This is a genomic window from Pedobacter cryoconitis, assembly GCF_014207135.1.
Classification (GTDB): domain Bacteria; phylum Bacteroidota; class Bacteroidia; order Sphingobacteriales; family Sphingobacteriaceae; genus Pedobacter; species Pedobacter cryoconitis_D.
The window spans coordinates 173,014-230,504 of the sequence record NZ_JACHCC010000013.1; the positions used below are offsets into that span (position 1 = coordinate 173,014).

A 57,491-nucleotide genomic window follows, 5' to 3' on the forward strand; every position below is an offset into this window, starting at 1 on the left:
CACCAATATGAGTTACTGGACCGGTACACAGTACACTAGTTCTCCTTATGGTAATTATTTCTTTAATGGTTATACTGTAAGTTATGCAGATAAAGCGAATGCTTTACCTGTCCGCTGTCTGCGTGATACCCTGGCGAAAAATATTCCATCGGTAACTAACGTAGTTGTTCCTGTTGCTGAGATGACAGTGAATACGGCTAATGGTTTGGCTACGGTTACTAATGATGGTGGCTCTGCAGTTAGCTCACGTGGTCTGGTATGGAATACTACGGGTACACCTACACTTGCGGATAATGTGATTAATCTGGGAACGGGAACAGGGAACCTTAAGGGAACATTGACTAGTCTGATAGAAGGGCCAACTTATTATGTGCGTGCTTATGCCACAAATAGTACCGGCACAAATTACAGCCCACTGGTGAGTAGCTTTAAAATTTGTAATCCATTTACGGTAATTCATAAAGCGGGATTAAATGGAGCGCCTGTTGATAAAACGGTAACATATGGAACCGTAAATAGTGGTATATCGGGTGCTGCCAGATGCTGGATCACGCAAAACCTGGGAGCCGACAAACAGGCCAATACAGTTGATGATAATACCGAGGCTTCTTCTGGCTGGTACTGGCAGTTCAACAGGGTCCAGGGTTTTAAACATGACGGTGCAACCCGGACGCCTAATAACGCGTGGACTCCATGGGTTGCAAGTAACAGTGAAAATTTAAACTGGTTACCTGCTAATGATCCTTGTGTCCAGCTACTTGGTGGCGGATGGCGACTGCCGACCTCAACCGAATGGGCGACGGCGGTGGCACCTCCTCAAAACTGGATTAATCAGGCTGCAGCTTATGGGTCGGAACTGAAGATTCATAGTGCAGGATATTTAACTCTTAATACTGCTGTTTTGACTTCCAGAGGCAGTTATATGGCTTACTGGAGCAGTACACAGAATGCGAGCGTTAGTTATGGTAACATTTTGTTTAATGGTAATGGGGTTTCTTACGCTGATAAAGCTTCTGGATTTCCAATCCGTTGTCTGAGAGATCAACTGGCGAAGAATGTGCCTTCAGTAAGTAATGTAGTTATACCTGTTGCTGAGATGACGGCTAATTCTGCTAATGGTTCGGCTACTGTAACTAATGATGGTGGAGCACCGGTAACGGCAAGGGGGGTGGTATGGAATACTACAGGTACACCGACCATACAGGATAATGTTATTGCTCTGGATAAGGGAACAGGAGTTATCAAAACAACATTGCCTAGTTTGACAGAAGGGCCAACTTACTATGTTCGGGCCTATGCAACAAACAGCGAAGGTACAAGCTATAGTCCGGTAGTGAGCAGTTTTAAAATTTGTAATCCTTTTACTGTGGTTCATAAAGCAGGGGTAAATGGGGCACCTGTTGATAAAACGGTGACTTATGGAACAGTAAGTAGCAATATTTCGGGAGCTTCAAAATGCTGGATTACTCAGAATCTAGGTGCAGACCAGCAGGCTTCGTCATTAGCTGATGCTACAGAGGCTTCGTCTGGCTGGTACTGGCAGTTTAACCGTTCGCAGGGTTATAAGTATGATGCTGTTGGCAGGACTCCAACCAATGCAGTTAAACCATGGGTGATAACTAATAGCGAAAATCTATCCTGGCTACCTGCAAATGATCCTTGTGCATTGCTGTTAGGTACAGGATGGAGAATCCCTACAAATACAGAATGGACGGCTGCTGCTGCTCCGCCTCAGTACTGGCAAACTCAAGCACAGGTATACAGTTCAGAATTAAAACTTCATGGTGCAGGATATCTGCCTTATAATACTGGTGTTATCACTGGAAGAGGCACAGTTATAATGTATTGGAGTAATACACAGTACAGTAGTAGTCCTTATGGAATTTGTTTCTTTAATACTGCTAATTCTTATACAGATAAAGCCACCGGAGTACCTATACGTTGTTTAAAAGATTAATTGTGGAATGAATAATAAATATAAAATGAGTGGTGAAAAAATGAAAAATGTAATGCGGTTGTTACCTGTTGCTTGTTTATGTCTGCTGGGCATAAAGTCAAAAGGGCAGGACGTCAATCTGAAAATACATTTGTCGGGAGTATATAAAAGTAAGATTACCTTATTGTCCATATCGGGTTCATCGCTGAAAACGGTTTCTGAAAATCCGGGCATAAAGAATGGAGAAACAGCTGTTCTTAATATTTCTAAAATTCAGTTGCCAGCAGAGTTCGTACTGCGGTTTGATTATCAGGAAAAAGAAACGAGTAATCCTTATCCGGCAGAGAAACACATTTTTGTGAGTAGTCAGAACCTGGAACTATGGGCCCGTCCTAAAGCATTGAATCATCCGGATAGTACTTACTTCCAGAAGGGGGAAATAGAGAACACTTTGTTTGACAGGTTCTCGCGGGACAATATGAAACAGCGGGAACAGTTAGGTCTGCTGCAAAATTTTCTGATGAACTATGACCAGCCGGAATCTAAGTTTTTTAATCTGGGTACTGAAGAGTATGAACAAAGAAGACTGACTTACAATAAATGGGTCGGTGCACAGATAGAACAGCATAAAAATGCCTTTGTGAGTAATGGTTTTGCTTTCCAGTATATCTCTCCGATTTTATGGAAAGGAAACGGTAGTGACAGGATGAATAGTGTAATCGCGCATTATTTTGACGGAATGGATTTTAAAAACCCAATGATTCTCAAAACGGCCGATCTGAAAGACTGGATGGATAAGTATGTGAATATTTATGGAACAATGTCTACAACTATTCAGCTCCGGGATTCTCTGTTTACGCTTGCCGGAAAACGAGCGGTTGAACGGGCAAAACTGGGACATCCTTTAGTTTACGGATGGATGGTCGATTACTTCTATACGGGGTTTGAAAGTTTTAATATGACCGCGGGTATTAAGATGCTGGAACCTTATCTGAACGATCCTCTCTGTCTGACCGCAAAACGAAAAGCTATCGAACAAAGGCTGAAGGGAATGGAAACTCTGGTAACGGGATCTGTTGCTCCTGATTTTAGCTGGAGACTGACTTCAGGTAAAACGGTACAGTTTCAGCAATATAAAACCGAAGCTAAATATAAACTTGTCCTGTTCTGGTCGGCCGAATGCCAGCATTGTAAAGAACTGTTGGATCAGCTTCATCCCTGGTACCAGGAGGGAGCTAACAGAGATATGATGGATGTATTTGCCATTAGTCTGGATGAAACAGAGACGGAAATTCCTGCGTGGGAAAAGGCTAAAGTTAATCTTCCGGCCTTTAAACATCAGCGGGCTGAACAGGGGATCAGAAGCCCGGAAGCTAACGCTTATTTTGTTTTGTCTACCCCTACAATGGTTCTGGTAGATGCTAAAACCAACAAGATTGTCGCTTTGCCCGAAACAGTTGAACAGCTGAAGGCAGCTATGAAATAAACAATATATACTCTGATGAAAAATAAAATGAAGAAGATAATTGTCTCTCTTTCCATTGGGCTGATATTATTCTCCGGTCAGGCTTTAAAGGCTCAGTTAAGTGTGGGGTCTGAAGGTTTGTTTATTCAGAATGGAACGGTATTCAGTACGGATGGATTAACACTTGTTCCTTCTAATGACTGGGGTTTTAATAATCTGATTGTCGCGATGCACCCTTCGGTGGTGATCTGGCCAAGATTTAACAGTATTCAGCGGATGTACCGGTTCAACCGGCCAGTTACTTTTCAGGGGGAACTTGCTTTGAGTTTCCAGGACATAGAACTGAATGGGAATGAGGCTAAAGATCTTGTACTGGCTTATTCGAAAACAACCAGTAATAATTATAAGGATTACAATCTGGTTCAGGAAAGTGTGGCTTCTCCGAATGAGCATTATGTGGGACAGTTGTTCGCCAAACCCATAATCTTTGCTGATGTCAATGCGGTGAGTATGGTGTCAACATCTGCTATCATGTATAAGGATATTGAAGCCAATAATATGATCACTCCCAATGGAGATGGGAAAAATGATGTCTGGATCGTAAAGAATATCCAGCAATATCCGAATAATGAACTGAAAATATTTGACAGGGAAGGAAGGGTAGTTTATAGTAAAATTGGCTATGACAACACATGGGATGGAACGTTTAATGGCAATCCATTACCAGAGGATACTTATTACTATATCCTTTACATCGATTCGGGTAAGTCTAAAAAGACCGGATTTATTACAATAGTGAAAGAACAATAAAATATACAAGATGATTAAATCTATACTTCAGCATAGTGTTTCTATAATTTTGACAGTGATCTTCATGTTTACTGGGGTCGGGGAAAGCCGGGCGCAGATAAGGCCACTGGGGACACAGTATTATGAGAATCAATATATCAGTAATCCGGCTTTTGCAGGAATGGATCAGGGGATGAATATCAATATGAGTTACCGTAACCAGTGGAGGGCTATACCAGGGTCGCCGGTGACTATGGCAGTGAGTGGCGATTACCGTGTTGTGGATAAAGTTGGAGTGGGTTTTAACGTGTATAATGATAAGGCAGGATTAATTGGGCGTACGCGTGTAATGGGGACTTATGCCTATCATTTACCCTTAAATATAGATAACAGGGAACTCCATTTCGGAATTTCACTGGGCGTGATGAAACAGCGTCTGGATGAACAGAATATTATTGCAAACCCTGATGATGTATTACCGGCCAGGTTTAATCAGCGCAAAGGTTATGTCGATGGGGATTTCGGGATGGCTTATACAACGGAAAGACTGACTTTACAGGGGGCTTTGCCTAACCTGAAGAAGTTTTTTAATAAGGATAATCAAAATACTGTGGATGGCTCCACATATCTGCTTGCGATGTCTTATAAGATTGGGACGACACTGGATGTTGTCTCTATAGAACCGAAGATCAGTTTCAGGGGGGCAAAAGACATTGATAATATCTGGGACATCGGCACTAACCTTAAAATGGAAAACAACCTGATTTCTATTCTGGGAATGTATCACAGTGATAAAAGTTCCACTTTTGGTGTAGGTTTAAATTATGAGAATTTCTTTATACAGGGGTTTTATACCAGCCAGCTGGCGGGTGAACGTCAACGGACTGGTGGTGATTTTGAAATTAACCTTAAAATCAATTTATTAAAAGACCAGCGCAGATAGCCAGAAAAATCAGGAGGGAATAACTATTGTAAAGGTTGTTCCCTTACCGGTTTCGCTTTTAACGGTTATGTCCCCACCCATTTCCAGTGTCTGTTTTTTTACGAGATACAACCCAATACCATGACTGTCCTGTCCGGTATGGAAGGTTTTAAACAAGCCAAAAATCTCATTACCATATCTGGTCAGATCTATGCCTTTACCGTTATCTGCAATCACCAACTGTACGGTGTCTTCCAGTTTATAAGTTTTTAAAGAGATATGATTTACGCGCGCCGGATCTCTATATTTAATCGCGTTAGTAATCAGGTTCTGCAGTATACTTTGCATATATACCTTGACAAAAGGAACCTCATCAGCTTCACCGAAGTCGGCTGTGATGATGGTTTGTGATTCTTCTATCTGAATTTTATGGTTGACTTTAACTTCATCCAATAGTTGAGGAAAACTGACTTTTTCTTTAAGTAGTAACCCGTTTTTTCGCTGTTTGAGTAGAATAATAAGGTCATCAAGTTTATGAAATAATCCTGATGATGCATTCTTTAACATCATAAACGGTGGTGTATTTATCCTGGTGCTTCCTTCCTCTTCTATAATTTTAATCAGGGATAATATGTTGTTTAACGGGCCGCGAAGATCATGAGAGATAATATGTGCAAAATGCTCGAGTTCGGAATTCCGGGATGAAAAATTCTCACTTAAATTTCTTAGTTCCTGCTGATGGATAATCAGCCTGGTGTTTTGCGTTTCCAATTCTTCAAAGAGATTGATAATCTGTGTTTGCCGGTTGATCAGTTTAACACGCATGACACCTATTCCAATGATCACAATGGTACTGAAGAACAAGATGCTGATTTTTGCCCTGCTTAGTGTCTCTGATACCTTCTGATCTTCTTGTTTAATGTTCTGATAAAAATTTTTCAGCATGCCATTGCATATTTCCCTGATCTTATTCATCTCATTTTCTCCCAGATCAGAGTTTATTTCTTCAATGACCATTGCGTCTTTGTGCTCATTTTTTAGTTGGATTGTTTTTTCGAGTTCCGCACGCTTAACAGCAATTGCTTTGTTCATCGCGTTGACATCTGCTATGTTATCTATATTAAAATTCCTTTTGATATGATTGGTCAATCTTTGCTGATTGACAGAAACGACTTCAATTGCCCTGGTATATGGAAGTATATATTTCTTCCGGCCAGTCAGGATGTAACCACGTTCTCCGATTTCCGCGTCCTTCATATTACCCAGTATTCTCCTGGTCAGCAGCATTGCCTTTTCGTTGAGCTCTCTTTTTCTTAAACTCTCTTTATTCTGATGAATAAGATGGAAAAAGAATATACCATTGATCAGGATAGTACTGAAAATAATCAGGATTAATAACTGAACAGTTCTCTTACCGTAAATATGCTGGAGCGGGTGCAGAGTGTTAAGTTTCATATTGTTTTAACTATTGTAATTAAGCAACAAGGGGGCCATTGTTACTTACCTGATTGTTGCTGAACTACAGCCTCCAGTTTTTCTTTTAACAGCTGAGATGAAAATGGTTTGGTCAGATAATCATCAAGATAGGTATAACTGAATGATTGCTGAATGTCTACATCGCTGGAGGCGGTAAGAGCAATGATTTTAATCTTGGAGATATTGACGTCTGGTAATTCTCTAATTTGTCTGGAGGCTTCAAAACCATCCATTACAGGCATATGAATATCCATTAATACAACGTCAAATGCTCCCGTTTTTACCATATCCAAGGCTTCTTTACCATTCTTGGAGAGAGAATAGTTGCAGTTCCACTGATCCAGGATCTTTTTGAGCAGCATGATATTGATGATGTTATCTTCAGCAATCAGAATATTGAGATTACTGATGGAAGAAATAACTGTAGTCACTGCGGGAGAATTTTCCTGTGGTGTACTTGTTGGGGTTAGTTTGTACCGGAGTTCAAAAGAGAATGCTGATCCGATATTTTCTTCACTTTGGAGAATGAGTTCACTTTCGTGGAGTTTGATTAACCTTTTAACGATGGCAAGCCCCAAACCTGTTCCGCCATAGCGCTTGGTTATATTATTATTGGCCTGTAAAAAAGGTTCAAAAATGATACTCTGTTTGTTTTTAGGGATTCCTATACCTGAGTCTTTGATTGTAAAAAGCAATGTAACTTCATCCTCGTCACGGGTTTTGGTACTGATAGAAATCTCGACAATGCCCGTTTGATCGGTAAACTTGACTGCATTCGAAATCAGATTATTTAATATTTGAGTTAGACGGGTCTGATCGCCGATGATATGGAGAGGTGCATTCTCGAAATCGATGTTCAGCCTAAGATCAATGCCTCTTGTCTCGGCTTTTGGTTTGAAAGAAGCGAGTATATTTTGTAGAAGGAGATTCAGATTGAACGGGGATTTGTTTAGAATAATCTTGTCCTCGTTCATTTTACTGAAATCCAGTGTGTCATTGATAAGAGCTAATAAATTCTCGGCAGAGAAACGAAGGATGGCCAGGTTTTCTTCCTGATCCTTTCTGGGGTTTTCGACACTCAGTATATTGATCAGTCCTATAACGGCATGTAACGGAGTCCGTAGTTCATGGGACATAGAGGAGAGAAAATCTGATCTTAAACGGGTGGCTTCCTGAGCTTCCTGAAGAGCAGATTGCAGCTTGGTATTCAGCTCTCTTTCTTTATAATGACTTTTGAAAAACGATTTGAAAAATTCATAATGCATAGTGATCAGAATGCCAAAATTAACTATCAGGGCAAGCATAAATGAATTATCATGGAGTTGTAACGGGGTTACAGTAATTTTCCCATGCTGGCTGCGGGTAATTAAAAGATGGATAACAATTGGCAGTACATTAGCCAGAGAATAAATTATCCCCCAGTTTTTACCCAGTGTATAGAAACTTGCCGAGATAATAATGAGTGATAACTGAAGACTGACCAGGTTAATCCCAAAATTATAGAGGAGGAGATTAGTCCAGATAATGCTGCAAAGGGACAATAAAAAAAGATGGGCAGACATTCTCCATTTGCCTTTCTCAATCAGGAAATATTGTGCAGTACACATCGTAATGACCGAAACAGATAACCTCATGGAAGTTGCATAATCAGCTCTGATGAGGGAATTGATGATAATCAGACTTAAAAGGGCCATCATCAGGATTAATCCATAAGCCAGAATCTTAATCCTGGATTGCATTAAAGGAATTTGCTTATCTGTTAATAAGGCAGCATATTTTTCTCTGAGCCTGATAATAATATTCATAAGCCTGAACTGATTACCAATATTACAAAAAAAAGAGTTTTATAAGGTAGTTATGGTCAAACATTAGCTTTTTATATTAGTTTCAGTATAAAAAACAAGTTATTCATCGTAAGGGTTTGTAAGCCTATATTATATGTTTAACTTTGTACTTAAATGTTAAACCGTTTGATTGCTGTAATTTTATTAGTCACACTGGTAGGTGCCAACCTGTCAAGGTTTATCATTTTTGCTGGTTTTGAGGCTAATCAAAAATTTATTGCAGCGAACCTTTGTGAAAATAAATCTCGTCCCTGGATGCATTGTAACGGACATTGTTATCTGATGAAAAAGCTGAAGCAAACAGAGGATAAGGAGAAAAAACAGGAACGTGCCGAACAAAAGAATCGTTATCAGGAAGTCCTACCAGGGGAAAAATTAACCTTAGCTGTAAGAATATCTGTTTTTCGTATAACTTATCCTGAATGTCTGCCCCAAAATACGATACAACGTTCATTCGCAATATTCCATCCACCTCAGTTAGTCTGATTTATTTAATACTACTCTAAATGCTGATGTTTTTTCTGAAGACATCTGGCCTGGCTGTGCTTTGTCCAGCCCACTATTAAATTATTTAAACATAAACAGAGGAGACTATTCTATACGTCTGTCCTCAGCTAACGATATATATCTAATGAAAGCATTTTTATTAACACTGCTGATACCGGTTATACTATTTACGTCATGCCGTAAAAATGATGGTGTACAGCCTATTGCTACACACGAAACTTCGGGTAAAATGACACTTAGTTTTAAAACTGTTTTAGGAACAGCTGATTTTGCACTGAACAAAGATTTTAATCTGAATGGAAAGAGCGTGAATTTTACTCAGCTCAGGTATTGGGTGAGTAATCTGGTCCTGATTAATAGTAAGGGAGTAGAATTTTTAGTACCTAATGCTTATTATCTGATTGAGGAAAATAATGCAAGTACTACCAACAGTGAGTTCACCTATCCGGCTAATAAAAGAGAGGATGTGCTTTTGTCAGGTATTCCTGCTGACAACTATAAAAGTATCAGATTTTCTATCGGGGTTGATGAAAGGTACAATAATAATCTGAGTCTTCAGGCTGGCGAGCTGTCGCAGCTTAATGGGATGACAAATGTGTCCTGGATGTGGTCAACCAGTTATATTTTTTCGTCAGTTAAAGGAAAAGTGACTGATGGTACGACAACCAAAGACCTGAAAATAGAAACGGGACTGAACGCTAATTTTAAAACAGTATCTCTGAATCTGCCTGTTGAACTGCATATTGGAAGCACACAGTCATCGGCTATTGTTCTGAATACGGATGTCTCGAAAATTATGGAGGGGGTAGATATCATGACCACACCTTCAATCGGGGCATCTCAGGCACCGGTAATGGCGGCTGTGGCTGTTAATTATGCAACTAAGGTTTTTACGGTGAAATCTATTAAATAGCTATTGATGAATAGATTAAATGCACTTAAGCATTTTGTCTCCTTGCTTTACTTATTGTTTGTACTGGTAGTTTCCTCTTGCAAAAAAGAGGAAACTACTTCCGTTGAAAATGCGGCTGTACTTCATCCTGTGAAACTGGATTTACCAGGGAATTTTTCTCCCCCGACCGATGATCCGGATAATCCATTAACCGAAGAAGGAATAGCTTTAGGTAAACTGCTGTTTTATGATGTACGCCTTTCTGGAAGTAATAGGATTTCCTGTGCTTCCTGTCACCGGCCCGAATTGGCTTTTAGCGATGGCGTGGCATTAAGTCATATCGGAGAATCTGGAAATACACTTCAGCGTCACTCTCCGGCGCTGATTAATGTTGCCTGGATGGATAAAGGATTGTTCTGGGACGGTGGTTCTACCAACCTGGAGTCGCAGGCTTTCGGACCGTTGAGTAATGAGGATGAAATGCATCAGAATTTACTGGAACTGGAGTATAAACTTGGACAGGTACCGGATTATGTGAAACGTTTTCAACAGCTCTTTAAAAGTGGGATTAAGTCTACTGGCATTGTTAAAGCAATTGCTCAGTTTGAACGTACGCTTATCTCAGGGAATTCACGTTATGACCGGTATATCCGAAAAGAAGCGGGGACAAGGTTGTCAGAAATGGAATTACAGGGGCTTGGTCTTGTCAACAGTAAGTGTCGCGGTTGTCATGCCGGGGAGTTATTTACTGATAACAGCTTTCATAATAACGGATTGGACGCGGATTTTAGCGATGGAAGACTTGAAGGACTTTTTCAGGGACATTACCGGATCAGTTACCAGCTCGCAGATCTTGGAAAGTTTAAGACTCCTACTTTGCGTAACGTCATGCTAACAGCTCCTTATATGCATGATGGAAGGTTTGCCACTCTAGACAGGGTACTTGTACATTATGAAAATGAAGTTAAGGTGACAGCAACAACAGATCAGCTGCTTTATCAGCAGAATGGTAAGGCTGGGATACCACTTTCTACCACGGAGAAGAAAGCGATTATGGCATTTTTAGTTTGCCTCACGGACAGCTCTTTTATCCAGAATAAAAATTTAATAGAATAAATTGATTGACAAATGAAAACTATATATATAAAATCTATACTGTTTATTTCGCTATGTGCAGGTTTGAGCGCTTGCTCTAAAAAGAACGATGTGCAGCCAGAACCTTCGAAAAAGGCAATACTGAGTCTGCAGTTTGATAATATTGTGGGCGACCGGAACCTTCAGCTCAACACGGGTTTGTATACGAATGCCTCAGGTGAAAAATTTACAGTACAGTTACTCCAGTATTTTATCAGTAATATAAAAGTTAAGACAACAGCCGATAAAGAATATGTGGTTGATCAGGATAACAGTTATTTCCTGGTCAAGGAAAGTGACGGAGCTACGCAGTTTTGTAAAGTTAAGGTTCCGGAGGGTGATTACAAGACGCTGACTTTTACGCTGGGCGTGGATAGCCTGAGGAATACAATGGATATTTCCAGACGTACCGGGGTGCTTGACCCGACAGGAGGGATGGATGATGGAATGTACTGGGGCTGGAACAGCGGGTATATTTTCTTTAAAATGGAAGGGACTTCTGAGCAGGCTCCGGTGGATCCGACAGGTGTCCGAAAATTCCGTTATCATATCGGAGGTTTCGGAGGCTATTCTGCACCCACCTTTAATAATGTGAAAACTATTACTGTCGATCTCAGTGCTGCTGGTATTGCGCGTGTACGTGAAGGCAGGGAGAGTAATGTTCATTTTTTTGTTGATGTAATGAAAATGTTCAATGGCAAAACCAATATTAGCATCGCTGCAAATCCACAGGTTATGTTCAGTAATTATAGCGTGAATGTGGCCAACAATTTTACAAGTATGTTTTACCATGATCACACGGAGAACTAATGAGGAAGAAAATATTATTTATACTTCTTAGTGTATTCAGTCTGTTTATATATGCTTGTAAAAAGGAAACAGCTATTCAGGAAACTTTGAGTTCTTTTCTTGGTTTTAAACAGCCGGTTAACTTTCCGGTTCCTGCTTATAAACTGGAAAACAATTCAGTAACCGAAGGAGGCTTTCTCTTAGGAAGAGCCTTGTTTTATGAGCCTCGTTTATCAAGGGACAATACCATCTCGTGTGGTTCCTGTCATATTCAGTCTTCGGGATTTACACAGCACGGACATGATGTAAGTCATGGGATTGATGACCGGTTGGGCAGCCGTAATTCGCCGCCAATTATGAATCTGGCCTGGAATAAAACTTTCTTCTGGGACGGTGGTGTTTTTGATCTTGATCTTCAGCCGGTCAATCCAATTACGAATCCTGTTGAAATGGATGAAAAGATAGAAAATGTATTGCTGAAATTAAAACAGATGCCAAAATATCTTCAGCTTTTTAAGCAGGCCTTTGGAACAACTGAAATTACAAATGTTAGGATGATGAAAGCTTTATCACAGTTTATGGTTATGTGCGTCAGTGCAAATTCTAAATATGATAGGGTAATGCGTAAAGAAGGTGGGCAGGCTTTTACCCCGGATGAATTGGCAGGCTATGCTATTTTCAAGGACAAATGCAGTAGCTGTCATACTGAACCTTTGTTTACCGACGGCTCATTTCGTAACAATGGAATTGCGGCTGGCCCTAACAACGATGAGGGACGATATCTGATCACGTTAAATCCAGCAGATCAATACAAATTTAAAGTGCCAAGTCTGCGGAACCTGAGTTATACAGCACCTTATATGCACGATGGAAGATTTTTGACTTTAAACGGAGTACTCACACATTATACTTCTGAAGTAAAGCAAACACCAAATCTTGATCCAGCATTGCAGCAGAATGGTCAGCCTGGACTGATAATTTCTGGTGATGATAAACTCAAACTACTCTCTTTTTTAAAAACACTGGATGATAAAGACTTCGTCACACGTAAGGATCTGTCAGAACAATAATTTATTTATATGAAACCATCATAAGCATACCAATTATAAACTTAATGAATATGCTTATGATAGCTTCATCACCGATAAAAAGCAATATATAATATGATGAAAAAATATATTTTAATACTATTTATATGCCTGTCTGGTTATACTACTTTTGCCTGTGATATTTGTGGTTGTGGAGTAGGTAGCTATTACCTGGGTATTCTACCTGAGTTCAATAAACGTTTTATGGGCTTACGTTATCAGCATAAAACGCTGATGACTCATCTGGGGCCCGGAGGCCGTACCAGTTACCTTACAACCAATGAGGTTTATCAGTCCGCAGAACTATGGGGAGGATGGAATCTGGGTAGTAAATTTCGTGTGCTTTATTTCCTTCCTTATAATTTTAATGAGCGCAGTAGTGCAGAAACCAGCGGACATAAGAATGGAATGGGTGATATTGCGTTGATGGGATATTATAATCTTTTTAATAGCCGGAATACTATCAATGATAAATTATTGGTGCAATCGCTATGGATAGGGGTCGGTATAAAAGTTCCAACAGGTAAATATGAACCAAGGGACAGAGATGTTCTGACGGAGTCCCCGAATAATTTTCAGTTAGGGACAGCAAGTACAGATTTTACATTGAATGCAGCCTATGATATAAGATTGATGGATTTTGGTGCTAATCTGAATACCAATTATAAAATCAATACCAACAATAAGTATGATTACCGTTATGGCAATAAGTTTACGGCAAATGCACTGGCTTATTATAAGATAAGAATGGCTGGAATTCTGACATTATCACCGAATGCAGGTGTTCTTTATGAAACATCTCAAAAAGATACAGAGAATAAAAAATTTGCAGTTGATGTTTCGGGTGGACATTCACTTGCTATCATCACTGGACTGGAAGCGAATCTGAAACGGTTCTCCTTTGGCGTAAATTACCAGGCTATTGCCTCGCAAAATCTGGCAGGGGGGAGCGTCAAAGCCGGAAACCGGTTCATGATACATACTTCTATTGCCTTTTAAATTCAATACCCCGGTTGGATTCTACCTGATCAGAATCCAACCGGGGTATTTGCTTCACTTATTTTGATATCGGAGGATTTATTAATACAAACATATTCCACTGATAATATCACGGAGGTTAATTTTGGCATAAAAAAATTAACCACAATCGTACAATGAAAAACTTACTTTGCACGGTGTTTCTGATGCTAATCTGCCTCGTTTGTAAAAACGAATTAGCAGCCCAGACAACACAGGCCTCCATCTCCGGGATAATTACGGATGATCAAAAGAAAACCATTCCTGGTGCATCTGTTCAGGTGCGGAATGAATCAACCGGTTTTACAACCAGAACAACGACGAATGCCAAAGGGGAGTATACTTTTAAAGAGCTCCCGTTAGGTGCGCCTTATAGTATCACCGTTACTTACATAGGTTTTGGTGAACAGAAAAGAACGGGTTATTCGCTTAATCAGGGGGATGCCCTCCGTATTGACATTACAATGCAGGATGTTGTAAACAGCCTTTCTGTAGTAGAAATAGTGGGGTCGGGTATGAAGAATAAAACTGAAAACCTGGGTTCGGCAACAACTATCTCGGCCAGGGATATTACCCGGCTACCTGTAAACGGTCGTAATTTCACCTCTTTGATGGATCTTTCACCTTTAAGTAAGGGGACTAATATTTCAGGTCAGTTGGGGTCTTCTACCAATTTTACAATTGATGGAATGAATGCAAAAAATCCAACATCTTCTGGGTCAACGACCAGCCGGAGCGGTGCTCCTTATTCTATTTCAATAGAGGCAGTGCGGGAGTTTAAAGTAGTTACCAACCAATATGATGTAACTTATGGAAGGAGTGGTGGTGGTACTGTAAGTGCTGTAACCAAATCCGGAACGAATACACTTAGCGGAAGTGCTTTTACTTATGGACGTGCTGACTGGCTGAGTAGTCCTTATGATATTAATGGTAACAAACGTAAGTCTGATTTCTCTACCTATCAGTATGGTTTCTCCTTAAGCGGCCCGATTATTAAAGATAAACTGCACTTCTTTATGGTATGGGATCATCAGAAGGATGCCCGCCCTTTACAGATTGCGAATATCTTGTCTCCTGCTGATGAGTCCAGGTTAAAGATCAATCAGCCTACACTTGATAAGTATCTGGATATCGCACGCAGAAAATATGGCGTTGCGAATACACCTCAGTTCGGATCTTTTGATAAAAAGAGAGGATCTGATGCAGCATTTGCGCGTATCGACTGGCAGATCAATGAAAAGAACTTATTAACGGTTCGGGATAATTATACAAATGACAGGAATCCTCAGGGACTGGAAGATAATACAGCCATTAATTTGTACGAATCGTATGGTAATGATAAAAATGTGGACAATAGTTTACTGGCAACCTTACGTACTTCTATCAGTCCTCGTTTAACCAATGAACTGAAGGCACAGCATTTGTATACTTATCAATTGAGTAGTCCTGGTAATCAGCTGCCCGCTGCAAATATCCCGAGAGCAGTTGTTGAAGGTGTTGCATCTACTATTGGCAATGCATCTCTGACCACAGATCTTGAGCTTGGGGGACATCGTTTTGCACAGGAAGGATTCACAAACAATGTATTTCAGTTAGTGGACAATCTTTATTTCAATACAGATAAGATTAAGTACACTTTTGGTGTTGATTTTATGTATACGCATGCACGTTCTACCTATGGTAGTGAGCTGAACGGACGTTTTTATTTTAAAGATGACGCTGCGAATAAGCTGACTGCACTAGACAATTTCGAGGCATTAAAGCCTTACCGTTACACCAGGGAGGTACCACTGGTTGCAGATCCAAGTGTAAGACAAGGAATTCTCAATTCTGCAGTTTATGGTCAGATGCAGACTAAACTTGCTCTTGGACTGGACATGGTTGCAGGTTTGCGTATGGATTACAGTAGTTATCCAAAGGGTAAGTTTAACCAGTTAGTCTTTGATGAACTTGGACTTCGTACTGATAATTCTTTGTCAACGCTTCAGATTCAGCCACGTATACAGTTCACCTGGGATGTGAATGATAAACATCAGGATTTTATCCGTTTAGGCGGGGGTGTTTTTGCTTCAGATATTAATAATTATGCTACGATCAATAATATGGTATTTGATGGTACACGTTTAGCTTCGCTGGATGTGCGGGGGGCAGCTGTTCCTCAGCCTGATTTTCCTGGTTATCGCGCAAATCCGGCGAGTGCTCCGGGGCAGGATTTATTCAATTTACCAGGGGTAAGCAAGCTGATGACTATCAATACAAATGCAAGTGATGCAAGGGTACCGGTAGTTTATAAAGCTAATGTATCTTACAGCCGGTTTATCACAGACCGCTTGAAAGTTGGTATTACAGGATACATGACCTTAGGAAGGCATAACTATATGTATGTAGACCGGAACATGGTTGTGGACCCATATTTCCGTTTATCAAATGAAGGTAACCGTGGGGTATATGTTCCCGCATCGAGTATTCAAAATAGTTCTCCTGACTGGTTGCAGGGACGTATCAGTCAGAAACTGGGAAGGGTACTGGAGCTGAACAGTAAAGGAAAGGTAAACCAGTTTGCTGTAGTAATTGATGGAAGTTATCAATATTTTAAAGACGGAGAGATTTCAGTGAGTTATACCTGGAATGATACCAGGGACAATACCTCCTATAATGGTAATGTGGCCAATAGCGCAACTTTGTCCTTACCCGTAAAGGATGATCCGCGCGATCTGAGCAGGATGACACCTTCTGATAATCAGTTCCGACACAAAATTGTACTATATGGAACGCTTCCTACTTTTTATGGTATAAGTGTAGGTCTTCGTTATTCTGGAATAGGTGGGACACGCTATACTTTATTGTCGGGAGCGAATACTAATGGTGACTTTGTTGCCACAAATGATCTTGCTTTTATTTTTGATAAAAACAATCCGAATGTGGCTCAGAATGTCCGCGCAGGCCTTCAGGCAATTTTAGATAATCCGACTGCAAGTCAGAGCATCAAGGATTATATACTGAAATATTCAGGGCAGATTGCTGAAAGAAATGGTGGGGTTAATAGTTTTTATGGGGTTTTTGATTTAAGGGTAACCAAGAAATTTAAAATTTATAAGACGCACAGCCTGGAATTGTCGGCTGATATCTTTAATGTTGCTAACTTATTAAATAAAAAATGGGGTGTAAATGAATCGCTTGGTAATCAGGCGTTGTATACCTTAGGTATTCCTAAAACTGCTGATAAACCTGCGGTCCCAGGATTTGATAATGTAACTAATAATTATGTTTACAGAGTAAATACTGCCGGTGTTGTGAAGCCATCTGGTAATCCTTATCAGGGGCAGATAGGTGTTCGTTATAGCTTTTAATTAATATCATATGAAATATCTATTAGTCTTAATGTTTTGTTTTTTTCTGACGACGGCTGCTTCGGCACAACAGAAAATTGATGTACAGGGCCATCGTGGAGGACGCGGAATTATGCCTGAAAATTCTATAGCTGCAATGTTGCATGCTGTGGATCTTGGAGTACGTACACTTGAACTGGATTGTGTGATTTCAGGAGACAAACAGGTTGTGGTTTCTCATGATGTGTATATGTCTGCTGATTTTATGCTGAAGCCTGATGGTTCGGCAATCAACAAAGCGGAAGAAAAATCTCTGTTATTGTATAAGATGCCTTATGATAGTATCAGGATGTATGATGGAGGGACAAAAGTCAACGTAGCGTTTCCAAAACAGAAAAAAATGAAGACTGACAAGCCATTGTTAGCTGCGTTAATTGATAGTGTTGAGTTATATGTTAAAGTTCATAAATTAAAACCGGTATTTTATAATATTGAGATCAAGAGTTCCGCGGATGGAGATGGTACTGCTCATCCCGGACCGGAAGAATTTGTAAAACTTGTAATGGATGTGATTAGAAATAAAGAAATAACAGGTAAGGTTATTATACAATCATTCGATACTCGTCCTTTAGTTTTATTACATCAAAAATATCCGGCTCAGAAACTGTCCTATCTGGTAGCTAATAAAGATAATTTTACAACTAATATGAACAGGCTGGGCTTTATACCTGATACAATCAGTCCTTATTATGGAATGGTAGACGCTGAATTTGTGAAGAGTGCACACCAGTTGAAGGTGAAAGTATTACCTTGGACTGTTAATGATGAACCAACCTTAAGAAAAATGGGGTTATTGAATGTCGATGGAATCATTTCTGATTACCCAGACATGGCAGTTACACTGTTTGGTAAATATTAGAAATAACCGGGAGATAATTCATTGTTTACCCAGGATGATAAGATCCTGCTGGTTGCTTATAATTTAATGATTTAAGCGACTGGCAGGATTTATTGTTTTAAGGCTTATTTGTTGGAAAACAACAATAAATCCTTTCAATAGCGCACATTATTAATAATTGTTACCTAAGAATGATTGCGAAATGTTATTTTGGACTTTAGCTATAAGCATTACTTCTTTTTGGTAATTTTTAGGGGGTCAGGAGTTTAATGAAATTTAATGAAACAATAGATGTTATAACTACAGGGAAAGACCTGCTTGAACTCATTGAAGAAGATGATAAAAGTGCGTTTACTGTTTTTTATTCCAATAATTTTCAGAAACTGATTTTAGTGTCAGACAGATATGTAAAGAATATACATGTCGCCGAAGAGATTGTGCAGGATATGTTTCTGAAAATCTGGGAGGATAAGGCATTATTGGTATATGTGAATTCGGTCAGCGCTTATTTGTACCGGAGCGTAGTTAACGCTTCTATAAATTATGTGAACCGTCAGAAGAATATTGAAAAACATCATCTTAAAATAGCTGAGCATTTAACGGATGATGATATCGAAATTATTAATGAACAGAACGAATTAATTGTACTATTATATAATGAAATTGAATTATTACCCGAAAAATGTCAACGGGTCTTTAAATTAAGTCGTTTAGAAGGTTTGAAATACAGAGATATCGCCAATCAGCTGTCTATTTCTGAAAAAACTGTTGAAAACCATATGAGTAATGCGCTTAGATTATTAAGATTGCGTGTAATACATCATATACAGACGGATGATATACATGCTAAAGCTAAATATTTCTCTTTATTGTCGATGTTTTTGTATTAAATCCTGATTTTGTAATCGTTTTAAATAAATATCATTTTTTTTATAGAATAGGCTAGGGGTTTTTGGGTGGTTATTTGTCATCCATACAAACACTAGACATTTGAAAGATAATCTGACCTTTCAGAATATTATTCTGAACCATTTTAATGCCCCGGATGATGAAATTTTAGCTCAGCAAGTTGCTGAACTCAGACAAACATCGGAAGAAAACGAAAAAACTTTTCAGGAAACAAAAACTATCTGGGATGCTGCTGCCCAGACTAAAAGATTGCATGAACTGGATTATACCCAGTCAATCAGGAATTTTAGGGGAAAATTAGTTCATAGTGAGTCTCCGGAAACAAGGCCTTTCGGCTGGCTTAAACTGGCAGTAGCAGTTGCGGTGATAACGGCTGCTGGGATTTTCTTTTATCCCAGGGATATAAAACCGGTTGAGCTTTCCAGAGAAACGAAGCAACAGATAGATTCAGTTTACCTGAATGATGGTACAAAAGTGATACTTGCAGCAAATTCGCAAATCAGATATCCTAAGGTATTGTCGGATACTGGTCGTCTGGTTACTTTGGTTAAAGGTCAGGCCTTCTTTAAAGTACATCGAGATGTAAAACGGTCATTTAATGTGCTTATTGGCCAGTCGAAAGTAACGGTATTGGGTACCTCTTTTAATATAAATTACCACAATTCGTCTATTCAACTGGCTGTCAAAACAGGAAAAGTGATGTTCTCGCCAAATGCCGTCAGTTCCTCTGCTATTTTAGTTGCCGGCCAGGCAATCAATTATAATCTCAGCAAAAATAGGCTGGAATGGGAAAATAGCTCCAATTCAACTTCCTGGATCACTAAAGAGCTTGTATTTGTGGATATGCCTCTGGAAGAGGTTTGTAAACAGATCAGTGCCTATTATAATGTAAATGTTGTGGTCCATGATACGATGCACAGCGCTAAAAAATTCAATGCCAATTTTAAAGACAGCACTCTGGATGAGATCCTGAAGGTATTAAAACAAACCTACAAAATCAAAATAGATACCAGCGATCACCAGATCACTATAAGAAACCTATAACCAACCAATCAATCAACTAACCAATAACCAATAATTATGGAGAAACACTACTCAAAAAGAATGCGAAGACTAAAGTATGGTCTCAGGGCTATATTGCTGTGCATTGTTTTTTGCACTTCATTGGCAAATGCCGAGGAGGTACAGCGTACAGTACTGAAAACAGAAAGATTAGATACTTATCTTAAAAAAATTGAGCTGGCCTACCAGGTGAGTTTTGTATATGATGCTGCCCAGATCAACAAAGCTACCAACCTTGAAGTCCCTGCCAAATTAGTGTCAATTAAAGCTGATCTGGAGCCTTTAAGAGAAAAAGGGATCAATTATAATATAGTCGGTAAACAAGTAATACTGGTAAAAGTTCCTTTACAGATTGCTAAACAAATGATCACGGTGAAAGGACGTGTAACCTCGAAAAAAGATGGGGGATATCTCCCGGGTGTCAGTGTCAGGGAAAAAGGTGTGAAAAATGCAGTATCCAGTGATAGTCAGGGAAATTATCAGATCAGAGTACAGGATAATGCAGTACTGACTTTTAGTTTTATAGGTTATAAAACTGTAGTTACTGAAGTAAACGGCAGATCGTCAATAGATATCACCATGGATGAAGATGCTGGTCAGTTAAATGAGGTAAGCATCGTCTCAACGGGATATCAGGATCTGAATAAGAAGTTGTTTACGGGCTCGGCAACAGCCTTGAAAGCTTCAGATGTGAAACGGGATGGGATTACTGACGTTAGCAGAATGCTGGAAGGCCGGGTTGCCGGCGTGTCAGTACAGAACGTTTCGGGTACCTTTGGTGCAGCACCAAAGATTCGTGTCCGGGGTGCAACTTCCATTACCGGAGACAATAAACCACTCTGGGTGGTTGACGGAATTATCCTGGAAGATGTAGTGAATATATCTAATGAGCAACTTTCCACTGGGGATCCATCGACATTAGTAGGTTCCTCGGTTGCCGGATTAAATCCTGATGATATTGAGAGCTTCAATATCCTGAAAGATGCAGCAGCAACCGCACAGTATGGGGCGAGAGCAATGAACGGGGTTGTTATTATTACAACAAAAAAAGGTAAAAATACCGAAGGTAAACCAGTTGTTTCCTATACAGGTAACTTTTCAAGTTATATGAAACCTTCCTACAGTAGCTTTGATATTGTGAACTCTGCTGATCAGATGAATATTTATCTGGAAATGCAGAATAAAGGCTGGTTGAATCATGCGAATACCTCAAGGGCAGCAAATGGTGGCGTATTTGCAAAAATGTTTAATCAGATGTATATCTATAATCCGGCGACAGATTCTTATGCGCTGAAAAATGATGTACCAAGTCAGAAACAATTTTTGCAGCGTTATGCTAATGCAAATACAGACTGGTTTGATGTCCTGTTCAAGCAATCATTTATGCAGGAACATTCGGTAAGTATATCATCCGGTACCCAGCGGTCTAAAATCTATGCTTCTACTAGCTTTTTAAAAGACAACGGGTGGACTGTCGGAGATAATGTAAAACGCTTTACTGGTAATATTCGTGGTAACTTTGATATCAATGATAGATTGAGCATCGAATTAATTACCCAGGGATCAATTCGTGACCAGAAGGCACCGGGAACTTTAGGCAGAAATGGAAATCCGGTGTATGGAACATATGATCGGGATTTTGATATCAACCCATTTAGTTATGCACTAAACACAAGTCGTACGTTAACGCCGTATGACGCCAACGGTAACCGTGAATTTTTCACTCAAAATTATGCTCCTTTTAATATTTTAAATGAACTTGAAAATAACACTTTAACCTTAAGTGTAATAGATTTAAAGGTTCAGGGAGGAGTGAAATATAAGATTACTGACCATCTGAAGTATTCATTTGACGGGGCTTATCGTTATGCCCGTACAAGTCAGGAACATAAGATAACTGAAAATTCTAATATGGCTCAGGCTTACCGTGCCGGTATCAGACCAGACGACGCCACAATCAGAAAGAACAATAAATTCTTATACTCAAATCCGGATGATCCCAATGCATTACCAGTTTCTGTATTGCCATATGGTGGATTCTATAACACCAATGATGATAACATTACCAACTATTATGTACGGAATAGTCTGGAGTATAATAATACTTTTAATAAAGACCACCTTGTTAACTTCTTTGCTACACAAGAGATGCGTTACATCAATCGTCAGAATAAAACTTTTGACGGGTATGGATATCAGTATGATAAAGGTGGGGTTCCTTTTATTGATCCGGCTATTGTAAAATCAAACGTTGAAGGCGGATTCAATTATTATAGCATGGGATATCGTTATGAACGGTATTTAAATTACTCTTTAAGAGGTGCCTACTCTTACAAAGGAAAATATAGTCTTAATGCAACTGGAAGATATGATGGATCCAATCTTTTGGGAGAATCACGTACAGCAAGATGGTTGCCGACCTGGAATGTCTCTGGCGCATGGAATATTGATACGGAAGACTTCATGCAGGGAGAAAGTCTGAAAAAAATACTGAACCGGGCAACTTTACGGGCGACCTATGGACTGGTAGCAAGTATGGGAAGTGCGCAGAATTCAAGCCTTGTGGTTAAAAGTATGGCTACCAAACGGCCTTATCTTCCGGAAAAGGAAACTAAACTATACATTGAAGGCTTAGAAAACTCTGAGCTTACTTTTGAGAAATTAAATGAACTCAATATCGGGCTGGACTTAGGTTTATTTGATGAACGCCTGACCTTAACCGTTGATGCCTATAAAAGAAATAGTTTTGATCTGATAGGAGAGGTAAGAACTTCGGGAATTGGTGGTGAAGCATTGAAAAGAGCCAACTATGCAGATATGACATCTAAAGGGATTGAGGCTTCGTTAGGTGCTTTAGTAATTAAATCGAAAGATTTTAGCTGGAGGACACAATTAATCTTTGCGCATAATACCAATAAAATTACTAATCTGAAAAATCAGCCGTTGATCTTTGGATTAACCGGTGCGGATGGCGGAGCTTTACAGGGGTATTCACAAAGAGGATTATTTTCTTTGGTTTTTAAAGGGCTGGATCCTAAGGACGGATCACCAACATTCATTAATGAGTATGGGAAGGTAGGGAATGATATTTATCTGCAGAGTAATTCTGTTCAATACCTCAAGTATGAAGGTCCTATTGATCCGACTTATACAGGAGGGTTTTCCAACAACTTTAAGTACAAGGACTTTACATTATCTACATTAATCACTTTTGCAGCTGGAAATAAGGTAAGGTTAAATCCTGCTTTTAAATCCTCATATACTGATTTGGACGCAATGCCGAAGGCTTTTCTATCCAGATGGGAAATGCCAGGGGATGAATTGAAAACTAATGTCCCTTCTATTTTAGATGCATTGGCTCAGGTACCGTTCAGAAATATATATGCTTATAATAACTATAATTATTCTACAGAGAGAGTTGCGGACGGAGGATTCATAAGAATGAAACAGATTATATTAAGTTATAATGTACCAGCAAGATTCTCGCAGAAATTAGGCTTTACCAATTCATCAATTAGTGTTGTAGGTAATAATTTATTCCTGATTTATTCAGACAAGAAATTAAATGGACAGGACCCAGAGTTCTTTGGAACAGGAGGAGTTGCGCTACCGATTCCGCGTCAATTTACATTATCATTAAAAGTAGGTTTCTAAAAGATTTGAAAATGAAAAAATTATATATATCAGTTCTTGCTCTGGCTTTGATTTCTACGGGAGGCTGTAAAAAGTTTCTGGAGCAGTCTCCGGATCAGAGAACCCAAATAAATTCAGTAGATAAAGTAGCTCAATTATTAACCAGCGCTTATCCGGAGGCAAATTATATTCCCTTTACAGAATCGGCTTCTGACAATGCAGAAGATAAAGGGCCTACGGTAACTGACCAGCAGAGATTTGTTGTGCAGCCTTATTTCTGGCAGGATAATGATGATTATAACCAGGATACGCCGATTTATTACTGGAATTCCAGCTATACAGCTATCGCCGCTGCAAACGAAGCACTTTCTGCAATTGGAAAAGCTGACAATAAAGCGGATTATGATGCATATAAAGGGGAAGCGTTACTAGCCCGTGCTTATGCGCATTTCATGCTGGTTAATCTATATGCTAAGGTTTATGATCCGACAGGTAACAATACCTCTCCCGGAATTCCTTATGTAACCAGTCCGGAGAAAGTTGTGAATGGTCAATATACACGTGGAACTGTACAGTCAGTTTATGACCAGATTGAGAAGGATATAGTTGAAGGTATGCCATTAATTAAAAATAGCGCCTATACTGTACCTAAATATCATTTCAATCTGGCAGCAGCACATGCTTTTGCCGCAAGATTTTATCTCTTTAAACAGAACTATGCTAAAGTAATTGAACATGCAAGTGCGGTTTCTCCTGGAAATTCATTCGCGACGATCATTAGGCCATGGAGTACACGGTATAAAAATTATACTGGAGCAGAAATGCGTACAAATTTCACCATGGCTACGGAACCTTCAACCTTGTTGCTGATTGAGACTGCTTCTTCATGGGCAAGGACAATACGTCCCCGTTATGGATTCGGACAGATGACAGAAGGCGCTATGTTTGAAACGAATAATGTTACAGGTAAAAGATGGGTGCATGCATTATATACCTACACAGTACCCAACTATTCCTTTTTGAAATGGAATGAGTACTTCGTTAAGACAAGTCAGAACGCAACTATTGGGGAGCCTTATACCATCGTACCGGTATTAACTGCTGACGAAGCGCTGTTAAACAGGGCTGAGGCTTATGTCTCTCTGGGGCAGAATGATCTTGCGCTGAAAGACCTGAATACTTTTGTAAGTACAAGACTGGCTAGTTATAATCCCGTAAGTGATGCTGTTACATTAGCTAAGGTAGCAGACTATTACGGTACTGCTGATAGTAAAACTGGGCTGATCAAGGCAATACTGGATTTTAAGAAAGCAGAATTTGCCATGGAGGGGCTACGTTGGTTTGATATCCTGAGATATAAACTTCCAGTTAAACATAACGTAATGGCTAATAACGGAAGTTCGACCTATATAGAGCTTGGTGCTGATGATCCGCGTCGTTTATTTCAGTTGCCCTCACAAGTTCAACTGTCCGGTATAGATCAGAATCCCAGATAATCCGATAGACTGATATCATTCTAAGGATAGCGTAATCATCATTAAAAAAAATATAGCGATGAAAAATATAATTCAGACAGGTGTTGTTATTTTATTTATTCTAATGACACTCTCTTCTTGTAAAAAGGAGGAAAAACTCAATGCTAATTTATCAATCATTGATAAAAATATTATAGACAAGACTCCAACGGATTTATGGTTGGATGAAAATTATCTAAAACCTTATAATATCGAAACCAAATTCAGATATGATCGTTTTGAATTAACCCTGGGAAAGAATGTGACCCCACCTCTTGAGTCGCAGGTAATCCCTGCCATGGAAATGGTAAAGGCGGTGTGGATCAAACCTTTTGAAGCGGTTGGTGGTGCAGATTTCATAAAAAGGATCTCTCCCAAGCAATTTATTCTGGCAGGAAGTGCTGAGTATAACAGTGATGGGACAATCACGCTAGGAACTGCAGAAGGCGGTCGTAAGATTGTATTATATGTGATCAACAGTTTTGATAAAACAAATCTGGCATCTGTTAAACAGACAATTCAGGTTATACAGCATGAATACACACACATTTTAAATCAGACTGTAGATTATCAGACAGATTTTCAGAATATCTCAAAAGGTGGCTATGTGGCTAACTGGACACAAGAAACTCTGGCAAACGGTAGAGCACTAGGTTTTATTACCCAATATGCAAGGGCAGCTCCAGAAGAAGATTATGCGGAAATGTCTTCAAATATGCTGATGATGGGACGTGTTGTATTTAACGCAATTGTAAGTACTACGCCAGCAGACGGACAATTGAAGTTAAAAAAGAAGGAGCAGTATGTAGTTGACTACTTTAAATCGGCTTTTAATATTGATTTTTATGCATTGCAAACTGAAGTCCAGAATGCGTTGAATAATATTACAGCACCAGTTCTGGCGAAGCTCATTGGTCCGGGAATAGGTTACACGACTCTTTATTCAAATCCGAATACAGATATTAGCCAGTCTTCGGAGTTTTCGGGCTTGTGGAAAACAGCATCGGCAAATATGACTGCCAGTGGATTTACTGTCAATGACATCACAATGACCTTTAAGGCAGCAAATGCAATGACTTTAAGGTATAGCTTCTCGTCTGGTGCTTCGGTTTACCAGGCTGATGCAGATTATACACTGACCATTGATGCTGCTGGGATTGGAACAATCAAACTCTCGGCTACGCAACCAACAACAGCAACATATAACAATATGAACCTGATCAATCCGATGATGGCTCCTGTAAACAACTATTTTAAAAATAATAAATTTAAAATAGACTGGATCAATAAGATTATTCCCGGAAATATTGGGGGAATAGGGTCATTAGGTGCATTTTATAAACAAACGGATGGAAGTTCTTACTTCTACGGGGCTATGGGTCAATAATCTAAATGATAATCAAATGAAAAAAATCGCAATATATACCTTGTTCTCTCTGGCCATATTTTCTGGTTGTAAGAAGAACAATGAAATCCTGGTCGACGGAGAAAGGCCGGAAGAAAGAGTTACCGAAGCATTGACAAAATACAAAACTACCTTGACAAGTAGTCCATTCGGATGGAAAGCATATTTATATCCAAATGGAGGAGGGGGATACTCCTTTTATTTAAATTTTACGGATAAAAACAGGGTTACAATGTATGCTGATTTGGATACTGATCCGGCAACGACGAGTATGGAAAGTTCTTACCGTATAAAAGCAAATCAGATACCATCATTGTTATTTGATACCTATAATTATATGCACAGACTCTCTGATCCTAATCCAAATGTATTTGGTGGAGTTTCGGGATGGGGTCTTTATTCAGATTTTGAATTCTCTTTCCTGCAGCAGGAAAGAGATACTTTAAAATTGGAAGGTAAACTCCTGGGCAGCAAATTTGTATTGGTAAAGGCAAGTAAGGCAGAACAGGATGCTTATAATGCAAAAGGACTATATAATTCGATGGTCGTGTCTTCAAAGTATTTTGACAACAATAAGAATCTGTATTTTAGTATTGATGGTACAATTAAACTTCAAACGCTGTTTAATTATAGTCAGAAAACACTTTCTGTAATCTGGGATGATAAGGGTACTATTAATACTGTTTCCGCACCATTTGTATTTACTTTAACAGGTGTTTTATTACAAAATCCGCTATTTGTGAACGGTAAAATGTTCAGTGAGTTTATATGGGATGCGACAACAGGGAATTTTTATACCACAGTTGATAATAAGCGTATAGATGTTATAGCTGCTTCAGGTCCTTTATTACCTCTTCATGCTTTGATTGGAATTAACTATTCAAGTATCATTGTGCCAAATGCAACCAGTTATCCTGGGTGGTCAGTAGATTTTGTAGCAAGGAGGGCAGCAGTAGCTAATGCAATATTGACCGGTCCTTATAGCTTAAGATTAGATCGTATGATCTTCAGTTTTAATACAGGTCAGCAATCACTAGGTCTTACTACGGATATTTATCAGGGGGCAACTAAATTTACAGGCGTCTTTCCTTTTACCTATACTAAAACGACATCTGGGACTTACAAATTTACAGCAGGGGCACCTACAGGAAATGGAAGTCTGATTGTTAAAGAAATGGCACCCATAACCACTCAAAGATTAAGTGCAGATCAGTTTACTTTAGATTACTTTATAAACCCGACCACGAAACAAGTACTGGGACAGTTCAAGAGTGTTGAGCATCCCGACTTTACATTCTCTGGCACCCTTCAATAAATACGCAACACCTAGAAAAACAAATACCTAAGCTTCCCTCCTTAAATTAAGAAGGGGAGCTTTTTTATTTAATAAGCTTGTTGTATGCAACAGGGTTAAAACATGTAGGAATGAAAAATAATACTCTGGATGTGTATTATATTCCCCATTATTATATTGATAAATCTGACTGGAAAACAGATGTGGTATTGGTTTAAAGAATTTCAGTCTTTTGCGTTCTGATAATTTCGTATAGTTCAATCATTTTTTTTTGCTGGTCGTTGTATCTCGTGTTCAGATCATCCAACTGTTTTTTAAGATCCGGATATTGCTCGTCTTTTGAATTTTTTTCACCTATCCGGAGTAAGTCAACCATCGAAACGCCGTATATATCAGCTATTTGCTGTACTTTATTGAAAGATACATCTGTTATTCCTGTTTCTATTTTAGAATAAGCTGTAACAGATATGCCCAATTGATCGGCTACGATTTTCTGACTAATGCAATGTGTACTGCGAATTGCTCTTAGCTTCTTTCCAATGTTTTGAATCATTTGTTATAGGGTTTGATGAATTAAAAAATGGTATTTTTTCAAAAAAAATATTTTTGCTAAGTGAAATATTGCAAAAGAAAGGCCAAGTAAACAATAATGGCTGGGGCGGTAACATGATGGGGTTAGCTTTGTTAAAGTTCGATTTATTATGGCTATCATTTGAATTTATCAATCCTGTTAGATGGTTTAATAAAATATCTGATAATCGTTTAGCGATACAAATGCGTAATGCAATGCCGATGTTTTGCTGTTTTTTTATTTCAAGTATAGCCTTGGTGATGCTTTTTTTGAAAACAGCAAAAATTTTGTGAATTAACCCCATGTCTTTTTCAGGGTATAAGGTGTGGATAATATCAATTTATTGATCAGGTATGTTATGTGCTGTCCAAAGCATGTTATGTGATGCTTATCTAAATTATTCTAGTAAATATAATCAATAGATAAAATTGGAAAATTTGTAAGAAGGAGTTATAAAGACTTTGACGATCAGGCCTCAGCTAGGTAGTAGGCGGAGGCTTTGTTATTAGAGTTCCGATATGTCAGGGCGAGAGTCTGTTTGTCATCTTGTGGCTCCTGCTAAAGCCAAAAGGAAAAATAAAGAAGAAAAGACCAGTAGAACCGGTCTTTTCTGTCAGGATGGTTATTGCATGGCAGTAGTATCTTTGCTCATTTTTGAATTCATGGGTTTTTTCCATTTCATTGGCATCATTTTACCATTCATGCTCATGACGTTTCCATTTTTCATCATCCATGTTTTTCCATCTTTCATTTTTACGGTTCCATCAGTGGACACTGTTGCACCATTTTTAAGAGTGACAGGCTCTGTCATTTCCATTTTCTTTCCGTCTTTCATCATCCACATCTTTCCGTTCTTCATCATGATATGGTCGTGCATTTTTGCCATTTTCTGATGATGCATCTTTGAATGCATGGTTGTGTCTTGTGCGATAGCAGCACTGCATGAGAGCAGTATCACTGCTGCAAATGCAAGGAATACTTTTTTCATCTTTTTTGTTTTTTGGTTATTTAGTTTTGTTTACGGATAATGTTCTTTAGTTTTAATTTTATTCAGAACATTATTTGTTGTTTATAAACAATCACACTGTAAATTGGTTTTGACTAATTTTATAGACCAAAATAGTGTACGTATTTGAATGTTCGCTGTTAGTATGAAGTTTGCTGATAGCACTTAAAATAGAAATAGTTAAATTTCTATAATAAAATTCCTTTTACTTCCGGATTAAGTAATCAAATAGTTAATTTTAAATGATAATACTTAATTTAACCGAATTGGTCGAATTATTGCTTTGACGGGAATACTAGGTGATTTGATAGTGAATTGTATTTTATTAACTAATTTTAACAGAGATCCTGCTCACTTATGATAAAAACATACTTGCTTTTTTTTCTTATAATGCTCTCAACTCTGGCATATTCACAAACTAACGGTGATTATCTCTATAGCGTAGGTATTAAAGGTTACAGCTATATGCAAATGCCGAAAATTATGAATCAGACGGCTGGAAATACCTATCTGAATAGTTATTTTAATAGTTTCTTGTTGAAATTCAATGATAACCTGTTCAGTTACAGATTAGGCGGAAGTTATTTGAATAGAAATGAGAGTTTTCGTAATAACTGTGATAATTGTGACCTCGTCAGTGGCAAAATGAAAGATTATGCTTTCAAAATTGGTTTTGAAAAGAATCTTACTTATTCCAAGATTCAACCTTATTTAGCTCTTGATTTAGGCTACAGATCAAATAAGTTTGATGGAATTTCAAACAACATAAATCCAATATTAAATGCGCAGGCAGGTGAGGCGAGTGTGGTTATTCCTGCAAATCAAGTCATAGCAACCAAAGAAGGGTTTACAATTACTCCGGTTATAGGAATAAAAATCAACCCTATTAAAGAAATTTCTATCTTCGTGGAAAGTAATCTGGAATTCTTTTACTCTTATGAACGTCAGGAGTCAGTGCCTCAGGATGCTTCAAACGTACGTTCTTTGGATAAATTTCATAAGACAGAATACTTGTTTAATCCTGTTTCAATAGGTATTCAATTTCATATTGGGAATAAAAATTAATGAAGAAAAATGTTATCGTAATTGGTGGTAGTGGACAGCTCGGACAATGCCTGTCTGAGGTTGTTGCAGTAAAAAATGATATGTTCAGTTATGTGTTCCTTTCCAAAGAAGATCTGAACCTTGTAAATGCTGATGAGATAGCAAAACTGTTTGAACAGTACAAACCTTTATATTGTATTAATTGTGCAGCTTATACAGCTGTCGATCAGGCTGAGGAAGATCATGATCGTGTTTTTGAGATCAATGAGTTTGCCGTGAAAAGGCTGGCAGAAAATTGTTTGGCTCACCATACGACACTGATACATATATCAACAGATTTTGTTTTTAATGGAAGTTCGAGTATTCCATTAACGGAGAATATGGATGCCAGTCCAGTGAATGTCTATGGTTTGTCTAAGTTGAAAGGAGAGCAAAGAATTCAGGAGATAATGGATCAGTATTTTATTTTAAGAACCAGTTGGTTATATTCTGAAAAGGCGAATAATTTTGTGAAAACAATGTTAAAGCTGGCACAGAGCAGGGACACCTTAACAGTTATCTTTGATCAGATTGGTACACCAACTTATGCGATGGACCTGGCAAGGGTTATTGTAAATATTATACAAAATGATAAGCAGGCATACGGACTTTATCATTACAGTAATGAAGGTATAGCCTCATGGTATGATTTTGCAAAGGCCGTCTTTGAATTTGCTGAGGTAGATATGAAAGTCTTACCTGTTGCTTCTTCAGCTTTTGTAACCAAGGCAAAGCGTCCACATTATTCTGTTATGGATAAGACAAAAATCAAAACTGTATTGGATGTTGAAATACCCTATTGGAGAGATAGCTTGAATTTCTGTATACAAAATTTATAAGCCGTTTCAAATGTCATATATTTCTCAGAAATCAAATAATTCATTTATCTTTGGTCCCTACATTTAAAAAATATTAACCAAATGAGAGTTGCCCTAATTACAGGTGTTACAGGTCAGGATGGAGCTTATCTTGCAGAATTTCTTTTAAAAAAGGGATATTTTGTTCACGGACTCAAAAGACGTTCTTCTTTGTTTAATACGGAGAGAATAGATCATTTATACCAGGATCAACATGAACATGGGGTTAATTTTAAATTGCATTTCGGGGACCTTACAGATTCTACGAACCTGATTCGTATTATCCAGGAAACACAACCTGATGAGATTTATAATCTCGCAGCGATGAGCCACGTGCAGGTAAGTTTCGAAATGCCGGAATATACTGCAAATGCTGATGGTATAGGAACGCTGAGGTTATTAGAGGCAATACGTATTTTAGGCTTAGAAAAGAAGACGAAAATTTATCAGGCCTCTACCTCTGAATTATATGGCTTGGTACAAGCTGTCCCTCAAAGTGAAAGCACTCCTTTTTATCCCAGATCACCTTATGCTGTCGCAAAGATATATGGTTATTGGATAACTGTAAACTATAGAGAGGCTTATGGAATGTTTGCCAGTAATGGCATTTTATTCAATCATGAAAGTCCATTGAGAGGAGAAACATTCGTTACCCGTAAAATCACAAGGGCTGCCAGTAAAATTGCCTTGGGTCTGCAAAAATGTTTATATCTGGGTAATTTGTCTGCACAAAGGGATTGGGGACATGCTAAAGATTATATTGAGGCAATGTGGCTGATCCTTCAACAGGATAAGGCCGAAGATTTTGTTATTGCAACAGGGGTAACAACGACTGTTCGTGATTTTGTTAAAATGAGTTTTGCAGAACTGGGCATTGAGATAGAGTTTAGCGGCAGAGATGAAAATGAAAAGGGTGTAATTATCGATATCGATCAAAACCTTATTTTATCTCTGGGTTTAAATGATAAATATTTGAAGCCAGGAACTACAGTTGTATGTGTAGATCCTAAGTATTTTAGACCAACTGAGGTAGATTTATTATTAGGTGACCCTACAAAATCTAAAACTCAGTTAGGTTGGGAACCCAAATATGATTTGCCTATGTTAGTTAAAGAAATGGTTCAGTCTGATTTACAATTAATGAAGAAAGATGAATACTTGAAAGAAGGCGGGTTTAATACTTTGAATCATTTTGAATAATAATTAAGCATATTACTACTACAGGTTTACCATATGAATTTTAAAAAAATAATAGCTGCATTACTGTTTTTCTCCTATATGATAGTTGGTCAGCATGTTTATGCTCAGACTAACTATTCTGATGTAAAAGTTGATGAACTGACAGATGCACAAGTCCGTCAATTGATGCAACGTGCTGAGTCTGTTGGTTATAATGATGCGCAGTTGGAGCAAATGGCAGCTGCACAAGGAATGAAGCCCGAAGAGGTAACAAAATTACATATTAGGGTTGAGAAAATCAGAAAGAGTAATAATACAGACAATAAAGTAAGTGAAAGATCTCCTAGTGAAGATTTTTCAGAGAGATCTTACGAAGGTTCAGATTCTACAAGTAATAAAAAATATAATTTAAATAATAAGGCGAAAGCTGAATTAAAGGATGCTTTCGGAAATCTTATTCCAAAAATTTTTGGGGCTGAATTGTTTAAAAATAATGATATAAAGTTTGAGCCTAATTTGAGGATGGCAACTCCTAAAAGCTATATTATAGGTCCTGATGATCAGTTGATAATTGATTTGACGGGAGACAACGAGGCGGATTATAAGCTTCAGGTAAGTCCTGAAGGAACCATCCGTGTGCAATATGTGGGCTTGGTTTCTGTTGGAGGATTATCCATTGAACAGGCCACCTCTAAAATTCGAAGTGCGATGTCTGGTACTTACCCGGGTTTAAGAAGCGGTAGGACTAGTTTGTCTATCAATCTTGGTAATATAAGAAGCATCAAAGTTACACTTCTGGGAGAGGTTGTAAAACCTGGCTCTTATACTTTATCATCTTTGTCTACAGTGTTTAATGCACTTAATGCTTCTGGTGGCCCAAATGATAATGGTTCATTTAGAAAGATACAGGTGATTCGGAATAATAAAATTGTCTCAACAATAGATGTTTATAGTTTCTTATTAAAAGGAATGCAAACTGGGAATATCCGTCTTCAGGATCAGGATGTAATTAATATTCCTGTGTATCAAACAAGAGTGGAGATGTCAGGTGAAGTGAAGAGACCAGCGCTATATGAGGTATTAAGTAATGAATCATTGGAGGACGTTATCAATTTTGCTGGCGGGTTTTCAAATAAAGCGTATACTGCTAAAATTAAGGTTCTACAAAACACAAATAAAGAGAGACGAATCACTGATGTAAACGCAGATGATTTCAGTAAATATAGCCCGCTGAATGGTGATAAATATGTGGTAGAAACTATTTTAGATCGTTTTGCTAACAGAGTGGAAATCGTTGGAGCTGTATTTCGACCAGGACAATATGAGCTGGAAAAAGGGGTAACTTTGAAACAATTAATTCAAAAGGCAGATGGTCTAAAAGAAGATGCTTTTTTAAATAGGGGATATATTTCCAGATTGAATTCTGATAATAGTTTGGCTTTGTTATCTTTTGATGTAGATAAGATATTAAAAGGAACTGAGCAGGATATCCCCCTGAGAAGAGAAGACAAGGTGACCATCTCTTCTATTTTTGATTTGCGAGAAGAATATAAGGTAGATATTAAAGGTGAAGTGAGATCACCAGGTTCGTTTGATTATGCCGAGGGGATGACACTTGAAGCTTTGATTCAAATGGCCGGTGGACTTAGAGAAGGAGCAACTCCAAATCGTATTGAGATTGCAAGGAGAATAAAGAATAGTGATGCTAACTCCATATCCGCTAAGACTGCAGAGATACTAAATGTGAATATTTCCAGAGATTTGAGAGTACAGGATTCGACTTTTGTACTTCAGCCTTTTGATATTGTGTCCATTAGAAGCTCTGAGGGCTATCAGGTTCAGCAGCAGGTTAAGGTAGAAGGTGAGGTTCTTTACCCCGGTATATATACGATTACCAGAAAGGATGAACGCATTTCTGATGTAATTAAAAGAGCGGGAGGTTTGACGGTACTTTCTTTTGCTGAAGGAGCGTCTTTAAAAAGACCTGGACCGGATAAAATTGAGGGAGAAGTAGTAAGGGACAAGAATGGCAAAATTATGGCTGGTAAATCATTGGGATCCTCAAATAAAAATGCCATTGACAGGAAAGAAGAAGAGATGCAAAAGCTGGCTAATCTAAGAAGACTGCAAGGAGTAGGTGTACAGGATACCGCCCAGCTGATACAAGAGGTTAAAATATTAGGAAGTGATCTTGTCGGTATTGATTTAGTTAAAATATTAAAATCTCCTGCTTCAAAATATGATTTATTAGTTGAAGATGGAGACGTCATCAGAGTCCCGAAACAACTTCAAACAGTTCGAGTTACCGGTGAAGTTCTTAGACCTACAAATATTGTTTACAGTCCAAATAAGAGTATGAAACAGTATATTAACGGAGCTGGCGGGTTTACTTATAATGCCAATAAGAAAAGCGCGTATATTCAGTATGCAAATGGGTCAGTAGATGCAGGAAGTAAGTTTTTATTTTTCAATAATTATCCTCGTGTTAAACCTGGAGCGGAAATTTTTGTTCCTAAGCAGGCTCCGAAGGAAAAGCTTGGTATCCAAGGGTTAGTCGGAATCTCAACCGCTCTTGCGTCATTAGCTGCAATATTAATTACTGTATTTCGTAAATAGATGTAGGGTTCTGCTTCAGGACCAGATGAGTGGTTTATTTAAAATTGAATGAAAGCTTGGAAAAGCGCAATATGGAAGATAAAATAAGTGAACATAAGCAGGAAATAGAAGAAATTTCTTTAAAAGAGCTTATACTGAAAATCAGTGAATGGTATCGTTACTTTCTATCTAAGTGGATAGTCATTTTATCTTTTGCATTACTGGGTGCTATTTTAGGTGGTGCATATGCTTACATAAAAAAACCTGTTTACATTGCTAGAACTAGTTTTGTCCTGGAGGATGCTGGGAAGGGGGGAGCAATGGGGCAATATGGTGCACTAGCTTCTATGGCCGGTATTGATCTTGGTGGCAGTGGTGGGAGTGGTATTTTTCAGGGGGATAATATTCTTGAGTTGTATAAGTCTCGCACTATGATTGAAAAAACCTTGTTGACTGATATAGAGAAGAATGGAAAGAAGCAATTACTAGTCGATTGGTATATATCAATCAACAAACTCAGAGAAAAGTGGAATAAAAATCCAAAACTGAAAGGAATCCGGTTTAGCCCACTGCAGTCTGATTCCCCAGGTGCGACTTTCAATCGAGTGCAAGATAGTATATTGGGAGTCATCGTATCTGATATTAGCTTAAATTATCTACTCGTATTTAAGCCAGATAAGAAATTGAGTATTATCAAAGCAGAAGTCCGGGCAAAAGATGAATTTTTTGCGAAGGCTTTCGATGAACAAATTGTGAAAAACGTAAACGATTTTTACGTGCAGACAAAAATAAAGAAATCTACGGAAAACGTAGCAATCTTACAACATAAGACAGATTCTGTAAGAGCTGTAATGAATGGTTCTATCTATACAGCTGCTGCAGTTGCGGATGCAACTCCTAATTTAAATATTACGCGTCAGGTCCAACGAATAGCACCGGTCCAGCGTTCACAGTTTAATGCAGAAATGAATAAGGCAGTTTTAGCAGAATTGTTGAAAAATTTGGAACTTTCAAAAATGAACTTATTGAGAGAAGCGCCTTTAATACAGGTAATTGACGAGCCGGTTTTTCCTTTAGAAATTGAAAAACTAGGGAAATTAAAAGGCATGATTGTTGGAGCTTTTTTATTTGGGTTTTTAACTTGCGTGGTTTTACTAGGTAAGAAAATTTTAACAGCTGTAATGGCTTAAAGAATGGTTACGTATACACTTAAAGTTATAGATAAAATAAATGAGACACAGGACACAGTGACTGTATGTTTTAAGCAGCCTGCGTTAAGAAAAATTAAGTATAAGGCTGGGCAATACCTTACCCTGATTTTTAGAATTAACGGGAGGCGTTATCTCAGGCCTTATTCCTTTTCTTCTGCCCCTGTAATCGACACGACATTAGATGTAACTGTCAAAAGGATTCATAATGGAATTGTTTCTAATCATATACATGATGTAGTAAAAGTAGGAGATAGTATAGAAGTGCTGTCTCCAATGGGAGATTTTATTTATGAAAATAATGAAGCAGATGTATCCCAGATTTTTTTATGGGGAGTAGGTAGTGGTATTACGCCTTTAATCTCCTTAACTAAATATGTCTTAGCAGAATATCCAGATATTAGAATTAATTTAGTTTATGGTAATCGTAATCATGAAAGTACTATCTTTTCAAACTTGATTAATGAGTTACTCATAAAACATCCAGAAAGATTTAAAGTTTGGTATTTTCATACCTTACTTTCTGTTACTGATGCCTCTCCTTTTTTGGTGCAGGGAAGAATCAATAAAAAAAGCGTATTTAATGTTATGAAAGGGATTATTGCAGAGCAATCCCAGCACTATATCTGTGGTCCACTCGGATTAAAGGACTCGGTCAAAGAAGCTCTTTCCGAACTTAATGTCCCCAATTCACGAGTATTGTCAGAGGATTTTGAATTAATCAGAGATCCTGGTGATTTTAACGATGTTCAGACACAGTCGGTTAACTTAAAATTTGAGAACCAGGAGTACATTTTAGAAGTGGTTAAAGGTAAAAGCATTTTGGAATGTGCTTTGGACGCTGGCATTGAATTGCCTTATTCTTGTCAAACTGGTAATTGCAATACATGTAAAGCTAAATTAAAAAATGGAGATTTAAAGATGATAGGGTTAAGTCAGGAAAGAACAGATCTGTTGAGTGATGAGTATTTGTTATGTTGCAGCCATCCTTTAACAAAGGGTGTTAGTTTAGAGGTGTAAGAAAAGAAAATATTAATATGAAGATAGTTATCCTTGCGGGTGGTTTAGGTACCCGGTTATCAGAAGAAACGGTTTTAAAACCGAAACCGATGGTTGAGATTGGTGGAATGCCAATCCTCTGGCACATAATGAAGATTTATTCTTCATATGGTTTCAATGATTTTGTAGTTTGTTTAGGGTATAAAGGATATGTTGTTAAGGAATACTTCGCGAATTATTTCTTGCATAAATCTGATGTGACCATTGACTTAAAAAATAATAGTGTAGAAGTGCATGAATCAGAAGCTGAGCCATGGAAAATAACTTTAGTTGATACAGGTGATGATTCCATGACTGGTGGCAGAATTAAGCGGATACAAAAGTATGTAAAAGATGAACCTTTTATGTTAACTTATGGAGATGGTGTAGGTGATATAAACATTAAGGATTTGGTGGATTATCATAAAAAGCACGGAAAGCTTTTTACCGTTACATCTGTTCAGCCCTCAGGTAGATTTGGAGCTCTGGATTTGTCATCAGATAATGAAGTACGCTCATTTTTGGAGAAACCTAAGGGAGATGGATCATGGATTAATGGAGGTTATATGGTGTGTCAACCTGGTGTCTTTGATTTTATAAAAGACGGAGATTCTACGGTTTGGGAACAGGCGCCAATGCAAAATATAGCTTTGTCCGGAGAGATGAAGGCCTATAAGCATCATGGTTTCTGGCGCCCTATGGATACTTTGAAGGATAAACATGATTTAAACGAGATGTGGAATTCTGGTAATTCGCCCTGGAAAATATGGTAAGTATGTTTGAGCAATTGAAAACAATTTATGGGGGTAAAAAGATTTTCCTTACTGGTCATACTGGCTTTAAGGGAAGTTGGATGCTTAAACTTTTAAGCCTTATCGGGGCTGAGATAAAGGGATATGCACTTGAACCCAAAAGTGAAGATGATCTTTATAATCTGATTAAAGGTGATACTTTGTGTAAGTCTGTTATTGATGATTTAAGAGATAGAAGTCGTTTAAAAGATGAAATTGTCGAATTTCAACCTGACTTTGTTTTTCATCTTGCTGCTCAGCCATTGGTACGTCTTTCCTATGAAATGCCATCCGAAACATTTGAAGTGAACGTTATCGGAACTGCAAATTTATTAGACGGAATAAAGCTACTGAAAAAAAAATGTTCCGTCGTTTTGATAACGACCGATAAGGTATATCATAATAACGAATGGGTGTACCCGTATAGAGAAGAAGATAGACTTGGTGGTTATGATCCATATAGTGCGAGTAAGGCATGTGCTGAACTTGTTATAGATTCCTATAAAAACTCTTTTTTTAATGTTAAGGATTATGCCTCACATGGTAAAGCACTGGCTGTTGGTCGTGCAGGAAATGTGATTGGTGGTGGTGATTGGTCTGCAGATCGTTTAATACCCGATATAGCAAGAGGACTGAATGCTAATCATACTATAATTATCAGGAATCCTGAATCAGTTAGACCCTGGCAACATGTTCTGGAGCCTGTCGTTGCTTATCTTATTCTGGGTGGCAAACTGCAATCTGAACCTCAAACATTCAATGAGGCATATAATTTCGGCCCTTATGGATCAGATGCCCTTCCTGTTGAAGAAATGTTAAAGTTAGCGATTAATTGCTGGGGAAGCGGATCTTATGAAGTTCAAAAAACAGTAGGGCAGCCTCATGAAGCAGGCTTATTAAAGCTGGATATAAGTAAAGCTGTATCTCAATTGAACTGGTATCCTAAATTAGATGCTAAAACTGCAGTTGAAATGACAATGAAATGGTATCTTGAATTCTCAAAGAAGAAAGAGAGTATTAATGCTTTTACAGAATTGCAAATTATTGAGTACTTAAATGCATAGTGTATTAATTACCGGAATTACAGGCTTTATCGGATCACATATTGCTGAAAATCTGGTTCAAAATGGGATTGAGGTGATTGGTTTGAAACGGAATAATTCAGATACCTGGCGTTGTTTCGGTTTCCATGATAAAATTCAATGGGTAGACATTGATGATGATGGTAAATATAAGGATCAATTGGTAAAAGCTTCCTTTGATACTATAGTGCACTGCGCATGGATAGGTGTAGAATCCAAAGACCGAGATAACTGGGCTGAACAGGCAAAGAATATTAATTTTCTGATCGATTTATTGGAAGTAGCCAAGAAGGTGAGATTAAAAAAATTTATCTTTTTAGGGTCACAAGCCGAATACGGAAATATTAGTGGTAAAGTTAGCGAAGAATATAAAACGATTGCTTTAAATGCTTACGGAAGTATTAAATTATCCTGTTTGGAGATAGTAAAAACATTCTGTGACACGAATGATATTAATTGGATTTGGTTGAGATTATTCTCTCTGTTTGGAGAAAAAGAAAATGCTAACTGGCTTATCCCATCTTTAGTTAAGTCGATGTTAAATGAAAACCAGATGGATCTTACTCCCGGTGAACAGAGATATTCATACCTCTATATTAAGGACTTCACCTATATCATAAATATGATTTTAGAAATGTCTGTTAATTCGGGTATTTATAATGTGTCTGCGGATAATACTATTACTATTCGATCATTAATTGAAAGTGTCAGAGCTTACATTAATCCAGAATTTAAATTAAATTTTGGAGCATTAAGTTATAGAGAGAACCAATCCATGCATATGGAAGGTGATATCAGTAAACTATGCTCACAACTTGGTAAAATAGAATTTACCGATTTTAACGTAGCTTTACAAAATACTTTAAATTATTATATAAAAAATTGAGCATTTTATGAAAGTATCAGATTTTATTGCTGGATTTTTAGAAAAAAAGGGAATTAAGAGTGTTTTTGAATTGTCTGGAGGAATGATTACTCATATCCTTGACTCACTTCACCAAACTACTAATATCCATATAGTGACCATGCATCACGAGCAGGCTGCAGCTTTTGCAGCAGAGGCTTATGGAAGAATTACTGGTTTACCAGGAATTGCTCTTGCAACGAGTGGTCCAGGTGCCACAAATCTGTTGACTGGGATTGGTAGTTGTTATTTTGATTCTAGCCCGGCTATTTTTATCACCGGGCAAGTGAATCGTCACGAACTCAGAGGGGATAGAGAGATTAGGCAGTTAGGGTTCCAGGAAACTGATATTATCTCTATGGCAAAACCAATTACGAAAGCTTGTTTCCAGATAAATGAGGCAGATGAATTACCTCAAGTCTTTGAGGAAGCCTTTAGAATTGCGTTAGAGGGGAGACCGGGACCTGTACTTATAGACATTCCGATGGATATTCAGCGGGCTCAGATTTCTCCCGATATTGAAGATAATAATTTAGTTAGTTTTCCTTCAATCAGTAATGAAATTCTTGAGGAGCTAATTAAAGATATTAAGGGAGCGAAAAGACCACTAGTACTTGCTGGCAGAGGAATAAAATCATCAAATTGTCAACAAAAATTTGATGATTTCGTTAAACATACTAAAGTTCCGGTTATTACTACTTTGCTTGGCTTAGATACGATTTCATATAACGATCCTCTTAGAGTCGGTTTTATTGGCAGTTATGGAAATAGGTGGGCTAATCTGGCTTTCGGAGAGTGTGATCTTTTGATTGTTTTAGGTAGCCGGTTAGATATAAGACAAACAGGCGCAGATACAGCATTTATTGGAAACAGGAAGATCTATCATATAGATTGCGAACGTGGAGAGGTTAATAACAGAGTGAAAAGCTGTATTGGCATCATTACGGATTTAAGAGAGTTTTTTGCTAAATTTAATCAAGTTGCAGTCAATGAGCATTTTGATTTACCCGTAGAGTGGATGACTAATATTAATGAGCAAAAAGAACGGTGGCCAGATATTAATGAATTAGACCCTAAAGGTATAAATCCAAATGTTTTCATGCATGAACTTTCAAAAGTTAGTAAAGCTGCGAAAGTATATTTGGCTGATGTTGGTAGTCATCAAATGTGGGCCGCTCAATCTTTGGAAATTAATAAAGGACAGCACTTTTTAACTTCAGGAGGTATGGGAGCTATGGGCTTTTCATTACCTGCGGGAATTGGTGCTAGTATTGCTCTTGATAAGCAGCCAGTAATTGTCCTTATAGGAGATGGCTGTATGCAGATAAACATTCAGGAATTACAGACCATCGTTAGAAATAAGTTGCCAATTAAAATTGTTGTATTAAATAATAGAACTCTGGGGATGATCAGGCAGTTTCAGGATAGCTATTTTGAATCACGCTATCAGTCAACTTATTGGGGTTATGATGCTCCTGATTTTGATAAAGTTGCAAATGCCTATGGAATAAGCAGTAGAACAATTGATGTTTCTGAAGATGTTACGGAGGCTGTCTCCTGGTTTTGGACGAAAGAAAATCTTGATAAGCCACAATTACTTCAGGTTATGATAGACCCTCATACGAATACTTATCCTAAGATAGCCTTTGGAAGGCCAATAACAGAGATGGAGCCTTTTGCAAAGCCAATTGAAATGGAAGGTACTTAAGTTATATTTAAAATATATATTATATAAAACACGTTAAATGTTACAAAATATTAAAGATACTGATCTTAAGAAAAGCTTAGGAGAGATTGCAAGAAAGAATTCAACGCAGGTTATTGTTGCCGGACAAAATTATATTCCAGTTACAGGTAAGGTACTAGATGAAGAAGATATTCTTTTGGGGGTAGATGCCGCATTAGATGGATGGTTGACAGCTGGTCGTTTTGCAAATAAATTTGAACATGATTTTGCGCAATATTTTGGCGCAAATAAGGCCTTATTAGTAAATTCGGGTTCATCTGCCAATCTTGTTGCGTTTTATGCGCTGACTTCACCTAAACTAGGAGAAAGAGCAATTAAGCCAGGAGATGAAGTTATTACTGTTGCGGCTGGTTTTCCTACGACAATTAATCCCATAATTCAATTTGGTGCTATTCCGGTATTTATTGATGTTGATATTGCTACTCATAATGTAAAGGCAGATATGATTGAGGCTGCTGTTAGTCCAAAAACTAAAGCGATTATGATTGCACACTCACTAGGAAATCCATTTGATTTAGATGAAGTGATGCGTGTTGCAAAAAAGTTTAATCTTTGGGTTGTTGAAGATGACTGTGATTCGTTAGGAGCAACGTACAGAGGAAAAAAAACAGGGACTTTTGGAGATATTTCCACATTCTCTTTTTATCCGGCACACCATATTACTATGGGAGAAGGCGGGGCGGTTGTAGTTAATAATCCTGAGTTAGCTAAAATAGCAGAAAGCTTCAGAGATTGGGGTAGAGACTGTTATTGTGAGCCGGGCAAGGATAATACCTGTGGATGTCGTTTTGGACAAGAACTGGGAACTTTACCTTATGGATATGACCATAAATATACCTATTCTCATATTGGATTTAATTTGAAAGTGACTGATATGCAGGCTGCTTTTGGTGTTTCACAAATTCATAAGATTGATCATTTTGTTCAAAGGAGAAAAGAGAATTATGCAGCACTTTATAAAAGAATGCAGGAATTTGAAGAAATATTTATTCTTCCCGAAGCGACACCAAATTCGGATCCTTCATGGTTCGGGTTTTTATTAACTTTAAGGGAGGGGGATTCAAATGACAGGCATATGCTAGTACAGCACCTCGAAGAAAATAAAATTGGTACAAGACTACTATTTGGCGGAAATCTTTTGCGTCAACCTGCATATGCTAATATTGAACACCGGATTGTTGGTGATTTGAAAAATACAGATACAATTATGAATCAGTCATTTTGGCTTGGTGTATGGCCTGGTTTAAATGAAAGTCATTATGATTACATTGCCGATGTAATAAGAAATTATATAAATTCTTAGATGAACGTATATTTTAGGTCCTTGTTTAATAAACTTGGAATAGATGGCGCCATTATTTATACAATTCTATCACGTGTTTTTCAAGCTGGCGGAGGAATATTATCAATAGTAGTTATTGCTAGATATTTGACTAAAGTGGAACAGGGGTATTATTTTACCTTTGGGAGTATATTGGCAATCCAGATCTTTTTTGAACTTGGATTGTCAAATATTATAACACAGTTTGTTGCTCATGAAACAGCTCATTTAGAATGGAATGGCAATGCAGAATTAACAGGATCAGAAAAATCTAAATCAAGGTTATCGTCTTTATTACATTTTTGTGTAAAATGGTTCTTTGTTGTTGGTTTTTTATTGATCGTTATTTTAATTATAACAGGATACATATTTTTTAATAAATATAGTAAAGGGAATGAGATTGTAAGCTGGCAAATGCCATGGGTTATATTGTCCGCTTGTACTGGTTGTTCATTAATTGTCTCCCCAATTCTTGCATTTCTTGAGGGACTTGGAAAAGTTAAGGAAGTAGCGAAAATCAGGCTATACCAATATATTTGTCAAATAATCTTGTTACTTATATTTTTGGTTGCTGGTTTTAAATTATTAGCAAGCCCGCTGGCTGTGACAATTACATTAGTTATACCCCCGTTATGGATCCTCATTACTTATAAAAAAGATCTACTATTGTTTATTTGGAAACAGACAGGAAAATGGAAGATAAACTATCGGATTGAGATTTTTCCCTTTCAATGGCGCATCGCCTTAAGTTGGATAAGTGGTTATTTTATTTTTCAGCTATTTAATCCCGTATTATTTGCGACTGAAGGACCGGTAGTGGCTGGTCAGATGGGGATGACATTGGCTGGTTTAAATGGCGTTTTATCTATTTCATTGAGCTGGATTAATACTAAAGTGCCATTATTTTCAAGCCTGATTGCTAAAAAAGATTATGAAGAGCTGGATACAGTCTTTAACAGAACTTTAAAACAAGCAAGCTTAATTTGTGGGGTGGCTCTGGTCTTTTTTATTATTGTTGTATATGGACTTCAGGTTTTGAAAGTACCATTAGGAAATAGATTTCTACCTTTTCTGCCGACACTATTACTTTGTATTACGACATTTATTAATCAGTTCATTTCGGCCCTTGCAACTTATTTGCGCTGTCATAAACAAGAACCGTTTCTAGTTCAATCCATTATAGTAGGAATTGTAACTGCAGCCTCAACTTTTGGATTCGGTCATCTTTTTGGCTTAATGGGGATAGTAATTGGTTATTGTTCAATTATCTGTTTTATAAGCTTGATATGGTCTTGGATTATTTTTAAAACTAAAAAAGCAGAATGGCATTGATAAGGCCATTTTTGTTTATATATACTGCTTTATTATTCTAAATGAAAGAAGGAACAAGGTTATGAATGAAATATTATTGTCAATATGCATACCGACTTATAATAGGTGTGATATATTAGATCAGACCCTAGACAGGCTTTTTTGCAATCCTGAGTTTGATTCGAATCTAATTGAAGTAATAGTTTCTGATAATTGCTCAACAGATAATACAGAGGAGGTTGTAAAGAAGTATCCTTTGGCACGTTATTATAAAAATATTCAAAATATAAAAGACCTCAATTTCTCTGTTGTATTAGGTTATGCGAAAGGAAAATATATCAGACTCTTTAATGATACCCTTACTTTTAAGCCCAACATCTTAAATCTAATGTTGGAAAGAATTGTTGAGTATATGGATGTCGGGGTGAACCTGTTTTTTTATGCAAATATGTTCTCAAATTCTGACTGCTTTAAAGTGATGTCGTCCAAAGGGGCTTATATCAGGGAAGTTAGCTATTTTAGTACTTGGATTGCAAATTTTGGTGTTTGGAAAGACGATTTTGAGTTGATTAATGACAAAGACCGTTATGCTGATCTCAGGTTTACACAGGTCGATTGGAGTTATCGAATTGTAAAGAATAGTAAGCGGACTATAATTTACTTTGATGATATGTTTTCCGTTGCAACGCCAAATAAAAAGGGGGGGTACAATATTTTTGATACTTTTGTTAATAAATATTTGTTTATAATTAAGCAGGAAGATTTGTCTTTTGTCGAGTATGAATTGGAAAAATATCGTTTGTTTCGCTATTTCGTTTATCCATGGCTCACGAGATTGATAATACCTAATGAAACTGAGTTTGGTTTTGACTTAAAAGGGGCATACGGAGTGATTTTTGGGAAATATTGGTATGAACCTTATATATATCCTTTTTTATTGTTTTTTTATATAAAAAGAAGAAAGAATGATGCGAATAATTAGGAGGATTCTTAAAATGATAATTCAGTTTTTTTCTATTTTATTTCCCTTGAGGTTTTTTAGATTTTTAGACAGGAAATTTAATTTAATTTATACGTATTGGATATCGAGAGAGTTTAAAAAGTTAAATGGTAGTGTCTATTTTGCTTTTCCATTATATTTAAATGGTGGGAAGAATATAGTACTGGGGAAAAATTTCGATTCTGATCAACGTTTACGTTTAGATACTTATGATAATTTTCTGGGGGAAAAGTTCTCGCCTTTAATAGAAATTGGCGATAATGTCTCTATTCAGAAGGATTGCCATATTGGAGCTATTAATAGAATTACAATTGGTAATAATGTATTAATTGGTAGTAGGGTCTTCATTTCTGATCACTCACATGGAGAAATAAATTCAAATGCTTTAAGATTGCCACCAGCTCAGAGAAGTCTATACAGTAAAGGAGAAGTGGTTATAGAGGATAATGTCTGGATTGGAGAGGGGGTTGTAGTTCTTCCTGGAGTAACAATAGGGGAAAACAGTATTATAGGTGCAAATGCCGTTGTCTCGAAGTCGATACCTAAAAATACTGTCGCTGCAGGCAATCCTGCTCGAGTAATAAAAGAAATTAACTAATGAAAAAGAAAGCACGTGTTATAGCGTTTTATTTGCCACAATTTCATCCAATACCAGAAAATGATAAGTGGTGGGGAAAAGGATTTACCGAATGGAAAAATGTTGGAAAGGCTAAAGCCTTGTTTAAAGGACATTATCAACCAAGGGTACCAACTGATTTGGGGTACTATGATTTACGGGTACCAGAAACAAGAGAAGCTCAAGCTGATATGGCAAAAGAGTATGGTATCGAAGGGTTCTGCTATTGGCATTATTGGTTTGGAAACGGAAAACGTTTAATTGAAAGACCATTCAATGAAGTTTTGTCTTCTGGCAGTCCTGATTTTCCTTTCTGTTTGTCCTGGGCAAATGAAACCTGGAAAGGATTTGATCATGGCTTAACTAATCGTAACGTTTTAATTGAACAATCTTATCCTGGTATTGATGATTATACTGCGCATTTTTATGCTGTTTTACCGGCATTTAAAGATAGCCGGTATATAAAGGTAGATGGGAAGCCTTTGTTTATGATATATCTTCCGCTGGCTAATCCGGAAGTTCTGGTATTTATCAAATGTTGGAGAGAGCTGGCAAAAATTAACGGACTGGATGGAATTTACTTTGTAGGGCAGACAAATGGTATAGCTTATAATGCCACACAAATTTTGGAAACTGGGGTTGATGCAGTAAACGCAACCCGACTGATAGCATACTTCTCAAAACGATCTACACTGCAAAAGATAAAAGGGAGACTGAATAAGCTACTTAGATCAATGCCGCTTGTATATTCGTATAAAGAAACTTCAAAGTACTTTTTACATGAGGAAGATCGTAATGAAAATATGTTTCCGAGCATTATTCCTGGCTGGGATCATACGCCGAGAAGTGGACGTGAAGGCCTGGTTATGACTGACTCTACCCCTGAGCTTTTTGAGGATCATGTTAAGCGTGCAGTTAGTTTAGTTGAGAATAAGGAACCCGATCACCGGATCATCTTTCTGAAATCCTGGAATGAATGGGCGGAAGGAAATTATGTTGAACCAGATATGAAATGGGGATTGAAATATCTCGAAGCAATAAAAAATAGTATCAAGAAATAACTTATGGCCCCCGTTTTATCAATTATTGTTCCTGTTTACAATACTGAACTTTATATTTCGAGATGTATAGAAAGTATAATAGACCAGGTTTTTACTGATTTTGAACTTCTATTAATTAATGATGGTTCACCTGACAACAGTGGGGCAATTTGTGATGATTATGCTTTAAGAGATAAGCGTATTCATGTTTATCACCAAAAAAATCAAGGAGTTTCTGTTGCGAGAAATTATGGCCTGGATAAGGCTACAGGTGAATTTGTAATATTTATTGACAGTGACGACTGGATTGATCCTGTTTTTCTGGAGAACTATTTAATTGAGTTGAAAGAATATCCAACTCAATTAATTTATCAGGGTTTGATTAATGAATTTAAAGATGAACAAACTTATTTAAGACTCCCGGCTAGACGCTATAATAATAATGAGATTACAATGGCATTATTTGAAGTTGAGCTCAGACAGTGTCTCGGCGGAGCATGCAATAAAATTTTTAACAGAACTATTATTGAAGAGTATGGAATACGATTTGAACCTTCTCTGAGTTATGGGGAAGACAAAATTTTCACTTTACAGTACTGTCAAAATATTAATTCAATTACTTTACTGGATAATTGCAATTATCATTACAACAGGACAATGGAAAACTCCTTGTCCAACCTTCATCATCCAAGTGAAAAACTGATTCAGTTAATAGAATTGGAATATGACTTGTTCAAATGTATAGAGCAAAAATTTAATAATACACAATTCATAGAGGCTGTAAGAGGACGTTATTTATCAATAAATAAATACGCATTGTTATCTATGTATAGACCAAATGTATTAAAAGCGAAATCAGTTCGGACTGCTCAATTTGAAAAAATTAATCATTTTATCAAGGGCTATTCATTCGATAAAAAATTTGATAGAGATGTACCGAAAATAGTTCATTATCTTATTGAAAAGAATAGTGATTTTAGTTTAAGAGGTCTAATGTGGATGAGATTTTACTTTTCATCGTTATATTATATGCTTAGGAATAAAATTAAATAATTATGAGTTTGAGAGTATCTCAATTGTTCTGTTTGATATTACTTATTGAGGCAATAGTAGTCTATTTTGCTGCTCCTAAGATTTATAACTACAATTTTAATGTCTTTTGCTCAGTTCAATATGCAATTAGCGTTGGTATATATTTGTTCTTGAAAAAAAAGAAAAATTATTTTGATTTTGATTGTGTTTTTTTTACAGGATACTTCTTCGTAACGCTTTTTTATCCGGTTTTTATGTATGAAAATGATCCAACACGCTTCTTTGCATTTCAATACGATTTTGACGCTAATATAATTCCGCAGGCTTCTGCATTAGCCTTGGTTGGAATAAATGCTTATATATTTGGAAGTTTCCTGCATAAACCAAAATCTTCGGAAGCTAGAAAGTATGGTTTGAAAGATTTTATTCCTAATAACCATCTTTCATTTATCACAGCAGTTACCTTTTTATTATATATATTAACAGGTGGTTATGCAGCTCTTGGGGGAGCCTACTCGGGAGACGAGGTGCAGAAGTCTGCGATTTCGAGTTATGTTTTTATCTTCACTCCTGCATTTCTGCTTTCAACAATAATAATTGAATTCTATAATCTCAGGACTAAAAACATGTTTAAATTTCAATTCAAGAATCTAAATAAGATTACTTTATTTATTTCCTTGATGTTTGTTTTCTTAATGTTAGCTACTGGGAGCCGTACTGTCCCAATGCAGGTAATACTATTGTGCGGAGGTCTGCTAACCTTATTTTTTAAACCAATTTCTTTTGTGAGGTTTGTTTTTCTGGCTTTTTTGGGAATGGGAGTTATGTTCTTAGTTGTACTGGCTAGGGGTTATCAGCAACAAGGGAATTTTTCGTTAGTTGATATTGCAATGGATTTAATTATTAATAATAGAAATAGTTATGCTGCTATTGAATATGTGAGAACAAATGGAATAACATGGGGAATGTCAATGTCAGCGTCATTTTTAAGTCCAGTTCCATTTCTTCAGAATATTGTGATTACACTTTTTGGCATTGACCCATTTACTATGTCATCATCAATTGTTATAACAAAGATGACACTTGGAGAAGTTGGTGAGTTAGGCCTGGGAACAAATATTATCGCTGATATTTATATGTCATTTGGTTTTCCGGGGGTTGTGTTACTTATGACAGGTTTAGGATATTTTATAAGTATGACTTTAGATAAGGCTAAGACTAATATTTATGCTTTAGTTTGCTATGGTATTATGATGTCATATGCGGTATTTCTAGTGAGAGCTGAATTTTTCTTCTTTCTGAGGTTTTTGGTTTGGGGTATAATCATAGTTTATATTTCAAAATTATATAGAGTGAAATTCGTTTTGAGGAAAAAGATAGAATGAAAATAGTATTAATTATATCTGACATTTCTCGCAGCGGAGGTACAGAAAGAGCCACTACAAATGTGGCTAATATGTTAGAAGAACAAGGACATGATATTATAATTTTAAGTATCAGTACCAAAAAAGGAGAAAAATCATTTTATGAAATAAATGCTCCAGTTAATGTTTTGCATTTATCTTGTAAGCAATTGCCATCCGGATTGTTTAGTAAATTTGGTTGGTTCTTTGATACGATTAAGAGATTAAAGACTGCTATCCTTAATATAACGCCAGATTTAATAATTGGACAGGGACATAACGTTAACTCAATGCTTCCTTTTCTAAGTAAATCAAGTTATGGTTCAATTATTGGATGTGAGCATATCGTTTTTGATACTATACCTAAGAGTTCCAGGATGTTGATGTCTTTGATGTATCAATATCTGGATGGCGTAGTTGTCTTGTCAGAGCAGGCAAAAGAAAAGGTAAAGACGCTAAATAAAAATATTTTTGTTATTCCTAATGCACTTCCTTTTCTTACTGAAGAAACCTCTCCTTTGTCTTCAAACAAATTGATGATGGTTGGGCGATTAAGCTTGGAAAAAGGGTATGACAGATTGGTTGTGATTGCAAACAGACTTAAAGATAGGTTTCCAGATTGGCATATTGATATCTTTGGAGAAGGACCTATGAAAAATCAATTACTTGATTTATATACGATTGAAAATTTAAATACTTATATCACAATACATGAACCGGTGAAAAATATTAAACAGGAATATTTGAATAGATCGGTTTTTATAATGACTTCATATACAGAGGCAATGCCAATGGTGATTCTTGAAGCCAAAAGTTGCGGTCTGCCAATTGTTGCCTATAACTGTGAAGGCACCAGCGAATTAATTTTGAATAATGAAGATGGCTTTCTAATTGACAACAATGATGACTCTGATTTTGTAGAAAAAGTTTCTGTGCTAATTAAAGATAAGATTTTAAGATCCGCTTTAGGAAATAGAGCAAGAGCTAATGCATTGTTTTTCTCCAAAGAAAACGTATATAAAAAATGGAAGCAAGTTATCGAAGGTTGAATAGGTTGACGTAACTGAACTTTTGAATAAGATATATGTTCATTAACTCTGTTAAACTTAAAAAGTATATACAAGTCCGAATATGAATTTATAAGGATAAAAGACTTCATGGAGTGGCGGGATTGTTTGACCTTTGCAGGGCTCCTTTTAAAATACAGAAAATTTAATAAGCTGAATAGTTGGTAAAGATTTTCAATGGTGCTGTTTGATAAGTGGAGTGAATTAAATATGAATTTTTAGCTTTGACTTTTTAAGAGAATATTACAGATTAATTATGAATATAATATCAAAATATGGGTTTTTCGGTGCAATTATCATGGCCAAAAATCTACTGCTGACTAAATTGACTTTAAGAAATGCAAGACTTATAAGATTTCCTGTAGATCTAAGAGGGAAAAAATTTATAAGTGTAGATAAAGGTTTTACAACAGGTCATGGCTGTAGAATAGAAGCATATGCTGAAAAGAATATAAATTCTAAAACCCTTATCATCGGCAAAAATGTCCAGTTGAACGATTATGTGCATATTACTGCTATGTATAATGTACATATTGGGGACAATGTTTTAATAGCTAGCAAAGTATATATATCTGACACAGCTCATGGAGAATATCAATCGTCATCACCATCTTCTCCATTCGAGTTCCCTGCAGAAAGAGAATTAGTATATGACGGAGTCAGGATTGAAGATAATGTTTGGCTTGGCGATGGTGTTTGTGTATTACCGGGAGTCACGATAGGGTTTGGGAGTATTATAGGTGCCAACGCTGTTGTTAACAAGGATATCCCTGCAATGAGTATAGCCGTTGGTATTCCAGCAAAAGTTGTTAAAGTATTTAATAGTGAGCTTAATATTTGGGAGAAAAGATAATAGTCTATGGAAAAATACTTTGATAATATACTTTTTTATCTTCAGCGTTCTGGAGGAGGATCGGTCCATTGGGGTGAGTTAATGAAAAGGTTCAATCTTGAAAACACCGTGAACTTTATTGAACCTAATGGAGAAACTTCGAATATCCTTAAGCCGCTACTTAATTTAAAGGCTCCTTTAAAGGAGAAAAATATTCCTTTATCTATTCTAAGATATTTACCTTTAACTCTGAAAATTAAACAGCCAGCTATTTTTCATTCGTCTTATTATAGGTTTTCTGGACAAAAAGGTGTAATTAACTTTATCACTGTCCATGATTTTATTTATGAGCGTTTCGGGAGTGGTCTTTCAAAAAAAGTACATCATTATCAAAAAGGACTGGCTGTTAAGAATTCAAAAAATATAATTTGTGTTTCAAACACAACAAAATCTGATTTGCTTAGGTATTTTCCTCATTTGGTTGAGAAAAAGGAAATTGAGGTCATCCATAATGGTGTTTCAGATGATTTTTTTGTTCTAAGTGATATAAGTGAAACAAATGTCAAATTCGAGGCTTTAAAGAAGGATCCTTATATATTATTTGTTGGACACAGAACCTCATACAAGAATTTTGATTTTGCCGTAAAAGTTATTGCCTCCCTACCTGGAAATTATAAAATGGCAATTGTAGGTAATGCTTTGTCTGATAGTGAACTAAGGCTTTTAGACAGAGATCTTAATGGCAGGTATATACATTTCGGGAATACAACAAATATGGAATTAAACGAATTGTATAACTTAAGTGAGTGCTTAATATATCCTTCAAGTTATGAAGGGTTTGGTATTCCTCTGATTGAGGCCTTCAAATGTAACTGTCCGGTTATTGCCCAGGATATACCAATAGTACAGGAGATAGCGGGTGAAGCTGCTTACCTGGTCAATGGTTTGAATATCGATGGATTTAGGGATGAAATTTTAAATTTAAATAAGGGTAATTTAAGAAAGCAGAAGATCGAACTAGGATTGGAAAGATCAAAACAGTTTTCGTGGGATAAATGTTATAAACAGACAAAAGATTTCTATAAAATATGAATATTTTAATTACAGGTGGTGCAGGTTTTATTGGAAGTAATTTAGCCTTGAAGTTAATTGATAAGGGACACAAAATCACTGTTCTGGATAATTTATCATCTCAGATTCATGGTGTTGAAGCATCACAATCCTCTCCCTTATACCAAAGTATAATCAATAAGGTCAGATTCATTAAAGGAACAGTTACTGCTAAAGAAGATTGGGAGCATGCTCTGGAGGGGCAGGATATCGTAGTTCATTATGCAGCAGAAACCGGTACTGGACAATCTATGTATGAAATACAGAAATATGTAGATGTAAATATTAATGGTACAAGTATCATGCTGGATATTCTGGCGAATCAACCACATAGGGTAAAGAAAATAATTATAGCATCTTCAAGGTCTATATATGGTGAGGGTAGATATAAAAGTGCTGAACTAGGATATGTTTATCCTAAACACCGTGCTGAGGAAGATATGGATAATGGCGATTTTGACGTGAAATTTCCTGGTTGTGGAAGTCTTGAATTAATGCCGACTGATGAAGACTCGAAGATTCATCCTTCTTCAGTATATGGTATTACTAAACAGAGCCAGGAACAGATGATTATGACGGTTTGTCCTACGCTGGGAATTCAACCAGTGGCATTCCGTTATCAAAACGTATATGGACCGGGTCAATCTCTTAAAAACCCTTATACCGGGATACTTTCTATATTTTCTACTCAGATAAAAAACGGGAATGATATAAACATATTTGAAGATGGAAAAGAAACCAGAGATTTTGTTTTCATAGACGATGTCGTAGATGCTACTATTCTTGGAATAGAGAAAGAAGAAGCGAATGGTGAAATATTTAACGTAGGTACAGGTGTACCTACTGATGTGATAACCGTAGCCAGAGGTCTGATTGATAATTATGGAGTTGATGTTCCGATTAATATAAGTGGAAATTATCGCCTTGGAGATATTCGTCATAATTTTGCAGATCTGAGAAAGATAAAAGAAAAATTAGGATTTGATCCAAAATTTTCATTCCAACAAGGTTTGAAGAGATTTACTGATTGGGTAAATACACAAGAAGTTGAGAGTGACAGTTATGCCAAGTCAATAGAGGAGATGAAGTCAAGAGGCTTATATAAATAGATTAAATGCGAAGTTTATCGGGTAAAACTATACTGTTTTTTTGTCCTACATTTTTTAATTATGAGCAAGAAATCAAAAAAGCACTGGAAGATTTTGGTGCGACAGTCATATGGTATGATGATAGACCCTCAAATAATTTCTATTCTAAGGCAGTGATTAGAGTAAATAAGAATTTCCTGAAGAATAAGATCAGGAGATACTACAATGAGATTCTGGATAAGAATAAAGATCAAAAATTTGATTATCTGTTTTTTGTAAATCCAGAATCTATTTCAGTCGAAATCTTAACTAAAATGCAAGGATTATTCCCTGATGCTAAGAGAATCTTATATATGTGGGACTCATTCAAAAATCGGAAACAAAATCTGGAGCTGTTGCCATTGTTTAATTCAATGTATACTTTTGACCGGGAGGACTCAATATCATATAATTTAAAACTAAGACCTCTTTTTTATATTAATACATACGGAAAAAAAGAAGATTCGTCACCGAAGTATGAGCTTTTATTTGTTGGTACAGCACATAGCGATAGGTATACTTTCGTGAAGAAGTTCTGTGAATCTAATAAACTTAACAATGTTAAATTGTATTTTTATTTGAACAGCGTATTATTATTTTTCCTTAAAAAGCTCTTTGACAGCTCATTTAAGAAGGTTAGGTATGAGGATGTATCTTTTACCTCGTTGAGTCACAGTGAAATATCTTCTATGATGCAGCAGTCGAAAATAGTTTTAGACATTAATCACCCTAAGCAAATCGGATTAACCATGCGGACTCTAGAGACATTGGGTATGCAAAAGAAATTACTAACAACAAATAAAGATATCTTAAACTATGATTTTTATAATCCGGCAAATATCCTATTAGTTGAAAGAGAGAGTCCTTTATTGACTGAAGAATTTCAAAAAATACCTTTTGAACCTTTAGATTTGGGAACGTTGTTTAAATATAGTATTAGTGGTTGGGTCAGCGAAATATTTGAATTAATATGATTTTATTAACTGGAGCTTCTGGGTTTTTGGGAAAAGCGATTTTATCCTATTATCCAAAAGAAGTAATCTCTTTAGGAAGGAGTGGGCAAAAAGATATAATATGTGACATTTCTAAACAAATCCCCGAATTGCCAATTGTAGATATTGTTGTCCATGCTGCTGGGAAGGCTCATTTTTTGCCAAAAACAGAAATTGAACGGCAAATGTTTTTTGATGTTAATGTGAATGGTACAAAAAATCTGTTGAAAGGATTAGCCAATAACGAAGTAAAACCTAAGTCATTTATTTTCATTAGTTCAGTTTCAGTTTACGGTAAAGAATGCGGAAGTAATATTAATGAAGAGACATCCCTTGAAGCTAAGGATGCTTATGGATTGAGTAAGATAGAAGCAGAAAATCTTATTCAGAAATGGTGTATAGAAAATAATGTTATATGTACGATTTTAAGACTGCCATTGATTGTTGGGCCAAATCCTCCGGGAAATCTTGGAGCTATGATTAAAGGCATCAAAAGGGGATACTATTTGAATATCGCAGGTGGAAAAGCAAAAAAAAGTATGGTTTTGGATACAGATGTTGCTGATATAATTCCTTTTTCAGCAAAAATAGGCGGTATATATAATCTAACGGATGGATACCATCCTTCATTTGTAGAGTTATCCGAAGTTATTTCTGCCAAATTTGGGAAACGTAAGGCATTTAATATACCAAGATGGTTTATTTACCCTATAGCAAAAATTGGAGATTTATTGGGTGCTAATTTTCCGATAAATTCTAGTAAATTAAATAAAATCACCGCAGATTTGACTTTTGATGATAAGGCTGCACGTCAGAAACTAAATTGGAATCCTAGGTTAGTTCTTAAAAATATATAAACATCCATATGGAAATTTCTTTAGTCATTATTCTGTTCTTTGTCTTTTTTGCATTTGAAATCTGTTATTTTAAAATAGCGGATAAATTTAATATTATTGATCAACCGAATCATAGAAGCTCACATACTGACGTAACCTTAAGAGGTGGTGGAATCATTTTTACTCTTGGGTTGATGGTATATCCTTTCTTTTTTGGCCTTGAATATTGGTGTTTTCTGCTGGGCTTGGCTATAATTGCGTTCATTAGCTTTATTGACGATATACGGCCTGTCAGCAATAAATTAAGGGTGGTTTTTCATTTGGCAGGGGGGGCATTAATGTTCTACCAATTAGGCTTGTACCACCTTCCGTATTATTGGATTATTCTTGCGTTGATCTTGCTTATTGGTTGCATTAATGCAATTAACTTTATGGATGGGATCAACGGAATCACGGGTTTATATGCACTTATAACTTTGTCTACATTACTTTATATTAATCTGTATGTTATTGAATTTACAACTTCAAATCTGCTAATAACCTCTCTGATCTCCATCTTTGTCTTTAATTTTTATAATTTTAGAACCAAGGCAAAGTGTTTTGCAGGTGATGTCGGAAGTGTTGGGATTGCATTTGTGATTTTATTTTTCCTGTTGCAACTAATCATTAGAACAGAAAACTTCAATTATTTGCTTCTTCTTTTGTTATATGGCTTAGATACTGTTACAACTATGTTCTTCAGGCTGATACGAAAGGAAAATATTTTTGATGCCCATAGAAGCCATTTTTATCAATATTTGGCAAATGAGAGAAAGCTCTCTCATTTGATAGTTTCCTCAATATATGGGATCATCCAATTAATAATAAACATCCTAATTGTTAACTGGATGTCTAAGTCAGTTTTGATGTGCTGTATGGTTTTGATTTTTAGTGGAATTGCCTTTTTAATGTTGCGAATTTATATGGAAGGGTATAAAAGGTTATTGGGGCATTGAGATTCTTGGTTTGAATATACTGCGGGGTAAGCGAATTTAATAACTAAACAGGCTATTTTACGAGAAAAAAAGTGACCTTATAAGGAATAGATTCCTGCTGAGCCTGATCACTATTGAGTAACTAAGGAGAATGGCTCCGTTTTCTTATACTATATTCATCTAGCAAAGTTATGGCGGTTTTATGCATAGTTGAAAAGGATTTCCTAAAGCAAAAATATTGAAAGCCTAGATTCTTCAGATGTTTGAAAACGGTGAAAAGTATCCTGAAGCTCCTGAATCACCCAAGAACTCCATAAAAAGGACATAAAAGTGTCTGGAGGAAGAGTATCCAGAATGATGAGAAGAGCCAATCTGAGAAGCATCGCAAAGAAAAAGTTCAAAGTGACCACCGATTCTAATCATAAGTTTCTTGTCTTGGAAAATAGGTTGAATTGTGAGTTTAAGCCATGGACATTAGGTGCTGTTTGGGTATCGGACAGCTACTAAATAAAAATAAAGTGGGATTGGCTATATTTGACCGCGGTTATTGATCTGGGTGACATAAAAGTTATCATTGTTGGGAATTGAGCGCAAGAATGAAGTCCACGGATACTGTAGTATCAGCATTTAAAACGGCACAAAAACAGACTCATTACCCAGACGCTAATCTTTCATTCTGATCGTGGGGTTCGGCACGCTTGTAATGAGTTTACTGAATAAAAATAATTTGATTATCAGAAAGATGGTCAGAAAGGAAAATGGTTAGGATTATGGACTGCCCCCAAAAAGTTAGACAAATTTAATTATTAGATTTGTTATAATGAGCCCGATATTCCGTCGGGCTCATTCCATTTAAATTCAGTTTT

General features: G+C 36.9%; 47 protein-coding genes (1 of these 47 running past the window's edge). 43 read left to right on the plus strand and 4 right to left on the minus strand.

The features are described from left to right. The 4 genes in view from HDF25_RS22345 to HDF25_RS22360 are tightly spaced (at most 27 nt apart) and all read left to right on the plus strand, a layout consistent with a single transcriptional unit that may run on beyond the window. Positions 1-1,957, plus strand: partial view of a hypothetical protein gene (locus tag HDF25_RS22345; protein WP_184628620.1) — the final stretch only. 9,242 nt of this gene lie to the left of the window's left edge; only the last 1,957 of its 11,199 coding nucleotides appear in the window; its start codon lies beyond the left edge, outside the window; the stop codon is at positions 1,955-1,957. A gap of 7 nt (positions 1,958-1,964) precedes the next feature. Then, positions 1,965-3,422, plus strand: a complete 1,458-nt coding sequence (locus HDF25_RS22350; RefSeq protein ID WP_221450999.1) for a TlpA family protein disulfide reductase — start codon at positions 1,965-1,967, stop codon at positions 3,420-3,422. A 27-nt stretch (positions 3,423-3,449) separates the two neighbouring features. Beyond that, complete coding sequence (locus HDF25_RS22355) at positions 3,450-4,211, plus strand: gliding motility-associated C-terminal domain-containing protein (RefSeq protein WP_184628621.1); 762 nt, start codon at positions 3,450-3,452, stop codon at positions 4,209-4,211. Between the two features lie 10 nt (positions 4,212-4,221). Further along, entirely contained in the window at positions 4,222-5,133 is a 912-nt protein-coding gene (locus HDF25_RS22360; RefSeq protein WP_184628622.1) for a PorP/SprF family type IX secretion system membrane protein, read from the plus strand. Between the two features lie 9 nt (positions 5,134-5,142). On the opposite strand, the gene HDF25_RS22365 is transcribed toward HDF25_RS22360, so the two are convergent. Both HDF25_RS22365 and HDF25_RS22370 read right to left on the minus strand, forming a co-directional pair. Then, entirely contained in the window at positions 5,143-6,567 is a 1,425-nt protein-coding gene (locus HDF25_RS22365; RefSeq protein ID WP_184628623.1) for a sensor histidine kinase, read from the minus strand. Positions 6,568-6,608: 41 nt separating this feature from the next. Beyond that, complete coding sequence (locus HDF25_RS22370; RefSeq protein ID WP_184628624.1) at positions 6,609-8,393, minus strand: ATP-binding protein; 1,785 nt, start codon at positions 8,391-8,393, stop codon at positions 6,609-6,611. Positions 8,394-8,546: 153 nt separating this feature from the next. On the opposite strand from HDF25_RS22370, the gene HDF25_RS22375 reads away from it, so the two are divergent. From HDF25_RS22375 to HDF25_RS22440, 14 genes are all read left to right on the plus strand, one after another. Continuing rightward, on the plus strand, positions 8,547-8,918 hold the full coding sequence (locus tag HDF25_RS22375; protein ID WP_184628625.1) for a hypothetical protein: 372 nt from the start codon (positions 8,547-8,549) through the stop codon (positions 8,916-8,918). Positions 8,919-9,063: 145 nt separating this feature from the next. Next, complete coding sequence (locus tag HDF25_RS22380; RefSeq protein WP_184628626.1) at positions 9,064-9,852, plus strand: MbnP family protein; 789 nt, start codon at positions 9,064-9,066, stop codon at positions 9,850-9,852. Between the two features lie 6 nt (positions 9,853-9,858). After that, positions 9,859-10,947 carry a cytochrome-c peroxidase gene (locus tag HDF25_RS22385; protein ID WP_184628627.1) on the plus strand — a complete coding sequence of 363 codons (1,089 nt, stop codon included), beginning with the start codon at positions 9,859-9,861 and terminating at the stop codon, positions 10,945-10,947. A gap of 12 nt (positions 10,948-10,959) precedes the next feature. Further along, complete coding sequence (locus HDF25_RS22390) at positions 10,960-11,775, plus strand: MbnP family protein (protein ID WP_184628628.1); 816 nt, start codon at positions 10,960-10,962, stop codon at positions 11,773-11,775. Beyond that, positions 11,775-12,824 (plus strand): cytochrome-c peroxidase, encoded by a 1,050-nt coding sequence (locus tag HDF25_RS22395; protein ID WP_184628629.1) that lies wholly within the window; start codon positions 11,775-11,777, stop codon positions 12,822-12,824. Before HDF25_RS22390 ends, HDF25_RS22395 begins: the two co-directional genes overlap by 1 nt. A gap of 93 nt (positions 12,825-12,917) precedes the next feature. Next, positions 12,918-13,841: a transporter gene (locus HDF25_RS22400; RefSeq protein ID WP_317618243.1), complete on the plus strand. Its 924-nt coding sequence runs from the start codon at positions 12,918-12,920 to the stop codon at positions 13,839-13,841. A gap of 155 nt (positions 13,842-13,996) precedes the next feature. Continuing rightward, the gene (locus HDF25_RS22405) at positions 13,997-17,209 is read left to right on the plus strand and encodes a TonB-dependent receptor (RefSeq protein WP_184628630.1); all 3,213 of its coding nucleotides are present in this window, start codon (positions 13,997-13,999) and stop codon (positions 17,207-17,209) included. Positions 17,210-17,219: 10 nt separating this feature from the next. Next, a complete protein-coding gene (locus HDF25_RS22410) occupies positions 17,220-18,107 on the plus strand; it encodes a glycerophosphodiester phosphodiesterase family protein (RefSeq protein ID WP_184628631.1) in 888 nt (295 codons plus the stop codon). A gap of 248 nt (positions 18,108-18,355) precedes the next feature. Then, positions 18,356-18,976 (plus strand): RNA polymerase sigma-70 factor, encoded by a 621-nt coding sequence (locus tag HDF25_RS22415; protein ID WP_221451000.1) that lies wholly within the window; start codon positions 18,356-18,358, stop codon positions 18,974-18,976. A 100-nt stretch (positions 18,977-19,076) separates the two neighbouring features. Continuing rightward, positions 19,077-20,039 carry a FecR family protein gene (locus HDF25_RS22420; protein ID WP_184628632.1) on the plus strand — a complete coding sequence of 321 codons (963 nt, stop codon included), beginning with the start codon at positions 19,077-19,079 and terminating at the stop codon, positions 20,037-20,039. Between the two features lie 36 nt (positions 20,040-20,075). After that, complete coding sequence (locus HDF25_RS22425) at positions 20,076-23,711, plus strand: SusC/RagA family TonB-linked outer membrane protein (RefSeq protein ID WP_184628633.1); 3,636 nt, start codon at positions 20,076-20,078, stop codon at positions 23,709-23,711. Positions 23,712-23,722: 11 nt separating this feature from the next. Then, positions 23,723-25,186: a RagB/SusD family nutrient uptake outer membrane protein gene (locus HDF25_RS22430; protein ID WP_184628634.1), complete on the plus strand. Its 1,464-nt coding sequence runs from the start codon at positions 23,723-23,725 to the stop codon at positions 25,184-25,186. 58 nt (positions 25,187-25,244) lie between these two features. Beyond that, positions 25,245-26,591, plus strand: coding sequence for a putative zinc-binding metallopeptidase (locus HDF25_RS22435; protein ID WP_184628635.1), 1,347 nt, complete (start codon positions 25,245-25,247; stop codon positions 26,589-26,591). A 16-nt stretch (positions 26,592-26,607) separates the two neighbouring features. After that, positions 26,608-27,924 carry a DUF4302 domain-containing protein gene (locus HDF25_RS22440; RefSeq protein WP_184628636.1) on the plus strand — a complete coding sequence of 439 codons (1,317 nt, stop codon included), beginning with the start codon at positions 26,608-26,610 and terminating at the stop codon, positions 27,922-27,924. Between the two features lie 193 nt (positions 27,925-28,117). Here the strand turns inward: HDF25_RS22440 and HDF25_RS22445 are convergent, their stop codons facing one another. Next, positions 28,118-28,456 (minus strand): helix-turn-helix domain-containing protein, encoded by a 339-nt coding sequence (locus HDF25_RS22445; protein WP_184628637.1) that lies wholly within the window; start codon positions 28,454-28,456, stop codon positions 28,118-28,120. A 53-nt stretch (positions 28,457-28,509) separates the two neighbouring features. Here HDF25_RS22445 and HDF25_RS22450 point away from each other — a divergent pair, with 53 nt between their 5' ends. Beyond that, positions 28,510-28,767 carry a hypothetical protein gene (locus HDF25_RS22450; protein WP_184628638.1) on the plus strand — a complete coding sequence of 86 codons (258 nt, stop codon included), beginning with the start codon at positions 28,510-28,512 and terminating at the stop codon, positions 28,765-28,767. Between the two features lie 329 nt (positions 28,768-29,096). Here the strand turns inward: HDF25_RS22450 and HDF25_RS22455 are convergent, their stop codons facing one another. Continuing rightward, positions 29,097-29,462 (minus strand): DUF6799 domain-containing protein, encoded by a 366-nt coding sequence (locus HDF25_RS22455; RefSeq protein WP_184628639.1) that lies wholly within the window; start codon positions 29,460-29,462, stop codon positions 29,097-29,099. A gap of 408 nt (positions 29,463-29,870) precedes the next feature. On the opposite strand from HDF25_RS22455, the gene HDF25_RS22460 reads away from it, so the two are divergent. From HDF25_RS22460 to HDF25_RS22575, 24 genes are all read left to right on the plus strand, one after another. After that, on the plus strand, positions 29,871-30,545 hold the full coding sequence (locus HDF25_RS22460) for a hypothetical protein (protein WP_260409444.1): 675 nt from the start codon (positions 29,871-29,873) through the stop codon (positions 30,543-30,545). Next, positions 30,545-31,402, plus strand: coding sequence for a dTDP-4-dehydrorhamnose reductase (gene rfbD / locus HDF25_RS22465; protein ID WP_184628641.1), 858 nt, complete (start codon positions 30,545-30,547; stop codon positions 31,400-31,402). The genes HDF25_RS22460 and rfbD overlap by 1 nt, the downstream gene beginning before the upstream one ends. An 81-nt stretch (positions 31,403-31,483) precedes the next feature. Further along, entirely contained in the window at positions 31,484-32,620 is a 1,137-nt protein-coding gene (gmd, locus tag HDF25_RS22470; RefSeq protein ID WP_184628642.1) for a GDP-mannose 4,6-dehydratase, read from the plus strand. A 33-nt stretch (positions 32,621-32,653) separates the two neighbouring features. Continuing rightward, on the plus strand, positions 32,654-35,215 hold the full coding sequence (locus HDF25_RS22475) for an SLBB domain-containing protein (protein ID WP_184628643.1): 2,562 nt from the start codon (positions 32,654-32,656) through the stop codon (positions 35,213-35,215). A 71-nt stretch (positions 35,216-35,286) separates the two neighbouring features. Beyond that, a complete protein-coding gene (locus tag HDF25_RS22480) occupies positions 35,287-36,384 on the plus strand; it encodes a lipopolysaccharide biosynthesis protein (RefSeq protein WP_184628644.1) in 1,098 nt (365 codons plus the stop codon). Positions 36,385-36,387: 3 nt separating this feature from the next. Further along, complete coding sequence (locus HDF25_RS22485) at positions 36,388-37,422, plus strand: ferredoxin--NADP reductase (RefSeq protein ID WP_184628645.1); 1,035 nt, start codon at positions 36,388-36,390, stop codon at positions 37,420-37,422. 17 nt (positions 37,423-37,439) lie between these two features. Beyond that, complete coding sequence (gene rfbF, locus HDF25_RS22490) at positions 37,440-38,213, plus strand: glucose-1-phosphate cytidylyltransferase (protein ID WP_184628646.1); 774 nt, start codon at positions 37,440-37,442, stop codon at positions 38,211-38,213. 2 nt (positions 38,214-38,215) lie between these two features. After that, positions 38,216-39,295 (plus strand): CDP-glucose 4,6-dehydratase, encoded by a 1,080-nt coding sequence (gene rfbG / locus HDF25_RS22495; protein ID WP_184628647.1) that lies wholly within the window; start codon positions 38,216-38,218, stop codon positions 39,293-39,295. After that, complete coding sequence (locus tag HDF25_RS22500; protein WP_184628648.1) at positions 39,288-40,199, plus strand: NAD-dependent epimerase/dehydratase family protein; 912 nt, start codon at positions 39,288-39,290, stop codon at positions 40,197-40,199. Before rfbG ends, HDF25_RS22500 begins: the two co-directional genes overlap by 8 nt. Positions 40,200-40,206: 7 nt before the next feature. Continuing rightward, on the plus strand, positions 40,207-41,925 hold the full coding sequence (locus tag HDF25_RS22505) for a thiamine pyrophosphate-binding protein (RefSeq protein ID WP_184628649.1): 1,719 nt from the start codon (positions 40,207-40,209) through the stop codon (positions 41,923-41,925). 37 nt (positions 41,926-41,962) lie between these two features. Then, positions 41,963-43,267 carry a lipopolysaccharide biosynthesis protein RfbH gene (gene rfbH / locus HDF25_RS22510; protein ID WP_184628650.1) on the plus strand — a complete coding sequence of 435 codons (1,305 nt, stop codon included), beginning with the start codon at positions 41,963-41,965 and terminating at the stop codon, positions 43,265-43,267. Next, positions 43,268-44,617 (plus strand): lipopolysaccharide biosynthesis protein, encoded by a 1,350-nt coding sequence (locus tag HDF25_RS22515; RefSeq protein WP_184628651.1) that lies wholly within the window; start codon positions 43,268-43,270, stop codon positions 44,615-44,617. A gap of 61 nt (positions 44,618-44,678) precedes the next feature. Beyond that, on the plus strand, positions 44,679-45,578 hold the full coding sequence (locus HDF25_RS22520) for a glycosyltransferase family 2 protein (RefSeq protein ID WP_184628652.1): 900 nt from the start codon (positions 44,679-44,681) through the stop codon (positions 45,576-45,578). Further along, complete coding sequence (locus HDF25_RS22525) at positions 45,562-46,194, plus strand: acyltransferase (protein WP_221451002.1); 633 nt, start codon at positions 45,562-45,564, stop codon at positions 46,192-46,194. Before HDF25_RS22520 ends, HDF25_RS22525 begins: the two co-directional genes overlap by 17 nt. Further along, a complete protein-coding gene (locus HDF25_RS22530; RefSeq protein ID WP_184628653.1) occupies positions 46,194-47,273 on the plus strand; it encodes a glycoside hydrolase family 99-like domain-containing protein in 1,080 nt (359 codons plus the stop codon). The genes HDF25_RS22525 and HDF25_RS22530 overlap by 1 nt, the downstream gene beginning before the upstream one ends. 3 nt (positions 47,274-47,276) lie before the next feature. Then, positions 47,277-48,305 carry a glycosyltransferase family 2 protein gene (locus tag HDF25_RS22535; protein ID WP_184628654.1) on the plus strand — a complete coding sequence of 343 codons (1,029 nt, stop codon included), beginning with the start codon at positions 47,277-47,279 and terminating at the stop codon, positions 48,303-48,305. A 2-nt stretch (positions 48,306-48,307) separates the two neighbouring features. Next, on the plus strand, positions 48,308-49,669 hold the full coding sequence (wzy, locus tag HDF25_RS22540) for an O-antigen polysaccharide polymerase Wzy (protein ID WP_184628655.1): 1,362 nt from the start codon (positions 48,308-48,310) through the stop codon (positions 49,667-49,669). After that, positions 49,666-50,736, plus strand: coding sequence for a glycosyltransferase family 4 protein (locus HDF25_RS22545; protein ID WP_184628656.1), 1,071 nt, complete (start codon positions 49,666-49,668; stop codon positions 50,734-50,736). Before wzy ends, HDF25_RS22545 begins: the two co-directional genes overlap by 4 nt. Positions 50,737-51,010: 274 nt before the next feature. Continuing rightward, a complete protein-coding gene (locus tag HDF25_RS22550) occupies positions 51,011-51,607 on the plus strand; it encodes a DapH/DapD/GlmU-related protein (RefSeq protein WP_184628657.1) in 597 nt (198 codons plus the stop codon). Positions 51,608-51,613: 6 nt separating this feature from the next. Beyond that, entirely contained in the window at positions 51,614-52,678 is a 1,065-nt protein-coding gene (locus HDF25_RS22555) for a glycosyltransferase family 4 protein (protein ID WP_184628658.1), read from the plus strand. Beyond that, positions 52,675-53,805, plus strand: a complete 1,131-nt coding sequence (locus HDF25_RS22560; protein ID WP_184628659.1) for an NAD-dependent epimerase/dehydratase family protein — start codon at positions 52,675-52,677, stop codon at positions 53,803-53,805. The genes HDF25_RS22555 and HDF25_RS22560 overlap by 4 nt, the downstream gene beginning before the upstream one ends. 5 nt (positions 53,806-53,810) lie before the next feature. Next, positions 53,811-54,797, plus strand: coding sequence for a lipopolysaccharide biosynthesis protein (locus tag HDF25_RS22565; RefSeq protein WP_184628660.1), 987 nt, complete (start codon positions 53,811-53,813; stop codon positions 54,795-54,797). After that, positions 54,794-55,672 carry an NAD-dependent epimerase/dehydratase family protein gene (locus HDF25_RS22570; protein ID WP_184628661.1) on the plus strand — a complete coding sequence of 293 codons (879 nt, stop codon included), beginning with the start codon at positions 54,794-54,796 and terminating at the stop codon, positions 55,670-55,672. Before HDF25_RS22565 ends, HDF25_RS22570 begins: the two co-directional genes overlap by 4 nt. Before the next feature lie 8 nt (positions 55,673-55,680). Then, entirely contained in the window at positions 55,681-56,646 is a 966-nt protein-coding gene (locus HDF25_RS22575) for a UDP-GlcNAc--UDP-phosphate GlcNAc-1-phosphate transferase (RefSeq protein WP_221451003.1), read from the plus strand. Positions 56,647-57,491: the final 845 nt, after the last annotated feature.

What these genes read in the sequence shown, in the direction of transcription:
- HDF25_RS22350 (WP_221450999.1), top strand. Translation starts at nt 1,965, where the DNA reads ATGAATAATAAATATAAAATGAGTGGTGAAAAAATGAAAAATGTAATG.
- HDF25_RS22355 (WP_184628621.1), top strand. Translation starts at nt 3,450, where the DNA reads ATGAAGAAGATAATTGTCTCTCTTTCCATTGGGCTGATATTATTCTCC.
- HDF25_RS22360 (WP_184628622.1), top strand. Translation starts at nt 4,222, where the DNA reads ATGATTAAATCTATACTTCAGCATAGTGTTTCTATAATTTTGACAGTG.
- HDF25_RS22365 (WP_184628623.1), bottom strand. Translation starts at nt 6,567, where the DNA reads ATGAAACTTAACACTCTGCACCCGCTCCAGCATATTTACGGTAAGAGA.
- HDF25_RS22370 (WP_184628624.1), bottom strand. Translation starts at nt 8,393, where the DNA reads ATGAATATTATTATCAGGCTCAGAGAAAAATATGCTGCCTTATTAACA.
- HDF25_RS22375 (WP_184628625.1), top strand. Translation starts at nt 8,547, where the DNA reads ATGTTAAACCGTTTGATTGCTGTAATTTTATTAGTCACACTGGTAGGT.
- HDF25_RS22380 (WP_184628626.1), top strand. Translation starts at nt 9,064, where the DNA reads ATGAAAGCATTTTTATTAACACTGCTGATACCGGTTATACTATTTACG.
- HDF25_RS22385 (WP_184628627.1), top strand. Translation starts at nt 9,859, where the DNA reads ATGAATAGATTAAATGCACTTAAGCATTTTGTCTCCTTGCTTTACTTA.
- HDF25_RS22390 (WP_184628628.1), top strand. Translation starts at nt 10,960, where the DNA reads ATGAAAACTATATATATAAAATCTATACTGTTTATTTCGCTATGTGCA.
- HDF25_RS22395 (WP_184628629.1), top strand. Translation starts at nt 11,775, where the DNA reads ATGAGGAAGAAAATATTATTTATACTTCTTAGTGTATTCAGTCTGTTT.
- HDF25_RS22400 (WP_317618243.1), top strand. Translation starts at nt 12,918, where the DNA reads ATGATGAAAAAATATATTTTAATACTATTTATATGCCTGTCTGGTTAT.
- HDF25_RS22405 (WP_184628630.1), top strand. Translation starts at nt 13,997, where the DNA reads ATGAAAAACTTACTTTGCACGGTGTTTCTGATGCTAATCTGCCTCGTT.
- HDF25_RS22410 (WP_184628631.1), top strand. Translation starts at nt 17,220, where the DNA reads ATGAAATATCTATTAGTCTTAATGTTTTGTTTTTTTCTGACGACGGCT.
- HDF25_RS22415 (WP_221451000.1), top strand. Translation starts at nt 18,356, where the DNA reads ATGAAATTTAATGAAACAATAGATGTTATAACTACAGGGAAAGACCTG.
- HDF25_RS22425 (WP_184628633.1), top strand. Translation starts at nt 20,076, where the DNA reads ATGGAGAAACACTACTCAAAAAGAATGCGAAGACTAAAGTATGGTCTC.
- HDF25_RS22430 (WP_184628634.1), top strand. Translation starts at nt 23,723, where the DNA reads ATGAAAAAATTATATATATCAGTTCTTGCTCTGGCTTTGATTTCTACG.
- HDF25_RS22435 (WP_184628635.1), top strand. Translation starts at nt 25,245, where the DNA reads ATGAAAAATATAATTCAGACAGGTGTTGTTATTTTATTTATTCTAATG.
- HDF25_RS22440 (WP_184628636.1), top strand. Translation starts at nt 26,608, where the DNA reads ATGAAAAAAATCGCAATATATACCTTGTTCTCTCTGGCCATATTTTCT.
- HDF25_RS22445 (WP_184628637.1), bottom strand. Translation starts at nt 28,456, where the DNA reads ATGATTCAAAACATTGGAAAGAAGCTAAGAGCAATTCGCAGTACACAT.
- HDF25_RS22455 (WP_184628639.1), bottom strand. Translation starts at nt 29,462, where the DNA reads ATGAAAAAAGTATTCCTTGCATTTGCAGCAGTGATACTGCTCTCATGC.
- HDF25_RS22460 (WP_260409444.1), top strand. Translation starts at nt 29,871, where the DNA reads ATGCTCTCAACTCTGGCATATTCACAAACTAACGGTGATTATCTCTAT.
- rfbD (WP_184628641.1), top strand. Translation starts at nt 30,545, where the DNA reads ATGAAGAAAAATGTTATCGTAATTGGTGGTAGTGGACAGCTCGGACAA.
- gmd (WP_184628642.1), top strand. Translation starts at nt 31,484, where the DNA reads ATGAGAGTTGCCCTAATTACAGGTGTTACAGGTCAGGATGGAGCTTAT.
- HDF25_RS22475 (WP_184628643.1), top strand. Translation starts at nt 32,654, where the DNA reads ATGAATTTTAAAAAAATAATAGCTGCATTACTGTTTTTCTCCTATATG.
- HDF25_RS22480 (WP_184628644.1), top strand. Translation starts at nt 35,287, where the DNA reads ATGGAAGATAAAATAAGTGAACATAAGCAGGAAATAGAAGAAATTTCT.
- HDF25_RS22485 (WP_184628645.1), top strand. Translation starts at nt 36,388, where the DNA reads ATGGTTACGTATACACTTAAAGTTATAGATAAAATAAATGAGACACAG.
- rfbF (WP_184628646.1), top strand. Translation starts at nt 37,440, where the DNA reads ATGAAGATAGTTATCCTTGCGGGTGGTTTAGGTACCCGGTTATCAGAA.
- rfbG (WP_184628647.1), top strand. Translation starts at nt 38,216, where the DNA reads ATGTTTGAGCAATTGAAAACAATTTATGGGGGTAAAAAGATTTTCCTT.
- HDF25_RS22500 (WP_184628648.1), top strand. Translation starts at nt 39,288, where the DNA reads ATGCATAGTGTATTAATTACCGGAATTACAGGCTTTATCGGATCACAT.
- HDF25_RS22505 (WP_184628649.1), top strand. Translation starts at nt 40,207, where the DNA reads ATGAAAGTATCAGATTTTATTGCTGGATTTTTAGAAAAAAAGGGAATT.
- rfbH (WP_184628650.1), top strand. Translation starts at nt 41,963, where the DNA reads ATGTTACAAAATATTAAAGATACTGATCTTAAGAAAAGCTTAGGAGAG.
- HDF25_RS22515 (WP_184628651.1), top strand. Translation starts at nt 43,268, where the DNA reads ATGAACGTATATTTTAGGTCCTTGTTTAATAAACTTGGAATAGATGGC.
- HDF25_RS22520 (WP_184628652.1), top strand. Translation starts at nt 44,679, where the DNA reads ATGAATGAAATATTATTGTCAATATGCATACCGACTTATAATAGGTGT.
- HDF25_RS22525 (WP_221451002.1), top strand. Translation starts at nt 45,562, where the DNA reads ATGATGCGAATAATTAGGAGGATTCTTAAAATGATAATTCAGTTTTTT.
- HDF25_RS22530 (WP_184628653.1), top strand. Translation starts at nt 46,194, where the DNA reads ATGAAAAAGAAAGCACGTGTTATAGCGTTTTATTTGCCACAATTTCAT.
- HDF25_RS22535 (WP_184628654.1), top strand. Translation starts at nt 47,277, where the DNA reads ATGGCCCCCGTTTTATCAATTATTGTTCCTGTTTACAATACTGAACTT.
- wzy (WP_184628655.1), top strand. Translation starts at nt 48,308, where the DNA reads ATGAGTTTGAGAGTATCTCAATTGTTCTGTTTGATATTACTTATTGAG.
- HDF25_RS22545 (WP_184628656.1), top strand. Translation starts at nt 49,666, where the DNA reads ATGAAAATAGTATTAATTATATCTGACATTTCTCGCAGCGGAGGTACA.
- HDF25_RS22550 (WP_184628657.1), top strand. Translation starts at nt 51,011, where the DNA reads ATGAATATAATATCAAAATATGGGTTTTTCGGTGCAATTATCATGGCC.
- HDF25_RS22555 (WP_184628658.1), top strand. Translation starts at nt 51,614, where the DNA reads ATGGAAAAATACTTTGATAATATACTTTTTTATCTTCAGCGTTCTGGA.
- HDF25_RS22560 (WP_184628659.1), top strand. Translation starts at nt 52,675, where the DNA reads ATGAATATTTTAATTACAGGTGGTGCAGGTTTTATTGGAAGTAATTTA.
- HDF25_RS22565 (WP_184628660.1), top strand. Translation starts at nt 53,811, where the DNA reads ATGCGAAGTTTATCGGGTAAAACTATACTGTTTTTTTGTCCTACATTT.
- HDF25_RS22570 (WP_184628661.1), top strand. Translation starts at nt 54,794, where the DNA reads ATGATTTTATTAACTGGAGCTTCTGGGTTTTTGGGAAAAGCGATTTTA.
- HDF25_RS22575 (WP_221451003.1), top strand. Translation starts at nt 55,681, where the DNA reads ATGGAAATTTCTTTAGTCATTATTCTGTTCTTTGTCTTTTTTGCATTT.